This window comes from Stenotrophomonas sp. GD03680 (assembly GCF_029844625.1).
Taxonomy (GTDB): Bacteria; Pseudomonadota; Gammaproteobacteria; order Xanthomonadales; family Xanthomonadaceae; genus Stenotrophomonas; species Stenotrophomonas maltophilia_P.
The window spans coordinates 1-57,671 of sequence record NZ_JAOCKC010000009.1 but is presented as its reverse complement, the minus strand read 5'-3'; the positions used below and the strand labels follow the sequence as shown (position 1 = coordinate 57,671).

Genomic DNA, 57,671 nt, shown 5'->3' with positions numbered 1-57,671 from the left:
CTGCATGACCCCGTTTGCAACTTGTTGCATTGCTTCACAGGATGCCGGGGCCGATCCTGCAGCACCTTCCCGGCCCCATACATGCGCCTGCTCGCCGCTCTGTCCTGTCTGTTCACCGGCGTGTGCATTGCCGCGCCACACACGCCGGAACAGGAGTACACGCTGCAGGCGCGTGTTGTCCTCCAGCACGATCCGGCTGCGCGCGACCAGCTGGCCCTGTGGGACGCTGCCGCTGTTCCTCGCAACGGAATCGATTGGCAGCGCAGCCTCGATGATCTGCCCACCTGGCTGCGGCAGCAGCACCTCGGCGTCGGTGATGCAGGATGTCACCGATGCACTGCTGGCGCGACTGTCGACGGCCACCTGCGCCGAGGCGTTCCTGCCGCTGGGCAGTCCCGAGATTGGTCGATTCACGCTCGCCTGCGCGTTGCCCGACCCGGCGCCCACGTTCGCGCTTTACCGGGCATTGCGCCAGGCCGGGCCCGGCGGGCAGGCGCAGCACAGCGATGTGTTCTTCAGCGCCTACGCCGTCCACCTTCGCAGTGCGCCGGCGGCATTGCATCGCACCCATGTGGTGGGGTGGTCCTCCTATCGCCATGGCGACGTGCATGAGGCACGTTCAGACCAGCTGTACCAGGCCATTCTGCTGACATTGCTGCCGTTCGAGGCATGGGACATGCGTATCGCGGGGGATGTTCCCCCAATCCTGCTCCACGACTGACCACCCCGGCTACCGCGCGTCCGTCTCGTCCGCCGCCTGCCAATGCTACGGCCGCAGCAGCAGGCGAAGGTCCTCACCCACCTGGCATTGCTCGACCACGCGCAGCCGGCGTTGCTGCTGCATCGCTTCGATGCCCAGCCCGGCCAGCAGCGGGCGGGCGCGGTCACCCAGCAGGGTGGGCGCCTGGTACAGCAGCAGCTCATCCACCCAGCCGCCGCGCAGCAGCGCACCGGCCAGCGTAGCGCCGGCTTCGGTATGCACTTCGTTGATGCCGCGCCCGGCCAGCAGGGTCAGCATCGCGCCAAGATCGAGACGGCCGTCGGCACTGGGCACGCTGGCGAATTCGGCATCGGCTGCATCGGGTGCACTGACCGCCGCATCATGCAGGTACAACGTGGGTGCCCCACCCTCGCGCACGCGGCTGCACTGCAGGGAACGCAGGCGCGAATCGAGCACGACGCGCAGTGGCGGCATCACCTCGGCATCGGCCAGGCGCACGGTCAGCATCGGATCGTCGGCCAGCACGGTATCGGCACCGGTCAGGATCGCGCCGGCGCGTGCACGCCAGTGCTGCACGTCTTCGCGCGCCGCTGCTCCGGTGATCCATTTGGACGTGCCGTCGGCCATCGCCGTACGCCCGTCCAGGCTGGCGGCCAGCTTCACCCGCAGCCACGGGCGATTGCGCTCCACGCGTGACAGAAAGCCCTTGTTGAGCTCGCGTGCCTGCGCCGCCATCAGCCCTTCGGCGACCTCGATGCCGGCGCCGCGCAGCAGGTCGAATCCGCCGCCATCGACCTGCGGGAAGGGATCACGCAGCGCAGCGACCACACGCGATACACCGGCCTCGATCAGTGCCAGCGCGCACGGTGGTGTGCGCCCGTAATGCGCGCAGGGCTCAAGGGTGACGTAGGCAGTGGCACCGCGCGCCTCACCACCGGCCTCGCGCAACGCGAACACTTCGGCATGCGGGCCACCGGCACGCTGGTGCCAGCCCTGCCCGACCACACGTTCACCATGGGCGATCACGCAGCCGACCATCGGATTGGGGCGGGTGGTGTAGGCGGCGCGCTCGGCCAGACGCAGCGCGCTGGCCATGTGCAGATGGTCGAGTACGGAGAATGGGATGGTCATCTGGCCATGGTAACGCTGCCGGTGTTGATCCATGCCATCGATGCCAACCAAGGTTGGCACCCACCAGTGAATGCGGCCATCGGTGCCAACCGAGGTTGGCACCCACCCGTGGATGCGCCATCAGTGCCAACCGAGGTTGGCACAGGCCACCGCAGAGGCGGTCAGCCCTTCTTCTTCTTGGCCAGGGCGATCACATCGCCCAACAGCTGCAGCTGTTCGGTGCTGGCCGGCAGCTCGCGTTCGAGTTTTTCGATTTCCTCGCGGAAATCGGCCACATCCTCGAAGCTGCGGTAGACCGAAGCGAATCGCACGTACCCCACGTGATCGAGCTTGCGCAGCTCGTTCATCACGAACTCGCCCACCTTGATCGAAGGCACTTCACGCTCGCCACTGAGGCGCAACTGATGGACCACCGCACGCACCGCCGCTTCAATCTTGTCTTCCGGCACGGCACGCTTCTGCAGCGCGCGATCAAAGCCGGCGCGTACCTTGCGCTGGTCGAAGGCCTCGCGGGTGCCATCGCTCTTGACGATGGCCGGCAGCTTCAGTTCGACGGTTTCCAGGGTGCTGAAGCGCTCGTTGCAGGCCTCGCACTCACGCCGACGGCGGATCGTCGCGCCGTCTTCAGAGACGCGCGAGTCGATGACCCGGGTATCGGCATGTTGGCAGAAGGGGCAATACATGGAACGCCTGGCTCAGGGGACAACCTAATGCCACGGTCATGGCAGCGTCGCAAAGGTACCTGAGAAGGGGCTTTCCGGCAAATTTCATGTGCGGTACGGTCCCTCGTCAAGGGCAACCCTGCAGCCGTCCCAGATGCACCCAGATACTCAGAAACACCCTGATGCGTGAGGCTGGACATGCCATCCCTACACCACCATGCGACTTGCCTGAAAAGTCAGGCGCCCGGAAGGTGAGCAGGCCGCCAGCGCAGCCAGGCCAGATGCGCCGCGGGCAGCAACAGCGGCGGGCCGAACAGCAACAGGCTGAAGCCCTCCATGCGTTCGGTCAGGCCGACCACCAGCCCGAGCACGACGGCGGGCACTGCTGCCAGCGCGCCCAGCGCCAGCAACGCCCACCACACCCGGCCCACTGCCTGCAGGCCAGACCGGCCCTGCAGCAGGAAACCGGCGCCGATGTACAACCAGGCAACAATGCCCAGCGCCCCGGCGGTGCCCCAGCACACCAGCAGCAGCCGGCTCGGCAGGCGGGTTTCCTGCGTCAGGCCGGAGTACACGCCCACCAAGGCCACGGTGCCTCCCAGCAGCACGCCAGGCAGCCCGAACAGCAGGGCCTGCACGAGGTGCAGGCGCTTGTGCAGACGTTCATCCATACGCTCATCCATGTGCGTTGATCTACTTGGCCCGGGGTCAGAGCCCTTCCCTGCGGGACGGGATCCGACCCCATTACCCGATCAACCGTAGACCGGGTACTTGCGGCACTGCGCGCTGACGGCATCGCGCACGCGGGCGATCACGGCGTCATCGTTCGGCGCATCGAGGACATCGGCGATCCAGTTGGCCAGATCCACGCAGTCCTGCTCGGTGTAGCCACGGGTGGTCACCGCCGGCGTACCCAGGCGCAGGCCCGAGGTCACGAACGGCGAACGCGGGTCGTTCGGCACCGAGTTCTTGTTGACGGTGATGTGCGCCTTGCCCAGTGCCGCTTCCGCGTCCTTGCCGGACACGTCCTTGCCGATCATGTCCACCAGCATCAGGTGGTTCTGGGTGCCGCCGGAGACGATCTTGTAGCCGCGCGCGATGAGCGTGCTCGCCATCGCCTGGGCGTTCTTCACCACCTGCTGTTGATAGGTCTTGAAGGCCGGTTCCAGCGCTTCCTTGAAGGCCACCGCCTTGCCGGCGATGACATGCATCAGCGGACCGCCCTGGATACCCGGGAACACGATCGACTGCAGCTTCTTGACCAGGTCCTCATCGGCACCCTTGGCGACGATGATGCCGCCGCGCGGGCCGCGCAGGGTCTTGTGGGTGGTGGAGGTGACGACGTGGGCATGGTCCAGCGGGCTCGGATAGACGCCGGCGGCGACCAGACCGGCGACATGGGCCATGTCGACGAACAGGTAGGCGCCGACCTTGTCGGCGATGGCGCGGAAGCGTGCCCAGTCGATCACCTGCGAGTAGGCCGAGAAGCCGGCCACGACCATCTTCGGCTTGTGCTCCAGGGCCAGGCGCTCGACTTCGTCGTAGTCGATCAGGCCCTGGTCGTTCACGCCGTACTGCACGGCGTTGAACAGCTTGCCCGAGGCGTTCACCTTGGCGCCATGGGTGAGGTGGCCGCCGTGGGCCAGGCTCATGCCGAGGATGGTGTCGCCCGGCTGCAGCAGCGCGAAGTACACGGCCTGGTTGGCCTGCGAGCCGCTGTGTGGCTGCACGTTCGCATAGTCGGCGCCGAACAGCTGCTTGAGGCGGTCGATCGCCAGCTGCTCGGCGATGTCCACGTACTCGCAACCACCGTAGTAGCGCTTGCCCGGATAGCCTTCGGCGTACTTGTTGGTCAGCTGGCTGCCCTGCGCTTCCATCACTGCCGGGCTGGTGTAGTTCTCGCTAGCGATCAGCTCGACATGGTCTTCCTGGCGCTGGGTCTCAGCGGCGATGGCCTTGGCCAGTTCGGGATCGTAGGATTCGATGCGGACGTCACGCGGGAACATCGGGTACTCCAGCAGGCAGGGAAAGGGGGTGTACGGCTCAGCCCCTGATTGTAGCCCCGCACCGGCCGGCTGGGGCCGAAACGGACGGGGCCGGATCCCTCGAAGGAATCCGGCCCCGTATGGTTCCGAGTGATGTTGCGGGGTCCTCAGCGGCTGCTGAGCACGTACTGGGCGATCACGCCGGTGGCGATGGCCACCAGCAGCATGTTGCCGCGGTCATCGCGGATCCAGTGGTGGCCATGCGGCGGACGGCGCAGGTGGTAGCGCGGATAGTCGTTCACCACGTAGATCGGGCCGCGATAGTAGTCGCGGTAGCGGTGCCCCACCTTCCAGCCATAGCCGGGGCCATAGGCAGGGCGGTAGACCACACGCGGCGGCGGTGCCGGGCGGTAGTAGCGGTCATGGTCACGGTGCCACTCGCGGCGGTCCTACCGGTAATCGCGCCGGGCCTCACGGCGGTCGCGCTCCCAGTCACGACGGTCCTGTCGCCACTCGCGACGATCCTCCCGCCACTCGCGGCGGTCGTGACCGCGGCCGCGATGGTCGTCGTCGGCAAATGCCGGGGCAACCGCGCCGAGCGCCAGCACAGAGGCCACGGCTCCGGCCATTACTCGATTGATGCGCATGTCAGACCTCTGCTTGGGTGGTGGTGACCCCATATTGCGCACCGGATCTGAACCGTTTCCGGCTGGAAACGCTTCCCGCTTCAGGACTGTGACGGCGATTCAGGCCGCGGCCAGCCCGGCCGGCTCCCCGTGGCGCGGCGGGTAACCGGTTCCGGCTATAATTGCCGGTATTCCATTCAAGTCTGTGCCCGCTGCCGCGCCGGGAAACCTCCCGTGACGGTCGGGCGCAGGGTCGCGCCTACGGAGACCTCATGTCCTCGCAATACATCTACACCATGAACCGCGTGTCCAAGGTGGTCCCGCCCAAGCGGCAGATCATCAAGGACATCTCGCTGTCCTTCTTCCCGGGCGCGAAGATCGGCCTGCTGGGCCTGAACGGCGCCGGCAAGTCGACCGTGCTGAAGATCATGGCCGGCGTGGATACCGATTTCGAGGGCGAGGCACGCCCGCAGCCGGGCATCAAGGTCGGCTACCTGGCGCAGGAACCGGAACTGGACCCGAACAAGACCGTGCGCGAGTCGGTCGAGGAAGGCGTGGGCGAAGTGCTGCAGGCCCAGGCTGCGCTGGAGGCGGTGTACGCCGCCTACGCCGAGGAAGGCGCCGACTTCGACGCGCTGGCCAAGGAACAGGAGCGCCTGGAGGCGATCCTGGCCGCCGGCGACGCGCACACCCTGGAAAACCAGCTGGACGTGGCTGCCGATGCGCTGCGCCTGCCGCCGTGGGATGCCAAGATCGCCAACCTGTCCGGCGGTGAAAAGCGCCGCGTCGCGCTGTGCCGCCTGCTGCTGCAGAAGCCGGACATGCTGCTGCTGGACGAACCGACCAACCACCTCGACGCCGAGTCGGTGGAATGGCTGGAACAGTTCCTGGCGCGCTACACCGGCACCGTGGTGGCCGTTACCCACGATCGCTACTTCCTGGACAACGCCGCCGAGTGGATCCTGGAACTGGACCGCGGCCGCGGCATTCCGTGGAAGGGCAACTACACCGAATGGCTGGTGCAGAAGGATGAGCGCCTGAAGCAGGAAGAAAACCAGGAAAAGGCCCGCCAGAAGGCGATCCAGAAGGAACTGGAGTGGTCGCGCCAGAACGCCAAGGGCGGCCGTTCCAAGGGCAAGGCCCGTCTGGCCCGCCTGGAAGAGCTGCAGTCGCAGGATTACCAGAAGCGCAACGAGACCAACGAAATCTTCATCCCGCCGGGCGAGCGCCTGGGCAACATGGTGATGGAGTTCAAGAATGTGTCCAAGAAGTTCGGCGACCGCCTGCTGATCGACAACCTGTCGATGCTGATTCCGCCGGGCGCGATCGTCGGCATCATCGGCCCGAACGGCGCCGGCAAGTCGACGCTGTTCAAGATGATCACCGGCCAGGAGAAGCCGGATTCGGGCGAGATCGTGATCGGCCCGACCGTGCAGCTGTCCTACGTGGACCAGAGCCGCGACAAGCTGGAAGGCAACCACAACGTCTTCCAGGAAATCGCCGGTGGCCTGGACATCCTCAACATCAACGGCATCGAGATCCAGTCGCGCGCCTACATCGGCCGCTTCAACTTCAAGGGCCAGGACCAGCAGAAGATGGTCGGCTCGCTGTCCGGTGGTGAGCGTGGCCGCCTGCACATGGCCAAGACCCTGCTGCAGGGTGGCAACGTGCTGCTGCTCGACGAACCGTCCAACGACCTGGACATCGAAACGCTGCGTGCGCTGGAAGACGCGCTGCTGGAGTTCCCGGGCAACACCTTCGTGATCTCGCACGACCGCTGGTTCCTGGACCGCATCGCCACGCACATCATCGCTTTCGAAGGCGACTCGCACGTGGAGTTCTTCCAGGGCAACTACCGCGAGTACGAGGAAGACAAGAAGCGCCGCATGGGCGATGACGCTGCGCCGAAGCGCCTGCGCTTCAAGGCACTGAAGTAACGCAACAGGAAAGGCCGCGCTCGCGCGGCCTTTCTCCTTCTGTGGGTCGCCCGCTTGCTGGGAGACACCTTCACGAGAAGCCCCATGTCCCTGTTCGAACGCCTGTTCCAGCTGCAGCAGCACGGCACCACCGTGCGCACCGAGCTGCTGGCCGGTGTCACCACCTTCCTGACGATGTCCTACATCGTCTTCGTCAACCCCGAAATCCTCGGCACCACCGGCATGGATGCGGGCGCGGTATTTGTCGCCACCTGCCTGGCGGCCGCGCTGGGCTCCACGGTGATGGCGCTGGCAGCTAATTTCCCGGTCGGCATGGCTCCGGGCATGGGCCTGAACGCGTTCTTTGCCTTCACCGTGGTCGGCGCCGCCGGCCTGCCCTGGCAGCAGGCGCTGGCGGCAGTGTTCATCTCCGGCCTGGTGTTCCTGGTGCTGTCGCTGACAGGCGTGCGTGCCTGGCTGGTATCCGGCATTCCTTCGTCACTGCGCTCAGCCATCGTCGCCGGCATCGGCCTGTTCCTGGCCATCATCGCCCTGCAGAAGTCCGGGGTGATCATCGGCAACGAGGACACGCTGGTGGCGCTGGGCCCGCTCAACACCGCCCCACCGCTGCTGGCACTGGCCGGCTTCCTGCTGATCGCCGTGCTGGAGGCGCGCCGCATCCGTGGTGCGATCCTGATCGGCATCCTGGCGGTCACTGGGGCCGGCTGGGCGCTGGGCGACGTGCAGTACCAGGGACTGGTGTCCCTGCCGCCAAGCCTGGCGCCGACCTTCCTGCAGCTGGACCTGCCGGGCCTGCTGCACCACGACGGCGGTGCCCCCATCGCGGTACTGCTGCAGGTGGTGCTGGTGTTCGTGCTGGTGGAGGTGTTCGATGCCACCGGCACGCTGTACGGGGTGGTCGGCCGCGCCGGCCTGCTGAAGCTGCCGGGTGCGCAGAAGCGTTTCGGCCGTGCACTGCTGGCCGACAGCACGGCAATCGTCGCCGGCTCCATGCTGGGCACCAGCAGCACCACGGCATTCGCCGAAAGCGCCTCGGGCGTGCAGGTGGGCGGCCGTACCGGCCTCACCGCCCTGGTGGTCGCCGCGCTGTTCCTGGCCGCCCTGCTGTTCTCGCCGCTGGCCTCGATGGTGCCAAGCTACGCCACCGCACCGGCCCTGCTGTTCGTTGCCGGGTTGATGCTGCGCGAGCTGGTGGAAGTGGACTGGAGCGACCTCACCGAATCGGTGCCGGCGGCCCTGTGCGCGCTGGCGATGCCGTTCACCTACTCCATCGCCAATGGACTGGCTTTCGGCTTCATCGCCTACGCCGCGCTGAAGGCCGGCACTGGCCGCTGGCGCGAGGTGCATCCGGCGGTGTGGCTGGTGGCCGTGCTGTTCGTGCTGCGCTTCGCGCTGGAGTAATCAGGGCAGGGGCCCGCTGTCACGGCGGGCTTGTGGTGTACTCATCGCCATGCCGGTCGCAGCTGGCCATCCACGCCGAAACGCCAGCGGCCCTCGGCCCAGCCCCGGCCGAACAGGGCCAGCATCTGCGAATAGTAGGCCGGTGCCTCGGCACGCTGCTGTTCCGGGCTGGGCAGGCTGGCCAGCAGCGACTTCGCCAGCCCCTGCTCGCGCTGTGCCAGCACACAGGGCAGTACAGCCGCGCGGAAACCATAGTTGCCTTCGCCCTGCCCCTGCCCGCTGCGGGTATCGACCTTTTCCCAGAGTGCCGCACCGCTGCGCAGGCGCTGCAGCGGACCGGACAACGCCGCCAGCTGCCGCCGGAACAACGGATCGCGCGGGGCCGTCATGCCTGCCCACGTGTAGCAGCGGATCGCATCGTAGCCGCCCACCGCTCCGTTCACCGGATCGACCACGAAGCGCCCCTGCTGCCACGCCGCCCAGTCCGGTGCATAGCCATGCGGGCTGGTCTGCTCCAGCAGCGTGGTCGCGTTGTCCGCCAGTTCCGCCCAGGGCCCACTGCGATCGGCCGCGGCAAAGCGCCGCAGCAGCGGCAGCGGCAGATAGCTGGGATTGACCCGGGTCGCATCGCCTTCGACGAATCCCTGCGGTCCCGGCAGCAGCATCGGGCCGAGACCGGGCAGCTGCACGACTTCCCTTTCCCGCACCTGCCCCAGCATGCCCCCGGCGATGGCCTGCAACGCAGGACGGTGCCAGAGCCGCCCCGCTTCGAGCAGGGCGTAGGCCAGCCACAGATCGGAATCGGACGCCGGATTGTCGTCCAGTACGCGCCAGCCGCCCTTGTCATCGCGGCCCCACAGCCAGGCCGGCAACCGCTGCCGCATATCGCCCCCGGCCAGGTTGTCCTGGGTCCAGCCCAGAACGCGATCAAACAGCGCCTGATCGTTGTCGACCAGCGCGAAGAACAACGCATACGACTGCCCTTCCGACGTACTGCGCTGGTCGTCCTGGCTGCGATCGATCATGCGTCCGTCGTTGCTGAGGCTGCTGTCCAGCAGCACCTGCCAGGCCGGCCAGCGCGGCGCTGCGAGCGCACGCCCTGCGCCCATGGCCAGCAACGGCAAGGCGGCCGTCGCCTGCAGCAGTCGGCGGCGTTGCGGGTCAGCGGAACTCGCCATAGGGCACCAGTGGCGACACGGGCAGCGGCAGGTTGCCCTGCCAGGGCTTGAAGGTATAGCGCAGATAGAGCTGGAATGTGTTCGGCGAGAAGTCACGGCTGCGCTGCAGGGTTCCCGCCGCACCCAGGACGATGTGATCGCCCAGCCGCCGCTCCACGGCCGCGTAGAGCCGATAGCCGGTGCCGGTGCTGCGGCTGTCGCCGGTGTACAGGCCAGCCTCGTCCAGCGCGAGAGCACCGTACTGCGGCTCCAGCTGTGCCACCACGCGCTCGATCAGCGCCTGGTCCGGGAAGCGGCTGATCGACGCCGTACGCGCGCTGGAAACACTGACCGACCCATCCACCCGCAGCGACCACAGATCATTGCGCCAGGCAAAGCTGGCCGGCAGGCTCAACGAGGCATAGCGCTGCGGGCTGTAGTAGCCGCCCTGGCCCAGCGAGTAGCCGCCCAGATCCTTCTGGTAACGCCAGTACATGGCCGTGGTGCCGACGTCCAGGCGCATGTCCGTACTCTGGATCAGCTTGTGGTACCAGCCGACCATCGCACGCGCACGCGTGTTGTCCGCGACGTTGTGACCGGTCAACCGGTGCCAGCTCCAGTTCGACCAGACACCATTGCGTCCGCCCTCATCGAAGCCCAGGCTGAAGGTGATGCCATTGGCGGTCACCCCACCCCAGGCAATGCCGCTGCGAGGATCACGGGCACCGGCCTGTGACAGCAGGGAGTTGGTCATCGGCCGCCGCGACAGCGTCGCCCCCCAGCCGAGACGGCCCAGATCGCCATTGGCGGTGATGCCTCCCAGCCAGTTGCCGATCACATAGTGGTACGGCGTATGGCCAAGGTCGACATTCCAGCGATCGTCCAGCGTGCGCCAGCCGGCCGCGAAACCTGCGCCGGAACTGCGCCGCTGATGCACGAAGCGGGTACATCCCGGGGCCTGCAGCCGGGAGCCGTCGGCACGCAGCAGCGACAGGTCGCAGCTGCCGAAATCCTCGTCGTAAGTGCCGTCGGCGCCGGTGCGGAACCGCCCTGCGTCGAAGTGCACCTGTTCGATGCGCGCCCAGCCGAGCCCGCCTGCAAACGGCGCATCCAGATGCGCGATGCGGGTGTCGCGCCCGAGGCGGGAAATGCCGGGCGTTCCGTCGCTGCGACGACCGGTATCCTGCATCACCGTCAGCGTGGGATTTTCCTGCTGGTACAGCGTTTCCACGTCGCTGCGCAGGCTGCGCCGCAGCCAGTCGTCCCCCGCGGTCTCGCGGCTGGCCAGGGTCAGCGCGCGGTTGTCGCGCGGCTGTGCCTGCGTTGCGGCCAGCAGGCCGTTGTCGGCCATCGCCTGCGCGTACATGTCCAGCGCCTGCTGCGGATCCTCGCGGCGCACCAGTCGCGCTGCGTCGCGCCAGGACTGTGGATCCGGACCGTCCCTGCGGGCCAGCAGCGCGCGCAGGATCGCCAATGCCTTGGCGTCCTCGTGCAGGTCGGTCCAGATGCCGGCCAGCTGGCGCTGCTGGCCGAGCGCATCTTCCGCGACCACCGGGGGCGACTGCCGCATCTGCCGCCGCGCGTTGTCCAGATCGCCGGCACCGATCCAGGCCTGCACCTGGCCAAGCTGTGCATCGACGTTGTCCGGCTGCTCCGCAAGTACCCGCTGGTAATACTGCAGGGCCTGCGGGTGGTCGCCGCGCAGGCGCGCCCAGTCGGCCAGCAGCAGGTTGTTCTCGGCACTGGCCGGTTGCTGTTGCAGCAGGGCGATGGCTTCCGGCTCGCGTCCCTGCGCACGCAGCGACCAGAGATGATCGATGAGCTGCTGCCGGCGCAGCCGTGCGGACAGTGCGCGGATATCGTCATCCCATTCCGCCAGCGGCACCGCGTCCAGCACTGCCAGTGCCTGCGGCAGGCGATCGGTGCCGGACAGATACAACGCCTGCGCGTAGCGTGCTTCAGCGCTGTCATTGCGCGCCACCATGTCCGCGACCACCGCATCGGCCTCGGCAGGCCGACCCGCGGCCTGCAGCTCAACGGCCAGGGCACGGGCGAGCCACGCATCGGCGGGCAGCTCCACGCGCAGCTCATGCCCGAGCGCAAGGGCGGCCTCCGCATTGCCGGCCGCCAGGGCCTGCTCACGTCGTTCGCGCAGGCGACTGATCCGCAGCTGACGCAGATCCTCGGCGTACAACCGGCGCTGCGCGGCCGGCAACGCATCGATGAAGGTCTCCAGACGCTGCGGATCGGTCCTCCCATACAGCTGCACCAACCTGCGGATCACGTTGGCATCGTTCGGCGCCATCCGCCTCGCGGCCTGCAGCTGGCGTTCGGCCGAGGCGTCGTCGCCACGGGCCACGGCAACATCCACCTGCCCCAGCCGTGCGTTGACCTCGCGTGGCTGCTGCCGCCGCGCCTGCGCGTACAACGCATCCGCCTCGTCCAACCGACCGGCACCGAGTGCGGCATCGGCCTGGTCCAGCAGCAGCCAGTAGCGCGTACTGGCAATGAGGTCGCGCCATTTGTCGCTGCTCTCGCCGACGGGCGTGGCCTGGATCGCGCGTTCGAACAGGCTGATCGCCGACGCGCGACGGCCCTGTCGCATCTGCGCCATGCCCAATCCGCCCAGGAAGGCGGCTTCGCGCGGATAGGCCCGCAACGCCTGCTGGAAGGCACGTTCGGCCTCGGCATCGCGCCCGCGTTCAAGCAGTTGCTGGCCACGCAGACCCGCCCGCCAGGCCGGATCACTGACCTGCCTGTGCTGCTCGGCATAGCGCTCGCGCACCAGGGCGATGTCATTGAAGGTGGGATTGCGGGTGATGAACTCCTGCAGGCGACGCACGCCGCGCTCATCGGCGGGCTGGTCCTGCAGGTACGCCCACTCGGCATCGGCAGCCAGCCCGCGGGCGTCGGGGTTGCGGCCCATGCGCCGCAGCGCGTCGAGCGCTTCATCGTCGCGACCGGCCGCGAACAGCAGCTGCGACAGCGTCTGCAGCAGCCCGGTGTTGCCTGGATACGCCTGGTCCAATGCGGTCAGCTCCCGGATCGCCAGCGCGCGGCCATCCGCCTGCGCGCCACGCAGACGCCAGTACTCCAGCCCCAGCTGCAACCCCGGAGGCGCGTCATTGAACAGGCGGCGGTAGATCGCCAGCGCATCGGCACTGCGGCCACCGGCTGCGAACAGGCGTGCCTGCTGCAGCTCCTGCTGCAGATCGCCCTGGTAGGCCTGCCAGAGGCGATCACCCGCAGCGAGTTCGCGACTGCCCGCACCGACCTGCCGCAATCGTTGCAGCGTCGCGGTCGCATCCTCCACCTTCTGCTGCGACAACTGCACCTCCAGGATCGCCAGCAGGGTGCCACGATCATCCGGTGCCAGCATGCGCAGCCGGGCCAACGCATCTTCGATCAGGCTCTGGCGCCCGGTCGCCTCGCCGATGCGTACCTGCTGCAACAACCACTGCCGCTGCTCGGCCGCAGTGCCGCCGGGCATTTGCGGCAGCGCCTGTGCCGCGCATGCGCCGGTCCCGGCCAGACCCAGCAGCACCAGCCGGGACGCCATCAGCAGCGGCGGCGAGGTCCGGCTCATTCCTTGCCCGCATCCAGGCGCCGCGCGGCGACCCAGCGCAGTGCACGCCAGAGCAGGAAGGCGACCATCAGCACCACCAGCGTGGCCAGCACGGCCAGCAATGCCGGATGATCGGCCAGGTGGTACCACAGCAGCAGCCACCACGGCAGCGCGCCCACGTAATAGTGTTCGCCCACGAACTGGCTGTTGATGCCGGAACTGCGCAGGATCGCCACCGATCCCGCAATGGCTTCGCGCTTGCCGGTGTCGCTGAGTGCATCATCGAGCAGCTGATAGTCGGCCGGATGGCTGGCCGCCAGCGAGACGATGCTGCGCTGTGCATGGCGGGGCGACTGCAGGCCGACGATGGCCGCGAAGGGGGCCTGTGCGGTGACCGCCACGCGGGTGACCGCAGGATCGCCCGCGCGGCTGCCGCGACGGGCCTGCTGCACCGCCAGCTCCGGCGATGACCACTGGCCATTGAGCAGGCGCGTGCGTTGATCGTCGATCAGCAGTGACAGCTGCTGGCTGCCGCGCAGCTCATCCGGCAATGCGCCCAGGACCAGCAGGTCCGCATCCAGCGCACTGGCCTGTTTCCAGTCCGCGGACAGGCGCAACCCGTAGGCCGGGTACCCACTCTGCACGCCCAGGCCTCCGATCAGGTTGAGCAGCAGGCTGACCTGGGCCTCGCTGGCGGACGGCGGCACCAGCACCACGGTTTCAGACAGGTCCGCCATGCGTGTGAACGGGAAGCCGCTGAGCGCGAACGCGGACAGGTCCGGCAGACCCATGTAGTGATGGAAGCCGGAGAAGTCGATGGTCGAATCCTCCTCGATGGCCGCCTGCAGGTTGGGCGGCAGCACGGTCTGGCAGTGGTCGCGCTGGGCACTGCCCATCACGCTGGCAAAGTTGAAGTCGAACCGCAGCTGGTTGCGGTCACCGAGCTTCAGCGCCGGAATCAACAGGCGGCCATCGTCGGCGCCGGCATCGCCAGCGAGCACAGGCAGGCGGATTTCCGCCACACCCTGCTTGCCGGTGCGGCGCACCAGCGGGAAGCTTGAAATGAACTGGTCGTTGATCGCCACGCCCAGCCGCGACTCATCACTGCCAAACGGCGGCGTGTAGCGGTAACGCAGGTTCAGTGGAATGCCCTGGTTGCGCCAGATGAACAGGTCCGGTGGCAGGTTGAGATTGACCGTGATCGGCTGCGGCGATACCCCGTTGGCATGCAGCTGCTGCGGATAGTCCAGCAGCTCGGCCAGGCGCACCGCGCGATCGGTACGCACCCAGTTCGGCGCGTCGTACGGCCTGCGTGGCGCCAACGGCTTCATTTCGTCGATCGCGACCTGGCGGCCGCGGAACAGGACATTGCCGGCCGCCATCGCCGAAACGGCCTTCTGCAGGTCATCGTCGTTGCGGCCCAGCACCAGCAGCAGCTTGCGCTGCGGATCCTCGGGCAGGGCCATCAGCTCGATCACCGGCCCCTGCACAGGCGCGTGGTTGGCGATCACCGGCGGGAAGCGGCCATTCACCGCCAGCACCACCGCGTGGCCCTGCTCGGGCAGGGTGCCGAAGCTCACCGGGAAACGGGCCTGCCGCCACCATCCCGCCAGGCTGCCGAAATAGGACGCCATGACCGCCGCAGCCCGCTGCTGCGCCAGCGTGGGCGCCGCTGCAAACACTACCGGCAGTTCCAGCCGCGCGGTGTCGCGCGGATCGAAGAAGGGCAGCGGGAAATTGGCCAGATCATCCTGCATGTCCAGCAGCTGGCCACCCAGCCTCAACGTGCTGTTGCTGGAGAGGTTGACCCACAGCGAACTGTGCGTGGGTTCTTCGCAGATATCGGTGTAATGGCCGACGAATTCCAGGCGGACCTGGTTGAAATCAGCGATCAGGCGCGCATCCAGCGGCAGCTTGGCCTGCACGGGGCGTCCCAGCTGGTCGTTGCTGATCGGTACCACGCCCATCATCGCGTCATTCAGATAGACCCGCAGGTGCGACAGCGTCGGCAACAGCGAGGGCGAGGGTGTGAAGCTCAGATCCAGTTCCGCTTCGCGCGCGAGGCGATCGCGGCGCACCTGGAATTCGAACGTGGTGCTGTTGCGGACGCCGGACAGCAGCGTGTCCTGGCGGCGGCCGAGCTGTGCGAAGGTGCTGTGCCGTTGCCAGGGCCAAGCGCTGCCGGCCCAGGTATCGGGCAAGGCCGGTTCGCCGCGCGGCGCGGGCACCGATGCCGCTGTGGTCGGGGTCGGTACCGCAACCTGCGCGGCCGGGGCATCCGGCGTTGAACCGGTGGCAGGCGCCGGCACGGGTGCTGGAGCGCCATTGCCGGACACCACTGGCAGTACCAGCAACGGCAGCAGCAGCCAGCGCAGAGAGGTCGGGATGCTCATGGACGAAGCCCTGGGTCAGCGGCTGGGTCAGCCGGGTGGGAGGGAAGCGGACGTTGTGGTGCGAAACTGGCCAGCCAGCGCAGCAGGCGACCGCTCCAGTGCACCGGGCGGTCGAGATCGAACGGCGTGAAGTCGCCCATCCGCCGATAGCCTTTCCAGCCCAGCACCAGCACGCTCCACAGGCTGCGTGGCAGGCTCTTGGGCTGGTAACCGGCATGCCAGTCCAGCCACGCATCGGCGCGGGCGAATGTGCATTGGGCGAACTCCACGCGCTGGCGCTCGTTGTCGAACTGCAGCAGCAGGCCAAGGCGATGGCCGACGCTGCGCTGTACCCGAGCCGGGAAGGCGAACTCGCGCCGGCCACGCCCGAGCAGCAGGTGTACGCGCGTGCCTTCGGCCAGTTGCGGATCCAGTCCCAACTCCAGGCCGACGCCATCGTTGGAATAGTCCTGCAGCACGCCCCGCAGGCGACGCCCATCGGGTATCTGCAGCGCCATCGGCAGGCGCGTGGTGACCCGGTGGGTGCGCCGCACCTGCTGTACCTCCGCCGCCACCGCCAGTGCGCCGCCGATGATCAGCAGGTTGTACAGCACCCACAACGAACTCACGACCACCGTGCCGCGCTCATCGGCGGGCCCCTCGATGAAACGCCACACGGCGAAGCACAGCCCCAGCACGTTCAGCAGCGCCAGTACCAGGTAGGGGCGCGCCACCCGCCAGTCGAAGCGGTCACCCGCCTGCGTGCCGCCCTTGTCGGTGACATTGAACTTGCCACGGCCGGGACTGAACAGGGCCACGGTGGTCGGCCGCGCGATGTACCAGGCCAGCACGGTTTCATAGACCTCGCCCCAGAACGGGCGGCGGTACCGGCCCTGGATGCGCGCGTTGGTCAGGCTGGCGTGGGCCATGTGTGGAACGACAAACAGCAGGATCGCCAGCGCGGGGGCGTAGATGATGTAGACATGCAGCAGGAGGAAGGCCAGCGGCGCGGTGAGGAACACCAGCCGCGGGATGCCCGCGAGGAAGTGCAGCATCGCATTGGCGTAGCAGAAGCGCTGGAACAGGCTCAGGCCTTTGCCAAGCAGTGGATTGTCGATGCGGAAGATCTGCACCATGCCGCGCGCCCAGCGGATGCGCTGGTTGACATGCGCGCCCAGGCTGTCGGTGGCCAGGCCGGCCGCCTGCGGAATGCGAAGGTAGGCCGAGTTCCAGCCCTGGCGATGCAGGCGCAGGGCGGTATGCGCATCCTCGGTGACGGTCTCGGTGGCGAAGCCGCCGATGGCATCGATGGCCTCACGCCGCAGCACCGCGCAGGAACCACAGAAGAACGCGGCATTCCACAGGTCGTTGCCGTCCTGCACCAGCCCGTAGAACAGCTCGCCCTCGTTGGGATCACTGCGGAACACCTGCAGGTTGCGCTCGAAGGGATCGGCCGAGAAGAAATGGTGCGGCGTCTGCACCAGCGCCAGCTTCGGATCGCGCAGTAACCAACCACAGGTGATCTGCAGGAACGAGCGCACCGGCAAGTGATCGCTGTCGAAGATCGCCACCAGCTCACCGTCGATAAGGGTCAGGGCGTGGTTTAGGTTGCCGGCCTTGGCGTGCCGGTTGTCGCTGCGGGTGATGTAGTTGACGCCGGTCTGCTCGGCGAAGGCACGGAACTCCTCGCGCTTGCCGTCATCGAGAAGGTGGATGCGAAGTCTGTCGGCCGGCCAGTCCAGCCCCATGGCGGCATGGACGGTATGCCGCACCAGTGACAGGTCTTCGTTGTAGGTGGGAATCAGCACATCCACCGTGGGCCACTGCCGGATGTCGGCCGGCAAGGGCGCCGGACGCCGTCGCAGCGGCCAGGCAACCTGTACGTAGCCCAGCATCAGCACCAGCCAGGAATACGTCTCGGCCACCAGCAGCACCAGACCGCAGACCAGGTCGAAGGTGCTGCTCCAGTTCAGGGTGGCGGTATAACGCCACCAGAGATAGCGGCAGGACACGGTGATCGACAGCACCACCAGTACCAGCGTCGCATAGCGGCCGGGCATGCGCCGTACCAGCAGCGCGATGACCCATAGCAGCAGCACGAACACGAACTGCGCCAGGTAGCTGAAGGGCTGGGTGATGCACAGTGCCGCCAGACCCAGCGTAGCCAGACCAGTGAGCGCGGTCAGCGCCTGACGCGCGCGGGGCGGCAGGTGCTCCAGGCGCTGTGCGAGCCACGCCGCGAGGCGACTGTTGCCGACATCGGCAGGTGCATCACGCATCGCCCGCAGGTAGCGCAGGCGACCGCGTCCTGCCGCTCCGCGCAGCTCGGCGATGCGCTGGCGCCGGGCCTGGGCCAGGCGCTGGCGGCGCAGCGAGGTATGCGGAACCAGGCGCACCAGCGACAGCCATGCGGCCTGGATCAGCAGCCGCAGTGGATCTCCGGGGCGCCAGCGGCGATCACCCTGCAACTGCGGGAACGCACGCCGCAGCCGCGGCGCCAGCGCCTGCCACGCAGGTCCTTCCAGCCTCAACAGCGCCCAGCCCAGCGCCTGCAGCGACCACAGCAGCGCGCACAGTGGCCATGCGGCGTACACGCGCTCACGCAGCCGGTTCCAGTGCAGATAGTGGATGCGTGCGCCCTTCATCGCCCGCTCTCCCGATCCTGCCGCCGCGCCGCCTCGGCCAGGCACCACAATGCCAGGCCGGCGACGTCGGCAGCCGCCAGCGCATCGGCCGCATGCTGGCCCAGCGGCTGCTTGCTGGCCAACGCGGCCGGCACCCGCGCATCTTCGTGCAGAGGCTGAGGCACCAGCATCGACGCGTGCGCATGCAGCCAAAGCTGCATCAGATCGCGCTGCACCGGAACCGCCGGGTCATACCGGTTGGCCAGCAGACGGCGCGGATCGTCGTGCTGCCGCTGCAGGAAGACGTGGCTTGCCGGATCGACGCACGCCAGGCGCAACGGCAGCGTACAGCGCGCATATCGGTTGACCGCCGCCGCGTGTGCCGGCAGCCGCTGCGGCAGGTCGAACAGCAGCCAGTCGAACTGCGCCGACAGCACTGGCACGCGATCATTCCAGGTGTCGGGTGCCAGACTCAGCGCCTGCTCGATCTGCAGGGCTTCGGCCGCGCTGACACGGCCGTACGGCAGCACTGCCAGGCCCGGTGCGCAGGCGAAGGCCGCATCACGCCAGTCGCGGCCGTCCAGCATCGCCCGCGCCCAGCCATCGGCCTCCCGTGCGGCCAACCCGACATGCAGGCCCAGCATCTGATCCGGACTGCACTCGACCAGCAGCACGCGCTGGCCCTGCGCATGCAGCGCCTGTCCCAACGCGGCCAGCACCGTGGTGACGCCTGTGCCGCCGTGCACGCCCTGCAGGGACAGCAGTACGCTCATGGCTGCCGCTCCAGCTCGGCCAGCAACGGCCAGCGTGCCAGTGCCCGGGCACGTTCGTTCTGCGCCGAGAAGTCCACGTAGGGCAACCCGGGCATGCCCAGGCTGCGACGCAGCAGATCGATGTCGTCCTCCTCCACCGAAAGCGTACTGGCAACGGCCAGGATGTCGGCCATCAGCGTTTGTCCTCCGGGTACGGGTTCCAGGCCTTGCTTCCCTGCAGCTGCAGCCAGGGCTTGCCACCGTAATCGATGACCTTGGCGCCTTCGTTCTCCGACACCGAGGGCGTACGTGGCAGCCCCTGCAGCAGGCTGTCCCAGTCACGCGCTCCCGGCGGCGACTGCGCGTTCAGCGCATACACCCGCGACACCAGTTCGGAGAGGGCCAGATAGCTGCTGGGCTCGGGCACATGACGCGGCCCTCCGCTGGCCGGCGTGCCCATCCCGACCAGCTTGACGCCGACCGGCACATGGGTGATCGAAGGGCTCGGAATCTCCCGCATGCCGGGAATCTGCATGCGGTCGCCATGCAGCGCCGCGCCATGCTCGGGCACCACGACGATCATGGCGCGACGGCCACTGCGCTCCACCGCTTCGACGAAGCCTGCCATGTCACCCAGCACCATCTGCGCGCGGGCCTTGTAGTCCGCCGCGTTGGCACGACCGTCGGCGCCGACGATGCGGTTGCCGTCGTGCAGGGAGATCGTGTTGTAGAACAGCGCGACCTGCTGCGCCTGTTCGGCCTGGCGCTGCTTCCACCAGGCGTTCAGCACGTCACCATCGCGGCGCAGCGGCGACTTGTCGAACGCGACCAGCGCCCGGGGAAACGCGCTGATGTCCATCGGCCGTGCCTGCAACCCACCGTACTGGCTCAGTTCCCCGATGAAGTTGTCGAAGTGCCCATCGTGGTTCATCGCCAGCTCGCTCTGGAAACCCAGGCGCTGCAGGTTGGAGAACAACTGGCATTCGGCTGGCACCGGGTCGAACAATGCGGTGTGCGAGGTCTGTCCGCAGCTGGCGCGCAGCAGGCGGATCGCCGCCGGGCCGCTGTAGGCGGTGGCCGAGTTGAAATCGTCGAAGATCAGGTCCATGTGGTCCAGCAGCGTGTTCTGGCGCATGCCGACTTCGTCCAGATCACTCCATGCCAGCGAACAGATGTTGAGGATGATGACGTCGAACGGCGCAGCGCTGGCCGGCGCCGGGAACACCGTCTTCAGGCCCGACTGCTGCTGGTAGAAGGCCGCCAGCCAGGCATTGAGTGTCTCGTTGCTGGCCGGCGCAAGTGCGCCGGCAGCGGCGTCAGCACCGCCGGTCGCTGCGGTGGCCTGCGACGTTCCCCAGTTCAGGCCCGCCGGCAATGGCAGTGCCACCACCGCCATGCCCAGCATGCCCAGCACGCTCAGCGTCGTGATGCGCAGCCACGGTTTCAGCAGCAGGTAGGCAACCACCAGCAGCACCAGCACCGCGACCATCTGCCAGTTGATGAAGCGCTGCGCCAGCTCCAGCCAGTAGTCGGCGGAGAAATCGAGCACGCCCGGCTGTGCGAGAAGACGTTGGAAGGGCGGCCACCAGGTGTCCTGGTAGTAGAGCACCACGGCCACCGGCACGGCGACGACCGTGCGTGTGATGCGTGCCCATCGCCACGGCAGTGGCACCAGCAGGGCGGCCAGGAACAACAGGTTGGGCAGGATCTTCAGGTCCAGCGCGCCCATCCAGGCCAACACCACTTTGGACAGGAAGTACAGGTTCCAGCCGCGCAGGTCCGACCAGACGAACGGCGATGCGGGCGTCGGCTCTGCGCTCATTGCGGCCTCCGCGCATCGCGCACCCGCACGCCCGTCCGCCGCAGGTGCCGTGGGGGCAGCCATGACGCTGCGCGGCGACGCACCGCGCGCCACAGCGCGCCCAGCATCACGCCGAACGGAATCATCACCAGCGCACAGGCCGCGATCAGCGTCCACAGCTGCTGGTCGGTGGTCATGCGGAATCTCCCAACCGGAACGGGATGGGGGCGTTGAATGCGACCTCGTTGACCGGGGCCGCGGGTTGCGGCAACGGAACGGCAGGGGCGGGCAGCGTCTCGGATTCGGAGTCGCTGCCGCGGGCATTCATCGCTGCGATGTCGTACTCGGCCAGGCGCTGGTAGCCATCGAACAGCTCGCGCCAGGGCAGCCGGTACAGGTTGGAGAGCGCCTGTTCGACCGCATCGCGGCGGCAGCCGAACAGGAACAGGCGGACCTGGCCGCGGTACACGCAGGCCACATCCCCCTGCCTGCGGATGTTCAACTGCTGCAGGGTCTGTTCCGCGCGCAGCCCGGCCACCGGCTGCAGCGCCAGCACGGCGCTTTCCACCGCGCTGCCGTCCTGATCGATGCGTTCGCCGACGATCTGCCGGAAGCGGTCGGCCGCCACGATTCCATTCACTTCCGGTGGCCGGTGGGCACGGATCAACGGTTCGGGGTCGGCCGCCAGCTGCCCCTGCCAACGCTGCCGCTGCACCGTCTCCAGCAGCGTCAGCAGCCGCGGCAGCGGAGTCGCCGCCGGCACCACCATGTTGCCGCCGCACTGCAGCAGCAGGCGCTCGTCGGCGTAGCGCAGGCACGGTTGCACCTCGCGCACCACCAGCTTCAGCAGGTCGCCGCGCTCGCGGCGCAGCCGATGCAGCAGGCGTGCCAGTGTGTCCACCTGGTCGTTGCTGCGGATCGCCAGCACCACGGTGGCCTCGCGCGCCTGCAGCGCCGAAGGCAGCAGGTCCGCCCAGCCATCGTGGAGCCGCCAGGCGGGCGACAGCGGCGGAGCGCCTTCCAGCACGTCGGCCTCGGCCAGGTACAGATCACGATCGCCGCCGCTGGCCTCGACCGCAGAGAGCACGCTGTCCGCCTCTTCTGGCACGCGGCGCAACCCGCCTTCTGCCGCTTCGATCGCGAAGGCACGGCGGGCCACCACACCATGGGCGTTGGCCCAGTAATGCAGCAGCAGCTGCAGCGCACCGCGGTGCGGATGCAGCTGGGCGACGCCGGAACAGGTCCGGTTCAAGGCCAGCAGGCGCGGCGCCAGGGTGGCCACTTCACCGTGGCAAAGCAGCAGCAGCACCGTGCCGGCCTGCTCCGCCCAGGCTTGCAGCTGCCGGTTCCATGCCGCCAGCCGGGCATCGCTCCAGCCTTCCAGCGCCGCCAGCGGAAACTGCACCATGCACAGGCGGGTCGCGGCGGTGGCCGCGCGGGGAAGATCAACCGCCAGACCGCGCAGGGTCCGCTGCATGGCAGCGGCCGAGGAACGGAACAGACGCAACCGCGCCGGCCCCTCCCCCGGCGGCAGCTCGGCCAGCATCGCATCGGCGCCGCGCCCCAGCGTCGCCAGCACGGCGTCTCGCACGTCGCTGGCCGACCCCAGCACACCTGCGCCGACCAGGTCGGCCGGCGCGCTTCCGGCCGCGACGACCCAGTACAGCCCACCGCCGTGCATCTCGACGAACTCGGGCGGCAATCCGGCGATGGCAAGATGGGGCGCTGTCATGCCGGGTCCTTTCAGCGGACCTCAGCCGAGCCGACGCTGCGGCAGCGGAGGTGCTGTGTTGGGTGACTCGAATTTCATGACGCGCATCACACTCGTGCTGCGATACGTTCATGGCAGCTCCGATCTTGGTATTTCCGGGATCAAGACGCAGTCAACGTCGCCTGCGGAACAGGCAACGTTGGGGCACAGCGCAGCGGTGGAACGGCCGTTGGCCGCTACTCGTACTGGATGGTGAAAGTCGCCTGTCCGTTCGCGACACCGGCACCGACGGTACCGGCCTGGGTCTGTACATAGCGGGCGCGCAGCGGCAGGGTCATGGTGCTGGTGCCCGGTATGGTGGTGCCGACATTGATCGCCTGGCCGAAGCGCACTTCGCGCTCGGTGGTGCCATCGCGCTGGACCATCTGGATGCCGATGCGGGTCGCGCTGTTGGCAGCCGCGCTGAGCTTCAGCACGCCCGGCATGTTGGAGCTGTCCTGGTCGGCATCCAGGCGGATGCCGATCTTGCTCTGGTAGGCAGCAACATTGCTGCCCTGGCAGTTCAAGCGGATGTCGAAGTCACGGTTGACCGCGCGCGAACCGACGCCGGTGAACGAGGTGTTGGGGACACTGCCGAAATCCACCGCGATGTTGCGGCTGCCGGCGTCCACCTCGCAGGTCGGGCTGACCACGGTCGTGCCCGATCCCTTGAAGGTGGAGGTCAACACCGGCCGGCTGGCACTATCGCCATCGAAGTAATAGGTGGTGAAACGGCCATTGGGCGCGATGATGCCCGAACCTGTCTGCGCCGCGGTCTTGATCAGCTGGATGCGGAACTGGCCACCGATCAGCGAGATGGTCGCGTTGCCGTTGAAGTTGATCGAGTGAGGATAGTAGGTCTGGATGGCGCCGGAGTCGCGGAACAGGCGGATGCCCACGCCCGCCACGTCGGTTTCATAGACGTTGGAAAAGCCGGCCACCGGGCGCTTCTGTGCGGCATTGACGTACTCGCCGATGGAGCGACCGCCGGACCAGTCGCAGCGCGCGACACTGTTCTGCTGGTTGATCGCAACGCTGATCTCCTTGATCACGCCGCCAACCGGGGTGCTGGGCAGGATCACGATCTGACCCATGTCCATGGTCACGTCCTGCGCGGTGAACCCGCTGGTCTGGATGCGGCATGCGGCGCTGGCCTGCTGGGCCAGCAGCACGCCCCCCAGCACGGCCAGTGCGGCCAGCGCCTTGCGGCCACGGGAATGAATCATCGGCATGCTGCCTCCAGCGGGATGAAGCCGGTCTTGGACGCATCGGCGCCCGCCGGAACCTGGTAATCGACGGTGCAGCGCTGGTCGGCGCCGGCGCCCCACTCCACCTGCAGGCGGCCGTGATCCTGCTCGCTGCGCACATACAGGCGGCCACCCTGGCTGACCATGCCCACCGGCTGGCCCTGCTCGTCCTTGACCTGTGCGCCGAACGGCAGGGTGCGGCCATCGGGATTGCGCACCTGGATCAGCAGCGCGTTGCCCTTGCGGGTATCGAAGCGCAGGTAGCTGATGGCACCTGCAAACGGTGCAACCGACTGGCTGCTGCTTTCCAGCTCGACGTCATGCGCCATGCCCTGCGGATCCAGGGTCACGGTGTTCAGGCGGTACGGCGATACGTACGGCACCACGGCGTAGCCGCGACCATCGATGCGCAGGCCCGGTGCGTTGGTCACCTGCGCGTCGCGCGCGCCCGGCGCCTCGACCAGCACCATGGTATCGCCACGCTGCGGAGTGAAGGTGACGCCGCCCGGATGCATGACCACGCTGCCGTTGGCGCCCACCGATGCCTGGCGGAAATCGCTGGAATGGCTGTAGGTCGCGTTCAGCGCGGTGTAGCGGCTGCGGTACTCGGCGTTGCCGACCGCGGTGGTGTTGCCCTCGCGGGAATCGGACAGGGCCACGCCGTAGCTGAAGTTGTTGTCGACGCCGGCCGAACCGGTGATGCCCACGCGGCTGTTGTCGTAGCCACCACGGTCGCGCGCGCCCAGGTCGGCGCTGAACGACACCGGATGGGTCCCGCGGCCCAGCGGAACGCTCATCGAGAACAGGTACTGGGTGTCGGCCCGGCCGAGGATGCCCTCTTCGGTGCGCAGTGCCGAGAAACCGTAGTTCACCGAGCGCCAGGCGTTGTTGTAGCCCACCTGGTACTGCTTGGAGGTGCCGGAACGGTCGTAGAAGTCACGCACCGAACCGGTGACGTACAGCGCACCGGCACGGCGGCCCAGCGGCTGGTTCAGGGTCAGCTGGAACTGGCTGCGCTGGCGGCCACGGGTGGTCGGGTCGATGCCGCGATCATCCGCGTCGCGTCCGTACAGGGCGTCCTGCAGGCTGTAGTAGCCTTCGGTCGAATAACGATAGGCGGCCAGGGTCAGGTTGGTCCCGGTTTCGCCGATCATGTTGCTGTAGCTCAGGCGCACGCTGGCGCCGGTGTGGTCGCCGTAGTGGTTGAACGACGTGCGGGCGTGGGTGACATCGGCCGCGAACGCACCGATCCGGGTGGACAGGCCAATGCCGTACAGCAGTGAAACGTAGCCTTCGCTCAGCGCGCTGCCGCCGTACAGGGTCAGCTGGTTGCCGATGCCGCGCTGGTAGGTACCCTGCGCCAGCCAGGGTTCATCGCGCAGCAGCTCGTTGCGGACCTGGCCGGCGGTCACCGAGTAGCGGGAGACGCCTTCGCGCAGCATCTGCGGCACCGAACCGAACGGCACCTTGAACTCGCGGCGGCGGCCATCGGCCTCGATCACGCTCACTTCCAGGTCACCGCCGTAACCGGTCGGGTACAGATCGTCGATGACGAAGCTGCCCGGCGATACGGTGGAGGAATAGATCAGCTGCTGGTTCTGCCGGACTTCCACCCGCGCATTGGTCTCGGCGATGCCGCGCACCACCGGCGCGTAGCCGCGCAGCGAATCGGGCAGCATGCGGTCGTCACTGGCCAGGCTGGCACCCCGGTATCCGATCGACTCGAACAGTTCGCCGGTGGTGTAGGCCTCGCCCACAGTGAGCATGCCGCGGATCTTCGGGATGCCGCGCTGGGCGTAGGTGGCGATGCTCTGCCAGTGGCGGCCGTCGCCCTCGGTCCAGGTCAGGTTGGAATCGTGGCGGAACTGCCAGCCACCCAGGTTCAGGCCGGCATTCAGGCCCAGATAGGCGCTGCGGTTGCGCTGTCCGCCTTCGACGCGGCTGTCGCTGTCGATGGCATTGAAGCTGTAGCCGACGAAGCCGGCGTTGATGCCACGGTCCCACAGCGCGGGGTTGACGTAGCCACGCGCTTCGCGGCGCAGGAACACCTGCGGGATGCTCAGGTCGTAACGCAGGTTGCCGCTGTCATAGACGCCATAGGCATTGGCCATGCGCTGCTGCACCGGCACGCACGTGGAGGTATCGGTCGGCACCGACGGATCCTGCTGCAGCAGCACCGCCTCGCTGTCCACGCCCATTTCCTCGAGCATCGGCAGCGCCAGGCAGGCATCGACGCGCCCCTGTGCATCCGCCTTGAACTGCACGTCGCGGCGGCCCTGCCAGGCGCCATTGACGTAGACGTCCACGCGATAGGTGCCGGCGACCATCGGGTTGCCGTTGCTGAAGGCCGCCAGATCGACCTGCTTGGCCTGGCCGGAGAGGAAGCTGGAGTTGAACTGCGCCGACTCCGGCGCACGCGCGGTCGCCGCCCCAGTCTGCGCCATCAGCGCCTGTTCGCCGAGATTGGCCGGGGCAGCCAGCGCCCATCCTGGGCAGGCCACGCCGGCAGCCAACAGGCAAAGCGCCTGATGGATCGACAATGTCAATCTGTTTCCGATCACACTGACATTCCTTCAATTCGCCGCACGGCGGCGGTGGCGGGATGCGCAGGCCCTGGCCAGCGCGGCGCGTTCAGCCCCCGGTGCTGTCGAGGCGGACCTTGTGCTCCACCCGACCGCCGTAATCGTTGATGGTGATGAAGCGCACCTCGGTGGTGCCCACCGGTGCGGCGAACTCCAGGTTCTGCTTCGGTGCGACCATCGTTCCCTTGTCCTCGACCGCCTTTTCGCTGCTGCCGGTCACGGCATGCACTTCGGCCAGGGTCACGTGGAAGGGGCTCGGGTTCTCCACCCGCAGGCGGTCACCGCTGCGGGTCCAGCGCAGGGCTGCCGGTGCGTCGTTGGCGACGCCCTTCAGGCCCTGCGGCCGATAGAAAAGCTTCAGGCGCGAACGGAACGCGACCTGCAGGTAGTTCTGCTCACCGTTCTCGGCGTTGTCCGGAGACGGCGGCACGTCCAGCACGTTCAGCCAGAACACCGACTCGCGATCGGTCGGCAGCTGCGCGCCGGAGAAGATCAGGCGCAGCGCCTGGCTGCGGCCCGGCTCGACGCGGCTGATCGGCGGCGTCAGCACGAACGGGGCATCACTGGTGTCGGCCGTCTGGTTGGCGTCGCCACTGTCGATCCAGGCCTGCACCAGCGCGGGCGAGTCGCCCACGTTGTCGACCTGCACGGTGACTTCGCGCGACTGCGCCGGATAGATCACACGCGTGCCATTGACCACCACGCCTGCCATGGCTTCCTGGCAGAAGAGCAGCGTCGACGCTGCCAGCAGCAGCGCCCGGGGAAAGAGAGCTTTCATCGGAAGTACTACGCTCGAGGTGTGTGGCCAGGGGCCGCGGAGCGCTGGCCGGCGCGTACGCCGGCCAGTGCGGGTACGGCGATGATCAGTTGTAGATGATCGTGTACTTGACGCTGCTGGTGACGTCGCCCGGGGTGGCGGCGGCAGTGGCGTAGTACTCGGCGTAGTAGTTCAGGTTGGCGGTGCCGTCGGTGGCAACGGTCACCCACTGCGAGTTGTCCTGGGCCAGACCGGTGCCTGCGGCCTTCACCGGCAGGAACTGGTTGTTCGAGCCCAGCAGCTGCAGCTGCACGTTGCCGGCAGCGTTGGCCGAAGCCTGGTTGATCAGGCGGCCGCTGTTGAAGTCAACGGTCGAACCCGGCTCGAAGTAGGTGGCGACGTTGCCGGCGCTGCACTTGGTCAGGTTGATGGCGAACGGGGTGCGGCCCGCGACGGCACCGGCGGTGGCCAGGGTGTTCTTGGACACGGTCGGCAGGGTAACGGCGAAGTCCTTGCCGCCCGGGGTCGAGATGGTGCAGGTCTTGTCGGTCACCTTGCCATTGAAGGTGATGGTGCCGTCGGCAGCGTTGGCGGCCAGCGGAGCAGCGGCCAGCATGAGAGCCGCGATGATGTTGATCTTGTGCATTGCTTTTACCTAACCCTACTGAAGAGATGGAAGTAGAGGAGGAAGCAAGGAGCACTGCCGGGCTTCAAGACCCATCCTTGCGTCTCACCTGTGGCCGGATTCGGACATACCTACCCCTGAATCCGTGACGCAAGTATATGCAGAACTGTGATGAAAGTCCCATTATTTTTCTGAACGATGGTTTATTGACGCCCCAAATGTGACGTGATAGGCACTTTTGGCTTGGCGGCCGATGGGGAGTTGGCGCGGACCGGCAAAGGTGGGGGAACGACAGCAGATGACGTCTTCGACCCGGTGGCGGGCGCGCCTGAAAGAGGCTGTTTTCAGGCGGCCAGCGCCTTATTTGATGCGCATCACTCTTTGTTGGTGATGGCCCTAGCAGATTCGGATTTTGCCTATTAAAGGCCGTCCGGAGCTGTCGCTAACTAGGACACACCGAACCAGAGAACGTGTCATGAGGACTTCCCTTCTGCTGTGCGTGGCCCTGATGTCCGTCAGTGCGCTGGCCCAGGCCAGCAGTGGCAGCATCCGGTTCAGCGGCCGCATCGCCGAGCCGGGTTGCACGACGGCCCTGTCCCAGGGCGAGCTGAGCCTGGCGGCCTGCCCGCCGTCGGCCAAGGGCTCGACGGTGGCGGTGACCGCGGTGGGCGACAGCCAGGCCGCGACGCTGCGCGATGGCAAGCGCCATGGCCAGCAGCTGGCCGTGTCGGCCAGCGCCATGCGCGTCGGCGACATCGCCTTCTCCGAGCGCTACCGCGTGGAAGCGCCGCAGCAGCAACCGCTGCGGGGCGCCTACCTGGTGGTGGTCGACTACCTTTAAGCCGGGTCCGGCAGTTCAAAGACCTGACGCAGGTAGGCCAGGTAGCCGGGGTCGTCGCACATGCTCTTGCCCGGCGAATCGCTGAGCTTGGCCACCGGCTGGCCGTTGCAGCGGACCATCTTGATGACGATGTTCAATGGCGTCGGGCCCAGATCGTTGGTCAGGTGGGTGCCGACGCCGAAGGCCACCTGGCAGCGACCGCGGAAATAGTCGTACAGGCGCATCACCTTGGCGATGTCGAGCCCATCGCTGAACACCAGCACCTTGCTGCGCGGATCGACCCGGCGCTGCTGGAAATGCGCCAGCATGCGGTCGCCCCAGTCGAACGGATCGCCCGAGTCATGGCGCACGCCGTCGAACAGCTTGCAGAAATACATGTCGAAGTCGCGCAGGAAGGCGTCCAGGCCGACCACGTCGGACAGCGCGATGCCCAGGTCACCGCGGTACTCGCGCGCCCACGACTCCAATGCCGCCACCTGCGAATCACGCAGCCGCGGCCCCAGCGCCTGGAATGCCTGCAGGTACTCGTGCGCCATCGTGCCGTGCGGGGTCATGCCGTACAGCCGGGCGAAATGCACGTTGCTGGTGCCGACCAGCTGCGGGCCGAGCGCATCGCGCAGCAGCGGCAGCAGGCGCGCATGCCAGTCGCGCGAGTAGCGACGGCGGCTGCCATAGTCGGCAATGCGGCATTGCTCGAAGCCGGGGGTGTCGCGCAGCAGCGCGGCCTTGGCCTGCAGGCGGCGCTCGCCCTCGGCGAAGTCGGGCGTGGTGGTGTTGCGGAACCAGACTTCGTTGATGATGGCCAGCAGCGGCACTTCAAACAGGATCGTATGCAGCCAGGGCCCGGTGATGTCCAGTTCGATCTCGCCGGGCACCCGGGTCGAGGCACGCAGCTGGATGTACTTGCGGTCCAGGTGGAACAGGCCGAGGAAATCGGCGAAATCGGGCTTCACGAAGCGCAGGCCACGCATGTAATCCAGCTCGGCGTCGCTGAAGCGCAGGCTGCACAGGTGGTCGATCTCTTCATCGATCTGGTCGATGAAGCGGGCCAGGTCGATGCCGGGCGTGCGGCATTTGAACCGGTACTGCACCTGGGCGCCGGGGTGCTGGTGCAGCACCGCCTGCATCATGGTGAACTTGTACAGATCGGTGTCGAGCAGGGACTGGATGATAGGCATGAGGCGGATTATGCGCCCGGCGGGGTGAACCGGGGGGCCCGCCCATGCGCGCCGCCGCCGGACACGCTCGACACTACAGGGATCTGCGCAGCAGTCTCGGCACCAGCAGCAGCGCGTGCGCCCAGATCGCCCCCCAGACCGCCACCTGCACCAGCAACGAGCGCTGTGGCGCCTCGAACCTGCGGAAGTAACGCCACAATCCGCGGTGCTTGTGCCACTCGACGAAGAAGGGCCGCGAACGGCTGGACACGCCGCGGACATGGGTGACCTGCAGGTCGTTGGCGATCGCCACCACCGCGCCCGCCTCACGCGCGCGCCGACACAGGTCCAGGTCCTCGGCGTGCAACCGGTAACCGGCGTCCCAGCCACCGAGACGATCAAACAGCGTCCGCGGCATCAGCAGCAGCGCGCCGGACAGCGCCGGCACCGGCTGCAGCGTCTGTGCCGGATCGCGCGGAATCGCCAGTTTCGAGCCGCTGCCCGGCGAGCGCAGCATGGCCAGGAAATCCGGATCACGGCGGCGCACCGCCTCATCGGCATGGCCGTGCTCATCCACCTGCTCGACCCCGAGCAGGCAGTCACCGAGCACGTGTGCGCGATCGCGCAGCCTGGCCAGGGTTTCCGGCTCGACCATCAGGTCCGGGTTGATGAACGCCAGCCATGGGCTGTGCGAATCGGCCGCGCCCTGATTGTTGGCGGCGGCGAAGCCCGGATTGTCCGGGTTGCCGATGAAGCGCACGCGCGGGTCGTGGCTGGCGTGCCGCTGCACGATATCCAGCGTGCCATCCACCGAACCGTTGTCGATCACCCGGATTTCCGCCACATCCTGCGACTGGCGCAGCCGCGACAGGCAGGCATCGATGGTGCTGCCGCTCTGGTAGGTAACGACGATGGCGGCAATGGCGGCATTCAAGCGGTTGGCTCCGACGCGGACGGGACGAACAGATCGCCCTGTTCGCGCGGCATTATCGCCTGCTGCATCCGCTGCTGCAGGTCCGCGCGCAGTTCGTGCAGCGGATCGTGCATCAGGAAGTCGGCCAGGCGTGGCACCCAGCCAGGCCACCGCGCGGCCAACGCCTCCAGATCGCCATCGCGGCTGACCGCTTCGCCGGCGCGGCTGACGAACGCGTTCTCGCACAGCACGTTGCGCCAGCCCAGGCCCGCCATGCGCAGGCTCAGATCGACCAGCGCAGCGTTCCAGCCGGCGTAGCTTTCCACGTCCAGTCCGCCGGCACGGCGACGTGCATTGCCGCGCACCAGTACCGCATGCGTGACCGCCGATGGCAGCTCCGGGTGCAGGGTCGGCAGTGCGGCGCAGGTCTGCGCCAGCAGCGCAGTATCGGTGGGCTCGGCATTGATCTCGCCCAGCCGGGGCCAGGCCGCGGTCTCGCCTGCATTGCACCAGGGCGTGGCGGTGGCAATGGCCGCATCGCGGGCGAAGGCGTCCTGCAGCTGCTGCAGCCATCCCGGCGCCGGTACGCTGTCCGGTGCCAGCACGGCCACATCGAGCCCCTCGCAGGCACGCAACATTTCATCCAGATGGGCCACCTCGCCCAGCGGCCGGGCGCGGCGGGTGTACTCGGCCTGCAGTGGCGTGTTCGCCAGCCAGTGCTCGACGACCGCCTGAGCGCGTGGTCCGGTCTGGGCATCGTCGGCCAACCAGACCGCGGTACCCGGTGCCGTACCGGCATCAAGTGCGGCCAGACACCGGTCCAGCGCCGCATCGTCCACGCACAGCGGCAACAACACGATCGCCCCCATCCCGCCTCCGTGGTTGTCGGTGGCCACAGCGTAGCACCGGGAGGGTGTTGGCCGGGTTGCACCCGGCACGTGCAAAAGCCGGAGCCGAAGCGGGGTTCATGGAAACGGCGGGCGTCGCCCCGCCGTAACCCCCTACTTCTTTGCGCGCGGCTGGTTCAGCGGCTCCATCGCCCGGAAACGCTCGCTGTACTCGTCGGTCAACGTGCGCGCTTCCTGCGCATTGCGAACGATGCTGGGCGTCAGCAGCACGATCACCTCCGAACGACGGCTGGTGCGGCTCTTCTGCCCGAACAGTGCGCCGATCACCGGAATCCGGCTCAGGCCGGGAATGCCGCTGCTGCCATCGGTGGCCGAGTCGGTGATGAGGCCGGCCAGCATGATGGTGTCGCCGCTCTGTACGGCGGCCTCGGTAGCCAGCTTCTTGGTGGAAATGCGCGGGTTGCAGTTGCGCTCCTGCGGATTGCAGTTCTCCGGCACATCCGACGCGCTGCTGACTTCCTGCACGATGTCCAGGAACACCGTGCCGTCGCGGGTCACGCGCGGGCGCACCTTCAGGATCACGCCGGTATCGATGTACTGCACCGAGCTGTAGCTGCTGGTGCCGACGCCGGTGTTCACCGTGGTGGTGCTGATCGGCACCTTGTCACCCACGTTGAGCGTGGCCTCGGCGTTGTTGCGCACGAACACCGACGGGGTCTGCAGCAGTCGCACATCGGTGACCTTGTCCAGCGCGCTCACCACCGCTGCACCATTGTGGCCGGTGAACGCCCAACCCAGGCCTTCGCCGCCGGTCGCAGCACCGGCGAAGCTGCTCCAGGAGCCACCCGCCGCGGCCGGCAGGGTCACACCGCTCAAGGCTCCGGTCAGTGCACGCCCGGCCACGGCGTTGTCGAAGAACCAGTTCACGCCGTACTTCAGGTCGCCATCCAGAGCGACCTCGGCCACCTGGGCTTCGATATGTACCTGCAGTGGCATCACGTCCAGCTTCTCGATCACCTCGCGGATCGAGCGCCAGGCCTGCGGCGTCGCGCGCACCAGCAGCGTATTGGTTTCCTCCACCGCCGACACGCCGACCCGGTCGCCTTCCACTTCCAGGCTGACGCTGACGTTGCCGGACTGGCGCTGCGGCAGGTTCAAGCTGCCATTACCGCCACTGGAACTGCTGCCCGGGGTCGAGCCGAAGCTGCTGCTGTTGTTGCTGTCGATGCCACGGTCGCTGTCGCTGTCCAGCTGCGACGGAATGGCACCCGGGGCCAGCGATGCAGGGCTTGAGCCGCCCCGCTTGCCGCTGCTGGCGAACGCCTCGCTGAGCCGCTCGGCAAGATCGCGCGCCTTGATGTAGCGCAGCTCATGGGAGAACAGGCGGGCACTGCCACCGGCCGTATCGATGCGGTCCAGCCATTGCTGGATCTGGTCCAGGTAGCGCACCTGCGGGGTGATCACCAGGACCGCGTTGGCGTTTTCCAGCGGCAGGAAGCGGAACATGCCGGCGCTGGGCGTCTTGCTTTCCTCGCCGAACACCTTCTCCAGGTCGCTGGCAACCTGCTCGGCCTTGCCGGACGTGATCGGGAACACGCCCACCGACATGCCCGACAGCCAGTCCACATCGAAGATCTCGACCGTGCGCAGGTAGTTCTCCAGCTCGGCACGGGTGCCGCCGAGGGTGATCACGTTGCGGCCGCTGTCGACGTTGACGATGGCGTTGGGCCGCGCGTACGGCTCCAGCACCTTCTTCATCTCGGTGGCGGAGATGAACTGCAGCGGCACCACCCGGACCTCGAAACCGCGCGCGCTGGAGGCCGGTGCGGTGCTCGGCGCGACAGTGCCGGCCAGCGCCTGGTCGGCGGCAACGATGTTGTAGCGCCCGCCGCTGTACACCATGCGCGCGTTGTTCCAGCCCAGCACCATCTCCAGCAGGTTCAGCGCCTGTGCCGGCGACACCGGCTTGGGCGTGGCCAACGTGACCGTGCCCTGCACCCCCGGCGCGATCACATAGTTCTGGCCCAGCATGTCACCGAGGATCGCCTTGACCACGGCATGCAGCGATTCGCCCTCGAAGTTGAACGTGGCGCTGCCGGTGCCGGCCGCATGCAATGCCGGCGACGGTGCGCGCGCGGCCTCGCGATTGATCATCGTGCCGGTGCCACGGCGGATGACCGCCTGCGGTGCCCCCTGGCTGTCGGCCGCCGCATCGGCCTGGACGTCCGCTGCGGCCTGGCCGGCGCTGGCCGCAGGTTGCAGGGCGCCCTTGCGCTGCACATGGGGGCTGGAGACGGTACCGCAGCCCACCAGCAGCGCGAGCACGAAGGACCAAGGAAGAAAACGCAGGCTCATGCTCTCACTCTACCGGTTGGCGCCATTGCCCGAAGGCGGCGGCGACTGTTGTTGCTGTTGCTGTTGTTGTTGCAGCTGGCGGCGGCGGGCCTGGATGCGCTCGCGGATGGCCTGCATCTGCGCTTCGCTGGGCCCGTTGCTGTTGGCCGGCGGCGGGGGTGCGGCAGCAGACGCCGGCGCGGGTGTGGCGTCGGCTGCACGTTGCGGTGCGGTCGCCGCCTGTGCCGGCGCGGCCTGCGCCGGCAGCGGCACTACCGGCGGTGGCACCGGCACGCCCGGTGCGGGTGCACCGGCACTGCCGCGCAGGACCGTCGGTGGCTCCCCGCCCTGCCCGTTGAACACGGCAAGTTCCAGCACCTGGCTGCCGCCCGGGCCGATCACCGTCGCCTGGCGGGGCTGCAGCGCGACCAGCTGCCAACCGTCGACCGCGTCACCGTTGAGGCGCAGGCGCAGCGAGCGGTTCTGCTCCGTACTGAACGTGGCCAGGCCGAAGTCGTCCGTGAGCAGCACACCGGTCAGGCGCAATGCGGCACTGGCGCTGGGTTCACTGCCGCCCAGCAGGTAAGGGCGCGGCCTGCGGTCTTCGGCGAACAGCGGACGCGCGGCGATGGCGCTGTAGCTGTCCGCACTGGCCATCCGTTCCGGAGCGAACGCCGGCAGCACCGGCAGTGCTGCTGCGGGGTCGGCGTCGGCCCCGCCGGCCGGCAGGCGACTGCCCAGTCCGAAACCGGTGGCCAGCCATACCGCCGCGGACCAGCCGGCCAGAGCCAGCAGGAAAGCGGTGCGCAGGCTGAGGGGCTCACGTTTCATCGGCGACCTCCTCTCCCTCGGCGGCCGCCGGTGGCGGCGGCTCGACCGGGGCCGGGGCGGCCGCGGCAGGCTCCGCTGCGGGAGGTACTGCCGCAGCGCCACTGGCGGCACCGGGCAACAGGTAGCCGGCCAGTTCGAAGGAGACGTCCAGGCCCAGCCCGGATTCGTTCGGCGACTGCTGGAAGCGCTGCGCGATGAGATTGAGGTTGTCCACGAACAACCGCGGGCTGCCGGTTTCCAGGCTGTGCAGCACGGTCGCCAGTTCCGCCACGCCGCAGCGCAGGCGTACCTGCATGGCGACACGGACGAACTCGGCATCACGGCGATTGTCGGTCAGCGGCGTGCGGTTGCTGATGGTGCAGCTGCGGTTGCCGGGGCTTGCAGTGGCCACCGCATCCTGCAGGCGCGCGCCGAGCGCGGCGGCCGCGGCTTCGGCAGTGGCCTCCTGCAGGAAGCCGGGTTGCCGTTGCAAGGCTTCACGGGTGGCGCGCAGCCGCTGTTCGATCTGGGGCTGCTGCTGCAGCTGCGCCTGCACGCGCTGCTGGCGCTCGCGCAGGGCCGCGACATCGGCATCGATCTCGCGCAGCGGCTGGGTGAACCAAGGGTGCACCAGCAACAGGTAAGCCAGGCCCAGCACCGCCAGCAGCAGCGCCAGCGCCAGCCAGCGGTCACGGCGTGCGCTTGGCATCGGCCGCCTCCGGAGTCGCTGCTGTCGGCGTTGCCGGTGCCGCCGCGGGCAACGGCTGAAGTTCGGCAGTCATGGTGAAGCGGTCCCGGCCGCTGCCGGCGCCGTCCGCCTGCAGCACACCGGTCAGGTTGACCTTGCGCCATTGCGGAGCATCCTGCAGCAGCTGCACCAGCTGCGAGGCTTCGCGGCTGAGCCCGATCAGCTGCAGGCCGTTGTTCTCGATGGCCAGCTTCTCCAGATAGGTGCCTTCGGGCAGACGGCGGGTCAGCTCGTTCCAGATTTCCACCGTGCCGGCATGCTGGCGGCGCTGCGACTCCAGGAAGGCCGCGCCGTCGATCAGTGCCTGCAGCTGGGCGCGTTCACTGGCGACACCCCGGGCGCTGCGCGCGCTGCGTTCGACGTCCGCACGTAGTGTGTCGGCGGCGGCGCGGCGGTTGTCCAGCAGCTGCAGTCCAGCCAGTACCAGCATCACCAGCGCGGCCAGGGCCAGCAGCAGGTTCCAGCGCCGCATCGGATCGGGCCGCGACTGGCGCTGGGCGCTCGGCAACAGGTTGACCTGCAGCGTGCCAGCCTGCGCATCGATCGCGTCGACGCCGGCCAGGGCGTCGCCCCACTCGCCCACGCTGGCACGCCAGGCCTCCATCTGGCGCAGCGGCCAGGCCACCAGTTCGACCTGCAGCTGGCCTTCCCCTGCCGCGCCCAGTTCACGCACGTCATAGCTGACCTGGCTGGCCTCGAACGGGGTCTGCCGGTCGATCTCATAACCGACCACCGCGTGCAGCCGGTCGCCGGCCGCCGCCGGCAGCCGCAGGGTGCGACGCAGGACCCGTTCCACCGGCAGCAGCCAGAATCGCGGCAGGCTGCGCAGGCGCGGCTCCAGCACGCGATCCAGTGCGGCCGGAGACGAGGGCCACGGCAGGGTGACCACCGCCTCGCGGCGCTCGCCCGCTTCGCGCCAGACCTGCAGCTGGTCACCCTCGCGCTGCAGCAGCAACCGTGCCTGGGCCCAGCCCAGCGCCCATTGCCAGCGCGCCGGCACCCACGCCAGCAACGAGTGCCGCCACCAGCGCAGGAAACGGCCGGCGCCAGGACCGATCTGGCCCTGCACCTGCCGCAGACTGTCCTGCCAAGCCGTCATCTTGCCGTCATTCCCTGCTCCCAGCGAAGCACTGTGTAGGACCGCCCGGGAATCCCCCCGGAGCCATTGCGAACCACTGCCTGCAACACCGACCTGCGTCCACTGCCGTCGATGACACGGGACTCGATACTATAGGTGCCGCTGCTGCTGGCAAGCGCTGAAGATCCATCCGCCGGATCGCCGTCACGCTCCGGCTGGTTCCGCTGCGCCAGCACGAGGTCGGCATCCAGGCCCAGCGCGGTCAGCACGGGAGCGCTGGCGAATCGCGGATCCGGTCGTGCCTGGCGGCTGTAGAGGGTCAGGTGCGGCAGCATCTTCCGGTACAGCGGCCCGTTCATGCCCAGCACCCGCTGCAGCTCGCCGAGCGTCTCGAAGCGCTTGTTGCGGGGCCCATACGGCAGCCCGGCCGCAGCGTAATCCTGTGCCTCGGCACCGCCGCCGGGCTGCAGCAGGCTGTCCTCGTCACGCCAGTCGACGATCGCGCCTGCCAGCTGGCGCGCGTTGTCCACCGGTTCGCCAAGTGCCTGCAGAAATGCGGTCAGCAGCGCCACGTCGGCCAGGTTCAGGTTGATCTTGCCGTTCTCGTCCAGCACCTGGATCTCGATGCGGGCACCGTCGAACTGCCAGCGATAGGTGCGACCATCGGCCTGCCACGGCGCGCGCAGCGGATCCGGTGACAGCCGCATCAGTGCGTACTCAAGTCCCGCACGAGCACGCTCCTGGCCACGTGCATCGTCGTCGAGCACGCGCTCCTGCAGATGCTCGACGCGGGCGCTGAGCGCGAACGCGCCGACCAGTGCGGTCATCAGCGCGATCAACCACAGCACCAGCACCAGTGCGGCCCCGCGCGACCGCATCAACGCCCCCCTCCACCGCCGCCCAGGCGGGGGGCCACCACCAGGGGCGGCCATGCGGCACCACGGACCGGCACGATCCGCAGTTCCACCAGCAGAGGCAGGCGACGGGTGTCTTCCCAGCGCGGCAGCCACTCGGTCATCTGCCCGCTGCCGGCATCGATGCCGCGATAGCGCATCTCCACCGCTTGCAGGCCATCCACCAGCACCTCGGGCGGGCGTGGTGGCGTTTCGGCGATGCGCTCGCCCTCCTGCAGCAGGACCAGGTCCAGCAGCAGACGCTGCTGCCCGGCCTTGCCGTCCACCTGCAGCGCATGCAGATAGGGCCCGCCGCGTCCGAGGTAGCCTGGCAGATCAGCGACGAACAGCATCCGTTGCTCTTCGCCCTGGAAGAACACCGGCTCGCGGGTCGGGTCTGGCACTTCCAGCGGGCTGCGCATCGCCCCGGCCAGCTGTCGCCGCAGCAGGGCCTGCACCGCGCGCATCCGCTCGCTTTCGGCAGCGATCTGTTCACCCCGCTGGCTGACCGCCATCGCCGAGCGCACGCTGGCGAACGCCAGCGCCAGGCCACCGGCAAGCAGCACGGTCGCCAGCATCACCTCAACCAGAGTGAATCCCGCAGCGCTCCGCTTCATCGCGCGCGCTCCAGGTCCGGCGGCAGCAGGCGCAGGCTGCGCCAGCGCAGCTGTTCGCGTTCGCCATCGCCCCACCGCACCTGCAACTGCAGTTCGGCCAGCCACGGTGCACCCGGCGACTGCGTGGCCGCGACGTTGCCGGCGCGTGGCTCGGTCCAGGGCTGCACCTGCAGCTCCCAGCGATAGCGCCCGTTTTCCCAGTCGCCCTGCTGCTGGCCCACCTGCAGCGGCGCATCCACGCCCGCCGCGGCCAGCAGCGATTGCGCATGCAGGACGGCGCGCGTGCGCAGCTCGGCCTCGCGCACCTGCCTGGCACCGCCGGACAGGCTGCCCAACAGCAGGGTCAGCGCCAGCCCGAGCAGAGCGAAGGCCACGATCACCTCCAGCAGCGTGAAACCGCGCGCCCGCCGCATCACTGCGCCTGCCATGGGCCGGAGCGGACTTCACCGGTCAACCAGCCGACGTCGATGCGCCATTCGGCGGCATCACGCTGCAGGCGGATGCGGCCGCCACTGGAACCGCCGTCGGGATGGAACTCGATCACACCCTGCCCTGGCGCAGTGGCCAGCTGCGCAGCGCCTTCGAAACGCACCGTCAGCTGTGCCGGCAGCTCGCCCTGGCGCTGGTTCGCCCCTTGCCAGCGATGCCGTGCCGGCTCGATCACGAACCGCTGCGGTTCGCCGCGCGCGATCGCCTGTGCACGCACCATGCGCAGCTGGTTGGCGATGTCCTTGCCGGCGCTGCGCAGCTGCATGCCGGCGAAGCCACGCGACAGTCCCGCCGCGGTGATCAGGCCGATGGCCGCGATCAGCGCGATCACCAGCAGCATCTCCAGCAGCGACAGCCCCGCCGGACGCCTGCCGTGCAGGCGCGGTCGGGGCAACCGGCGCGGCAGGAAATACGTCATGCGGGATTACGGCTGGTAGCGGATGTCGGCATCGACGCTGCTGCCACCGGCCTTGCCGTCCTTGCCCAGGCTGATCAGCTCATACGGCTGGCCTTCGCCGGGTGCGCGGTACTCCAGTGCGTGCCCCCACGGATCGTTGAGGTCGGCCGGCTTGGCGTACGGGCCGAGCCAACCGCCAACGCCGGCCGGTGCGGTCACCAGATCGGTGAGCGCGCCCGGTAGCTTGCCGGTATCGATCTGGTAGTTGTCGATCTTGGATGCCACGGTCTGCACCTGCGCCTTGGCGATGTTGGCCTTGCCCCGGTCGGCACCGCCCAGCACGCGGCTGGCCACCAGGGTCAGCACCGCGCCGATCAACACGATGACGATGATGATCTCCAGCAGGCTCATGCCCGACTGGTGCCGCGCGGCGGTGAAGGACAGGCGGATGGGTCGACGGTTAGCGATCATGATCGGTCCTTTCGGTTGCGTTGGGTCGAAGTGCGGAAGAGTCCATCGTCAACCGATGGCATTGGTCAGGTCGTACAGCGGGACCAGCACGGCGACGATGACCGCACCGACCACCGAAGCCAGCACCAGGGTGATCGCCGGGACCATCGCCGCCAGCAGGCGATCGATGCGCCGGGCGCTGTCCTGCTCGAAGGTATCCGCCGCCTTCAGCAGCATGGTGTCCAACGCGCCGGATTCCTCGCCGACCTGGATCATCTGCAGGGCAAGCCGCGGAAAGCGCTTGCCGCGCGACAGTGCCAGCGACAGGCCCGCACCGTTCTTGACCTCGTCGGCGGCGGTATCCACGTCGGCTGCCAGCGCGCGGTTGCCCAGTACGTTGCGGGCGATGCCCAGCGCACCCAGCAGCGGCACACCGTTACGCAACAGCGTCCCCAGCGTGCGCGCCAGCCGTGCGGTTTCCAGCTCGCCGAGCAGGCGGCCGATGCTGCGCCGTTGCAGCAGCCAGCCGTCGAGGGCCAGGCGGAAGGCCGGCTGCCGCAGCTTGCGCTCGAACAGCAGGGCCAGCACGCCCGGTACCACCAGCAGCAGGATCCACCAGTCGCGCACGAACAGACCGAGCTGCAGCACGGCGTTGGTGAACCACGGCAGCGCCACGTCCAGGCTCTCGTACATCTGCGCGAACTGCGGCACGACGTAACCCAGCAGGAACAGCAGCGCGCCGCCCACCACCACCAGCAGGATGGCCGGGTAGACCAGCGCATTGATCACCTTGCCCTGCAGCGCACGCGCGCGTTCAAGGTAATCGGCCAGCCGCTGCAGGGTCTCATGCAGGCTGCCGCCGGCCTCGCCGGCACGCACCATGTTCACGTACAGGCGCGAGAACAGGCCATGCTGGCGCTCCAGCGCGGTCGACAGCGGCGCACCACCGCGCACCACGTCGCGGATGTCGGTGATCGCACGACGCGAGCGCTCGTCCTCGGGCAGGCCCAGCAGGATCGACAGCGCGCGATCCAGCGGTTGGCCGGCACCGAGCAGGGTCGCCAGCTGCTGGGTGAACTGCAGCAGCGCCGGGCCCTGCAGCGGGCGCTGGTGGAACAGGTTGCGCCAGCTGCCCCCGCCGATGGACCCCGCATCGGCCAGCTGGGTTTCCATCGGCAGATGCCCCTGGTCCTGCAGGCGCGCGATCAGGTCGGCCTCGCTGGCCGCTTCCATCTGCCCGTCGAAGATCTCGCCATGCGGATTGAGGGCCTTGTAGCGGTAGTTAGGCATGTCAGCCCCGGGCTCCGGCGCGCATCAGCTCTCCTCCGTCACACGCAGGACTTCCTCGATGGTCGTCTGCCCGGCAAGGGCCTTGGCCAGGCCATCCTCGTACATGGTGCGCATGCCGCCTTCGCGCGCGATGCGCTCCAGCTCGCCCATGCCATCGCGGCGCATCACCGCGCGCCGCAGCGCGTCGTTCATCACCAGGAATTCCATGATGGTGGTGCGGCCCAGGTAGCCGGTCGGTGCCAGTGCCGAGGGACGCGGCCGGTACAGGTGAATCGTCCCCTCCGGCTGCAGGCGGCGCAGCTCGAAACGATCGATCTCTTCCGGTGACGCCGGGTAGCGCTCGGCGTGGGTCGGTTCCAGACGGCGCACCAGACGCTGCGCGAGGATGCCGTTGATGGTGGAGGTCAGCAGATAGTCCTCCACACCCATGTCGAGCAGCCGGGTGATGCCACCGGCGGCATTGTTGGTATGCAGGGTGGACAGCACCAGATGGCCGGTCAGCGCCGACTGGATCGCGATGCGCGCGGTCTCCAGATCGCGCATTTCGCCGATCATGATGATGTCCGGATCCTGGCGCACGATGCTGCGCAGCGCATTGGCGAAGTCCAGGCCGATCTGCGGCTTGGCCTGGATCTGGTTGATGCCTTCGATCTGGTACTCGACCGGGTCTTCGACCGTGATGATCTTGACGTCGGCGGTATTGAGCTGGCTCAACGCGGTGTACAGCGTCGTGGTCTTGCCCGAACCGGTCGGGCCGGTCACCAGCAGGATGCCGTGCGGCTGCTCCAGGACCTTGCGGAACTGCGGCAGGAATGCATCGGTGAAGCCAAGCCGATGGAAATCGAACACCACGGTTTCGCGGTCAAGCAGGCGCATCACCACGCTCTCGCCGTGTGCGGTCGGTACCGTGCTGACGCGAAGGTCCAGCTCCTTGCCCTGCACGCGCAGCATGATGCGGCCGTCCTGCGGCAGGCGGCGCTCGGCGATGTTGAGCCGGGCCATGATCTTGATGCGGCTGATGACCGCGGCGGTCAGGTTGGCGGGTGGGCTCTCGCCCTCCACCAGCACGCCATCGACGCGGTAACGGACTTTCAAACGGCTTTCGAAGGGTTCGACATGGATGTCCGAGGCACGCAGTTCCACCGCGCGCTGGATCACCAGGTTGACCAGGCGGATTACCGGCGCTTCCGAGGCAAGGTCACGCAGATGCTCGATGTCGTCCACCGCGCCGCCTTCACCATCGGCGGTTTCCACGATCGCCCCCATGGCGCTGCGGCCCTGGCCGAACCAGCGCTCGACCAGATCGTCGATCTCCGCACGCATGCCCAGCACCGGCGTGACCGGCACGCCCAGGGCCAGCTGCACGGCCTGCTGCGGGTAGACATCGTGGGCATCGGCCAACCACAGCCGTACGCCGTGTTCATCCAGCGCCAGCGGGCAGACGTGGAACTGCTTGAGGAAGCGCAGCGACAGCGGCAGGCCTTCGGCGAGGGACTGCGGCGGCGTCTCGGGCACCTGCTTGCCTTCCAGCAGTGGCAGGCCCAGCACATCCGCGCTGGCCTGCGCCTGGTCCCGCTCGGACACCAGTCCCAGGCGCACCAGCAGGCCGAGCAGGCTGCCGCCGGCCTCGGCATGCAGCGGCCGCGCCCGGGCCAGGTCTCCTTCCTTGAGCCGCCCACGCGCCAGCAGCGCATCCAGGATGCGGCTCTCGGCGTCGTCGGCAGTGGTTGCAGCGAGCGCGTTCACGTGACTCTCCTGTCGATCGGCCCGACTTTAGCAGTTAAGCCGTGGTTTCCGCCGCCATCGCGCCGCCTTTCGAAAAATGACAACGCCCGCCACCACGGGGTGACGGGCGTCGCCAGTTCATCTACGACAGTGTGATGGCATTACTGCGTGGCGAGGATGGTCACCCCGCTGTAGGCGGCTTCACCCACCACCTTGACGTAGTACGTGCCGGCCACCGGCTTGTTGACGCGCACGGTTTCGGCGTTGCCCGCACGCGTGGACTTGGCGTCGTTGTCGCTCGCGCTGGGCTCGCGGCCCTGGGCCAGGTACACCGACACGTTGCCACTGCCACCGTAGGTGATCACGCTCAGCGATTTGCCCGCCACCGCTTCGAAGCTGTACAGGGCACTGCCGCCGGTCGCACCGGACAGGCCGCCGACAGCGACCTTGTTGGTCAGCGGTGTGGCTACCGGGCCGCAGTCCTCGGTGCACGGTTCCTCCAGCGCCTTGGCCAGTGCGGCCTTGGCGTCGACGATGCCGGTACCGATCGGGGTCGCCGACGGGATGGCCACCGGGAACGGGCGTGCGGTTTCCTTGAGCAGGGTACGCATGGCTGCCGGAGCCAGCGGCTCCTTGCCATCGGCGATCAACGCGCTCTGCACCAGTGCCGCCACCGCCGCGACGTGCGGCGAGGCCATCGAGGTTCCGCCCTTGCCCATGTAGGTATAGCTGCCCGAGTCCGGCGTAGTGGCCGCGTCGGAACCGGCCTGCCAGACATAGCCACCCGGATTGCCGTCCACGCTGCCGCCACCACCAGGGCCGGAAAGATCGACGCGGGTGCCGTAGTTGGAGTAGTAGGTGATGCCGCCGGTGATACGGGTGGCTCCCACCGTCACCACGCCATCGCAGCTGGCAGGGCGGTAATTGGACGCATTGTCCGTCTCGTTGCCGGCGGCCACCACGACCGTGGTGCCGCGCGAGATCGCGCCATTGATCGCATCCTGGTAGGTGCCGCCGCAGCTGCCGCTGCCGCCCAGGCTCATGTTGATGATCTCGGCCGGGTTGGCATTGGCCGGAATGCCGGCCACGGTGCCGCCGGAGGCCCAGGTAATGGCATCGGCGATATCGGAAAGGTAGCCACCGCACTTGCCGAGCACGCGGACCGGCAGCACCTTGGCCTTGTGCGCGACACCGGCCATGCCGACGCCGTTGTTGGTCTGCTCGGCCACGGTGCCGGCAACGTGCGTGCCGTGCCAGGAGCTGTCATCGGCCAGCGAGCCGGTGTAGCACTCGTTGTCGTTCTCGACCCAGTCGCCATAGTCCAGCGCACCGGGTACCCGCTCGTTGGTGGGGCGGCGCGAGGTCTCGGCATCGCTGATGAAGTCGTAGCCTTCCAGCAGGTTGCCGACCAGATCCGGGTGCTGCGGCAGGATGCCGGTGTCGAGCACCGCCACCACCACGCCCTCGCCCTGCGAAACATCCCAGGCTGCCGGCGCGTTGATGCCGCCGGTCGCGTTGTGCAGGTGCCACTGGTACTGCTGGTAGTACTGGTCGTTCGGCACCAGCGCCGGCTGCACATCGCCCGCACGCAGTTCGCTGCGGCGCAGCTTCACGTCGGCCTCGGCGTACTGCACCGCCGGATCAGCCTTCAGCTCCTTCAGCACGCGCTGCAGTTCAGCCGGGGCCAGACGGCCCTGCAGGCGGATCACATCGGCGCCGACGCCGAGCTTGCGCACGACCTGCGGGCCCAGGGTACTGGCGCGCGCAGTGCCGCCGGACAGGCTGGCGCGGGTCAGCGCCGACTGCACCGTGGACAGCTTGGCCGAACGATCCAGCGCAGCGGCCGTGCCGGCGCGGTACTTGACGATGATGCGGTCGGTGCCAGGCTGTGCGGTGCGCGCCTGGCGTGCCGGTTCCTGCGTCGGCAACCCGGCGGCATGGACGGCACCTACCGCGGTCATCGACAGCACGGCGGCGGCAAGCACGTTGATGCGAAGGTTCTGCTTCTTGATCACGTCGAAATTCCTCTTCTGGGTCATGGATCGAACCAACACTGCGGCCATCATTCCTTGACGACTCCCGGCCGGCCCAGCCGGGATTGCCGTGACCTCCCCCCAGGCCCTCGTTGCGGGTATTGCGCCGGCGTGGGTGGCCGCCGGCGCGATGGAGTGGCTTACCAGCCGAAGCCGGCGCCAACGCCGACCGAGCTGTCGTCGCTGCTGAAGGCACCGCCGAAGGTGACCGTGGCGCGGTCGCTGATTGCACGCTGGTAACCCAGCGACAACGCCGACTCGCCGCCCTGGAAGCCGACACCGACGCCGACCCGGTTCTGGGTACGGATGCCGGCGGCGCTGGTGGCCATGTTGAGCATCGCCGCGCTCATCGCGCCCTGACGATCGATGCGACGGTCCATATGACGCAGGCGGCCATCGACTTCGCCCTTGAACACATCGAAGCTGTCGGTCACGGCCTTCACCTGGCCATCGGTGTAGCTGTTGGCCGTGGCGACACCACGGTCCAGCTGACCCTTGTTGACCGCGTCGGTGGCAGCGCTGCCGGCCGCGACATTGGTGACCTGGCGCTCGTTGCCTTCGCTGCCGACAGAGACGGTGTTGGCACGATCGGCAACCGAGCCCTGGCCCAGCGCCACGGCGTTGGCGGCCGTCGCACTGGCCCCCTGGCCGATGGCCGTGGACGACGCGCCGCTGGCAACGGCGCCCTCTCCCACGGTGACCGCGTTGAAACCCGCTGCCGGTGTGCCGACCGGGATGCCCGAGCCCGCTGCGGCGGCGGTCGGCGCGCCCTGTACCCGGGCGCTGCTGGCAGTGGCCACGTCGGGGACGGCATCGACGCTGGCCGGTTGCGCGGCCAGGTTGGCGGCGCCCCCCTCCAGCGGCGTGCTGGTCGAACGCAGGCTGGCGGTGCGGGAGCGGTTCGCCCCCCCGGTGCGCTGGTCAATCTCGCTGACCTTGCGGTCCAGTGCGCCAAGGGCATCGCCGACATTGCTGTAGCTGGCGCCCTGGATCACGTAGTTCGGCGCGACGAACACGCCCTGCATGCCGACACTGGCGCCACCGCCGAGGAAGCTGGCGGCATCGCTGAGCGACTGGAACAGCTGGCCGCCATTGATCGCCTGGCGACTGCCTGCGGCGATGCTGCCGGCGCCGACATTGTCGATCGTGGTGCCCTCGATGCCGGCCAGGGTCAGCCGGTCGCGGCTGGCGTCGTCATAACCGACCGCATTGGCAGTGGACGTTTCCACGGTCGCGATACGCGAATCGAAATCGCCGACCCGGGTTTCCACCGCGCCGACGCGCTGGTTGGTGACGTTGAGCTGCGAACCGGTGACCGCGTCGCTGCTGCCTGCGGCGATGCGACCGTCGGCGACGTTGACGATGCGGCGCGTCGCCGGACCATCGGTACCGTTGCCACCGCCGACGGACACCACATTGGCGTCCAGCGCGCGCGCGCCACTGCCCAGCGCCACCGAGTTCGCACCGGTCGCGCCGGCGTTGGCGCCGACGGCCAGCGCCGCATTGCCGATGGCGCTGGCACTGCTGCCCAGCGCATTGCTGCGGTTGCCGCTGGCACTGGCACCGGAACCGACGGCGACCGCGTTGCTGCCCGTGGCGCTGGCGGTCCCGGTACCGGTCGCACGGAAGTGGCGGCCGGTGGCATCGGCGGTGGCCGCCACCACATCCAGCTGGCCCTTGTTCACCGCATCGGTCGCCTGGGTACCGGCCGCGACATTGGTGACCTGGCGGTTGATCGCGCTGTGGGTAACGCCCGCCGCATCAACCCAGTCCTGCGCCGCACCGACCGATACCGCGTTGGCACGATCCGCCAGCGATCCGGCACCCAGCGCGACGCTGTTGTCGGCGGCCTTGGTCGTCCAGGTGTTGCTGCCCAGCACCGTGGCATTGGTTGCCTGCGCGTAACTGTTGTAGCCGACCACGGTGGCCCCGTCCTCGGTCGCCCACGCCTCGCTGCCGATGGCGGTAGTGTGCTGACCGCTGCCGACGCTGTTGGCATCCTGCCCGGCCAGTGCGTTGAAGCCCACCGCCACGCCATTGAGGCCGGTGGCCGCGTTGTTGCCGAGCGCGGTACCGTACTCGCCGGCGCGTGCCTGTACGCCGAAACCCGCACCGGCGATCTGCGCGGTGGTGCCCTGGCCGACCGCCGTGGCGACGTCGGCCGCCTGCGCGCCACTGCCCAGGGCCGTGCCGAAGAAGCTGGACGTGGCACCCGCACCGTAGGCTGTGGACTGCCAGCCATTGGCATAGGCGAAGTTGCCGACCGCAGTCGCTTCGCGACCGTCGGCCGTGGCCCCGTAACCGACGGCGGTGGCGGCCAGGCCGCTGGCCTGGGCGATGCCACCTACCGCAACGGCACCGATGCCCTCCGCTTCCGACTGCGCGCCCAGGGCGACGCTGGCCGGCCCGGCGCTGCTGCTCTGCGCACCGAGGGCGATCGCGCCGCCAGCGGTACTGCTGGCGCTGTTGCCGATGGCCACGCCATCCTCACCCGTCGCCACCGCGTTGAAGCCCACGGCAGCGGCATTGGCGGCGACCGCCGTCGCGCCACTGCCCAGTGCGGTGGCACCATTGCCGATCGCGTTGGCCGCTTCGCCGGCGGCCAGCGCGTTGTCACCTTCCACATAGGCGCCGGCGTCGCTGTCGGCACTGCCACTGGCCTGGAAGTAGCGGCTGGTGTTCTCGGCCACCGACGCCACGGCGTCCAGCTGGTCCTTGTTGACCGCATCGGTGCCTTCGGTACCCGCGGCGACATGGGTGATCTGGCGTTCGCTGTCCGCGCTGCCAACCGCCACCGTGTTGTCGCGGTCTGCCTTCGATGCAGCACCGAGGGCGACGCTGTTGCTGCCGTTGGCGGTGGCATTGGCGCCCAGTGCGGTGGAATCAGCTGCGTCGGCCCACGAGTTCCAGCCGATGGCGGTGGCGTAGTCGTCGGTGGCCCATGCACCCGCACCGAACGCCGCGGCGCCGTAGCCGCTGGCGCGGGCCGGGATCAGACCGAAGAAGGTGCTGCCGCCGATGGCGACGCTTTCCTCGCCACTGGCTTCGCTGGACTGGCCCACCGCCACGGCTCCGGTACCGGCCGCGGCCGCACCGAAGCCGACGGCCGTGGTGTTGGCGCCGGTCGCGGCGGTGCCATAGCCGAGCGCGGTGCCGAGGCGACCCGTTGCCTCGCTGTAACCACCAACCGCCGTGGTGCCATCGGCCGACGCCGCGCTGCGGAAGCCGCTGGCCAGCGACTGCGCACCGCTGGCCAGCGCTTCCGAGCCGTTGGCGGTGCTGTACACCGCCGTGGCCTGTGCGCCCGCGCCGGTCGCCGTGCTGCCGATCTCGCTGGCAACCGCACCGCTGCCCAGCGCCGCACTGTTTTCACCCGTGGCCTGTGCGTTGCTGCCCACCGCTGCGGCATTGCTGCCGCTGGCCAGGCTGTCCAGGCCTACGGCGGTGGCACTGGCGGCGACCGCCGTCGCGCCACTGCCCAGTGCGGTGGCACCGTTGCCGATCGCGTTGGCCGCTTCGCCGGCGGCCAGCGCGTTGTCACCTTCCACATAGGCGCCGGCGTCGCTGTCGGCACTGCCACTGGCCTGGAAGTAGCGGCTGGTGTTCTCAGCCACCGACGCCACGGCGTCCAGCTGGTTCTTGTTGACCGCATCGGTGCCTTCGGTACCTGCGGCGACATGGGTGATCTGGCGTTCGCTGTCCGTGCTGCCAACCGCCACCGTGTTGTCGCGGTCTGCCTTCGATGCAGCACCAAGGGCGACGCTGTTGCTGCCGTTGGCGGTGGCATTGGCGCCCAGTGCGGTGGAATCAGCTGCGTCGGCCCACGAGTTCCAGCCGATGGCGGTCGCGTAGTCGTCGGTGGCCCATGCGCCCGCACCGAACGCCGCAGCGCCGTAGCCGCTGGCGCGGGCCGGGATCAGACCAAAGAAGGTGCTGCCGCCGATGGCGACGCTTTCATCGCCGCTGGCTTCACTGGAATCACCCATGGCCACCGCGCTGGCGCCGCTGGCCGTGGCAAACACGCCCGTCGCAGTACTGTTGGCCCCGCTGGCGATCGTGCCGTAACCCAGTGCAGAACCGAGACGACCACTGGCTTCGCTGTAACCACCAACCGCCGTGGTGCCATCGGCCGACGCCGCGCTGCGGAAGCCGCTGGCCAGCGACTGCGCACCGCTGGCCAGCGCCTCCGAGCCGTTGGCGGTGCTGTACACCGCCGTGGCCTGTGCACCCGCGCCGGTCGCCGTGCTGCCGATCTCGCTGGCAACCGCACCGCTGCCCAGCGCCGCACTGTTTTCACCCGTGGCCTGTGCGTTGCTGCCCACCGCTGCGGCATTGCTGCCGCTGGCCAGGCTGTCCAGGCCTACGGCGGTGGCACTGGCGGCGACCGCCGTCGCACCACTGCCCAGTGCGGTGGCACCGTTGCCGATCGCGTTGGCCGCTTCGCCGGCGGCCAGCGCGTTGTCACCTTCAACGTAGGCGCCGGCGTCGCTGTCGGCACTGCCACTGGCCTGGAAGTAGCGGCTCGTGTTCTCGGCCACCGATGCCACGGCGTCCAGCTGATCCTTGTTGACCGCATCGGTGCCTTGGGTACCTGCCGCCACGTTGGTCACCTGGCGGGTGTTGCCACCACCACCGACCGATACCGTGTTGTCACGGTCTGCAATCGAATCGGCACCCAGCGCGACGCTGTTGGCGCCGCGCGACTCGGCCGCATTGCCGAGCGCGGTGCTGTTGATGCCCGGCGACCATGCGCCACCACCGACGGCCGTGGAGTAGTTGCCGGACGCCTCGGTGGCGAGAATGCCGAACAACGAGCCGCCGACAGCGACACTGTTCGTACCGGTGGCCAAGCTGCCCTGACCGGTGGCCGTGCTGTAGTCGCCGGAGGCTTCCGAGTCGCCGCCCAGCGCCACGCTGTTGGAGCCGGAGGCATTGGCAAAATTGCCGAACGCGGTGGCGTTGAACGCCGAGGCGCTGGCGAAACCGCCGATGGCGGTGCTGTAGCCACCCGTGGCTTCCGCACCGATGCCGAATGCAGCCGAGGCCGTGCCGCTGGCCACGCTCTCGCTGCCGACCGCCGTGGCCGCTTCACCACTGGCGGTGCTGAAGTAGCCCACTGCCGTCGCCTCTTCTGCGGAGGCTTCGGACAGCACGCCGCTGGCGGTGCTGCCGGCGCCACTGGCAATCGAGGCAGCACCGAAGGCCGCGCTCTGTTCACCGCTGGCTTCGCTTTCCGCGCCATGCGCGGTGGCGTACTCGCCGGTCGCCTGTGCGTTGGCACCGATCGCGCTGGCATTGGCCGCGGTGGCCACGGCATTGAAGCCCAGCGCCTGCGCGTTGTTGGCCAGTGCGTTGGCGCCGCTGCCCAGGGCGATGGCGCCGTCGCCGATGGCGTTGGATGCCTCGCCGGCAGCCAGTGCGTTGTCCCCTTCCACGTAAGCGCCAGCATCGCTGTCGGCACTGCCGCTGGCCTGGAAGTACTTGCCGGTGGTGGATGCTTCCGCCGCGACGGCATCCAGCTGTGCCTTGTTCACCGCATCGGTGGCCTGCGTACCTGCGGCCACGTGGGTCACCTGGCGCTCGTTGCCGGCAGCGCCAACCGCCACGCTGCGGTCACGATCAGCCACCGAGCCTGCACCCAACGCGACCGCGTTGCTGCCGCTGGCGTTGCTGCCGGCACCCAGCGCGATCGCGCTTTCACCGCCGGCCACCGTATTGGTGCCGATGGCGATGCTGTTGACCGTGTTGCCCAGCGCCTGGTAGCCCAACGCCACGCTGTAGTCGCCGTAGCCGAAGGCACCGCGGCCGACGGCGGTGGCGCTGGTGCCGTTGGCCCAGCTGTTGTAGCCGATGGAGGTGGCGCCACTGCCGCTGGCCCATGCTGCATTGCCGAAGGCGGATGCGTTGGTGGCGGTGGCCCATGCGCCCGAACCGAATGCGCTGGCGCCACTGGCGGTGGCCCAGCTGTAGCCGCCGACGGCGGTGCTGTCGTCGCTGCTGGCGAACGCACTGTCGCCCACGGCGACCGCGTAGCTTCCGGTCGCACGCGACTTGCCACCGGCAGCCACGCTGTTGTCGCCGGTGGCTTTGGCCGCGCTGCCGAAGGCATTGCCCGACGCACCCGTTGCCTGCGCACCATTGCCGACGGCGGTGGCATCGGCGCCGGCGGTGGTGCCGACACGTTCCGGTTGACCGTCATCGCCGATGATCGGCTGGTTGTACTGGTCGTAGGCCTGGCCCAGTCCACCGATGGCGACCCCGCCGTTGCCACTGGCACTGCTGTTGCGACCGATGGCGACGCTGTCATCGCCCACGGCGGAAGCACCCGCGCCCTGGGCGACGGCACCGGCGCCGATCGCGTTGCTGGACGAACCGGCGGCCACCGCACCCTCTCCCTCGGCAAACGCACCGGCATCGCTGCCGGCTTCCGGCTGGGCCTGGAAGTAATGGGCGGTGGTATCCGCGGTGCTGGCCACGGCGTCCAGCTGCGCCTTGTTCACTGCATCGGTGGCTTCACTGCCGGCAGCGACGCCGGTGATCTGCCGCTCGTTGCCGGCACTGCCCACGGCGACGCTGTTGTCACGGATGGCTTCAGAGTTCGCGCCCAGGGCGACACTGTTGGCGCCGCGCGCCGTGGCGTAGTAGCCGACCGCCGTGCTCTGCGCGCCGCTGGCCCAGGTCTGCGCGCCCAGCGCGCTGGCCCCTTCTCCGGGTGCGTAGGCGAAGTAGCCGATGGCCGTGGCTTCGGCGCCGGAGGCTTCGGTCAGGCTGCCGTTGGCCACGGTCCGGTCACCGCTGGCGATCGCGCCGGCACCCACAGCGGTGGCGGCTTCGCCGCTGGCCTGGGTCTGCACGAAGAAGCCCAGGCCGGGAATCAGGTCAGCCGGGCCACCCACGGCCACGCTGCTGGTGCCGGTCGCGTTGCTCTGGGTGCCGACTGCGGTGGCGTAGTCGCCGATGGCGTTGGCCACCGCGCCGAATGCGGAGGACTGCGCGCCGGCCGCATAGGCACCCACGCCATAGGCGGACGCAGCGAAGCCAGCCGCCTCTGCGCTGGCACCGACCGCAGTGCCGCCGACGCCGGCACTGGTCGCGCCGGTCTCCACCGGCACGCCGCCGTTGGTGATGAGCGGATTGCCGTTCTCGTCCACGGCGGCGCCACCCACCGCGACGCTGCCGGGTCCTGCAGCCTGCGCGTTGTTGCCGAACGCGGCGCTGTTCTGTCCGGCGGCCAGGGCGTTGTTGCCGACCGCCGTGGCGTTCTGCGCGACCGCGGTGGCGCCGGCGCCGACTGCGGTGGTGCCATCGCCGAGCGCGTTGGCCGCTTCACCGGCAGCCAGCGCGTCATCGCCTGCGGCCAGCGCACCGGCGTCGCTGTTGCTGCTGCCGGTGGCCTGGAAACGCTTGGCCGTGGCATCGGCCACGGCCGCGACGTCCCGGAGTTGGCCGACATTGGCCGCATCGGTGTCTTCGGTACCCGCCGCGACACTGGTGATCTGCCGGGTCAGACCGTACTCGGCTGCGCCCACCGATACCGTATCGACCCGGTCGGCCAGCGAGCCGGCGCCCAGCGCCACACTGCCGGTGGCAACCGCTGCCGAGTTCGAACCCAGCGCGGTGCTGTATTCACCCACGGCGGTGCTGAACGCACCGACCGCGATCGATGCTTCATTGGCGGCCGTTGCGCCACGACCCACGGCGGTACTGCCCGGGCCCATGGCCACGGCTCCGCCACCGACCGCCGTTGCGCCGTCCGCACTGGCCTCGGACAACGCGCCCAGTGCGGTCGCTGCGCCGTTCTCGCTGGCCGCAACAGCGCTGGCACCGACGGCGGTATCTCCCAGTCCGAGCGCAACGGCACTCTGGCCGACGACGACGCTGGCATCGCCGATGGCCAGCGCGTTCTGGCCGAACGCACTGGCGCCCAGACCGGCGGCCACGGCCTGTGTGCCGACGGCCGTGGTGGCGTTGGCCAGCGACTGGCTGCCGCTGCCGACCGCAATCGCGCCCTGCCCTTCGATCTTCGCCGCGTCGCTGTCATCACCGGCGCCGTCGGCCTTGAAGTAGCGACTGCTCTGGGCTGTCGCTTCGGCCAACGCCGCCTGCGTGGCCCGCGCCTGTGCATCCAGCTGTGCCTTGTTCACCGCATCGGTTGCCTCGGTGCCAGCGGCGACGTGGGTCACCTGCCGTTCCTTGCCCGCATCACCGACGGCAACGGTATTGGCACGCGTTGCTTTCGAGCCGGCGCCCAGCGCCACGCTGTTGGCACCGGTTGCACGGCTGCCGGTGCCCACGGCGACCGCATTGGTGCCGGTGGCCGAGGCGCTGCCATCCACCAGGCACTTGTCGACGATCGAGCTGTTGAGCACCACGCAGTTGGCGTTGCCGCCGATCTCCACCGACTGTGCAGAGGCGACGCCGGTCATGCCCAATCCCAGTGCCAGCGCCAGTGCGGCAGCCAGTACAAAGGGCCTGGCCTGTGTCGCATCGCGGCGTTGGTCGACGACCCCGCCGCAACTGTCGGACGAGGCCAGTTCCGAGGCCACGACCAACTGACCCAGTGCTTTGTTCCAGACCTTGCGATAAATCCGATTCATCGGTACGGCTCCTGATTGGACTGGTTTTGGGCAAAGCAACGCCACCGCCGGACCTTCTGGTCCAACGTCCCCTGGGGGCGTTTATTCGCGTGATTTACTGCGGGGTATTGCCGAACGGCGCGCAGCGAAAGAAAACCGAGCGCATGCGCCAAGCGGTTACTGCGGGATGAATGGTTCTGAAACGGGGTTCAAGTGTTAACGGCAACTTTCCATATCGTCAAGACTTTGACACAGCAAATCACATTGCCGTGAAGCAGTTCACTTTTTCACGCGTTTATCAATCCATTTTGTTAGTTGCACGTGACGATTGTCTGGCGCATGGAAATGCATGTAACTCATGGTGGCGACAGGAGTTTCATCCGCGCAAAGAAAAACCCGCCGGCAATGCGGCGGGTTTTTCCATACGCATCGGCATCGACGCCTGCGCGAAGCGGTGCGCGATCAGCCGCACCACACCCGGGCATTGCGGAACATCCGCATCCACGGTGAATCACCCTGCCACTCGGCCGGCGCCCAGCTCAGATTGAGTGCGCGCGGGGTGCGCTCCGGATGCGGCATCATGATGGTGACGCGCCCGTCCGTGCTGGTCAGGCCAGTGATGCCATCCGGTGAGCCGTTCGGATTGAGCGGATACTGCTGGGCGATGGCACCGTTGCCATCGATGTAGCGCAGCGACACGCGCGCAGCGGCCTGGTCGACGGCGTTGTCGAACACCGCCTGGCCTTCGCCGTGCGCCACCGCCACCTGCAGGCGGGAACCGGCCATGCCACGCAGCAGGATCGACGGCGATTCCACTACTTCCAGCAGTGCGGTGCGGGCCTCGAACTGCTCGCTGGCATTGCGGCGGAACTGCGGCCAGTGTTCGGCGCCGGGGATGATGTCCTTCAGCTGGCTCATCATCTGGCAACCGTTGCATACGCCGAGGGCAAAGCTGTCCTGGCGCTCGAAGAACGCCGCAAAGGCATCGCGCAGCGCGCTGCGTTCCAGGATCGAGGTCGCCCAGCCACGGCCGGCACCCAGCACATCGCCGTAGCTGAAGCCGCCACAGGCGACCAGGCCGGTGAAGTCCTGCAGGGCCACGCGCCCCTCGATCAGGTCGCTCATGTGCACGTCGAACGCGCGGAAGCCTGCACGTTCGAAGGCGTTGGCCATCTCGATCTGGCCGTTGACGCCCTGTTCGCGCAGTACCGCCACGCGCGGACGCGCACCGGTGCTGATGAACGGCGCCGCCACATCCTCGTTGAGGTCGAAGCTCAGCTTCGGCTTCAGGCCCGGTGCGTTGAACGCGCGGGCGACATCGCGCTCGGCATCGGCGCTGGCCGGATTGTCGCGACGCTTCTGCATGGCATGGGTGACCGACCACCACGCATCGAACAGCTGCTCCCAGCGCCACTCGGCCAGGTTCTCGCCTGCCAGCGATACGCGCACCACCGGTGCGGTGGTCGGCCTGGCGATGCGCTGCGCGCATTCGGTAAGGGCGTGGCGCTCGACCAGGTCGGCAAAAGCGGCGCGATCTTCGCGGGCGATCTGCACCACCGCACCCAGTTCCTCATTGAACAGGCTGCGGAACGGGTCATCGCCCCACGCGTCGAGGGCGATATCCAGGCCTAGGCGCGAGGTGAACGCCATTTCGCACAGCGCGGCGAACGCGCCGCCGTCGCTGCGGTCATGGTACGCACGCAGCAGGCCGGACTGGCGCGCATGCCGGATCAGTTCGAAGAAGGCACGCAGGCGCTGCGGGTCGTCCAGGTCCGGCGCGGCACCGGCGAAGGCCGGCAGTTCGCTGTGGTCGGCGTGCACCTGCGCCAGGATCGAGCCGCCCAGGCGCTGCTTGCCGGCACCGAGACCGATCAGCCACAGCTCGCTGTCGACGTCGCGATCAAGCAGAGGCGTCAGCTGCTGGCGCACATCGGCAACCGGCGCGAACGCCGAGATCACCAGCGACACCGGCGACACGCTCTTGTGTGCCTCGCCCTGGTCATGCCACTGCGCCTGCATGGACAGCGAGTCCTTGCCGACCGGGATGCTGATGTCCAGCTGCGGGCACAGTTCCATGCCCACGGCCTTCACTGCGTCGTACAGCAGCGCGTCTTCGCCCGGATGGCCGGCAGCAGCCATCCAGTTCGCCGACAGCTTGATGCCATCCAGCGCATCCACCGGGGCCGCGCACAGGTTGGTCAGCGCTTCGCCCACGGCCATGCGCGCCGACGCCGCGGCGTCGAGCAGGGCCAGCGGCGTGCGCTCGCCGATCGACATCGCCTCACCGGCCACGCCATCGAAATCAGCCAGGGTGATGGCTACGTCGGCCACCGGCAGCTGCCACGGGCCGACCATCTGCTCGCGGGCGGTCAGGCCGCCGACGCTGCGGTCACCGATGGTGACCAGGAAGTTCTTCGAGGCGACGGTCGGGTGCGCCAGCACGCGCAGGCCGGCTTCCTGCAGATCCAGGCCACCGGTCTTCAGCGCCGGCCAGCGCGGTGCCGGCGGGTGCGCCGTGTCGCGGTGCATTTTCGGCGGCTTGCCGAACAGCACGTCCATCGGCAGGTCGATCGGTGCGTCGGCGGGAACATGGCCCGGCACCGCGCCGTACGCCACCACCAGATGCTCCTCGGCGGTCGCCACGCCCACGGCGGCGAACGGGCAGCGCTCGCGCGCGCACAGCGCGGCAAACTCGGCCAGTCGCTCCTGCGCGACGCCAAGCACGTAGCGCTCCTGCGATTCGTTGCACCACAGCTGCATCGGCGACAACGACGGATCGTCGGTGGGCACCTTGCCCAGGTCGATGATGCCGCCCACGTTCGAATCGTGCAGCAGCTCGGGAATCGCGTTGGACAGACCACCGGCACCGACGTCATGGAAGAACTTGATCGGGTTGTCGGCACCCATCGCCACGCAGCGGTCGATGACCTCCTGGCAGCGGCGCTCCATCTCCGGGTTGTCGCGCTGCACGCTGGCGAAATCCAGGTCTTCGGCGCTTTCACCGGAGGCCACCGAGCTGGCCGCACCGCCACCCAGGCCGATCAGCATCGCCGGACCGCCGAGCACGATGACCGCATCACCGGCCTGCAGCGGGATCTTGTCGACCTGGATACGGTCGATCGCACCGAGGCCGCCGGCCAGCATGATCGGCTTGTCGTACGCACGGACCAGGTCAGCGCCTTCAGGCAGCTCGAAGCTGCGGAAGTAACCGAGCAGGTTCGGGCGGCCGAACTCATTGTTGAACGCAGCGCCGCCGAGCGGGCCGTCGGTCATGATCTCCAGCGCCGGCGCCATCCGCGGATTCAGCGCGCGCGGCGCTTCCCACGGCTGCGGCAGCTCGGGGATGCGCAGGTGCGAGACCGAGAAGCCGGTCAGGCCGGCCTTCGGCTTGCCGCCGCGGCCGGTTGCGCCTTCGTCGCGGATTTCGCCACCGGCACCGGTGGAAGCCCCCGGGAACGGCGCGATCGCGGTCGGGTGATTGTGGGTTTCGACCTTGATCTGGAAGGCGCTGGGCACCTGCGGCTCGCGGCGGTACTCGCCACTGGCCGGATCCGGACGGTAACGCGACGCCGGATGGCCTTCGATCACCGCAGCGTTGTCGCTGTACGCGCTCAGGGTGTGCTGCGGCGTCTGCTGGTGGGTGTTCTTGATCATGCGGAACAGCGAGCGTTCCTGCGCCTGCCCGTCGATGGTCCAGCTGGCGTTGAAGATCTTGTGCCGGCAGTGTTCGGAATTGGCCTGCGCGAACATCATCAGTTCCACGTCAGACGGGGAGCGCCCCAGTGCGGTGAAGCGCTCGCGCAGGTAGTCGATCTCGTCCTGGGCCATGGCCAGGCCAAGGCGCTGGTTGGCGGCTTCCAGCTGCGCCACCGGAACGCGCTCCAGTTCACCGCGGGCCGGCGCCGAGAACAGGGCCTGGCCCTGCTCGACGTGGTCCAGCACCGACTGCGTCATCGGGTCGTGCAGCACCTTCACCAGCGACTGCTGGGTGGCGGCATCGTCCGGCCAGCCCAGCACGTCGATACGCAGGCCGCGCTCGACCCGGCTGACCGGCTGACCGGCCCCGCGGACCAGTTCGGTGGCCTTGCTCGACCACGGCGACAACGTTCCCAGACGCGGCACCACGATGCGGCTGACGGCCCCTTCGGCGACCGTCCCGGCCTGCGACTGTGCTTCCAGGATGCGGCACAGGGTGGCCTGATCGGGCACGGCCGAGCCTTCCGGCTGCACGAAGTAGACGTGCCAGGCACCACTGATGCGCAGGGAGGGAGCGATGGACTGCAGGCGGGATTCAAGACGTTCGCGGCGGAACGGCGACAGGGCGGGCGCGCCCTCGAGGACCATCATGTCCGGGGAACCGTAGTTGGGAAACGGGCCCGATATTGTACCGGAAGCGGGGGATGGGCTTGGGCCGGGCTGCGCCCGGCACCCGCCGAAGCAACGGCCGAAGCAACAGCAACGTCAAAAGCCGGTTTCCTGCAGGTTGGCGGGGTGGGTCCGGTGGCGGGGGTGTCCGCGGCATGGATGCCGCGGCCAAGCCCCCAGGGATGGGTTCACGGCGTCCCCCGCCACCGGACCCACCCCGCCTTCGACGGATTTCCGCGATCTGTATTCGGTCCACGCCATGCGCGGATGCTCCGCGGCAGTGCCGGCCGAATGAAGAGCGAAGCGACCGGCTCTTGCTTTTGATTTTGTTCTGTCTTTCGTGGCTGGCAGCCGCAGGAACCTGTCCGTGGCCGGGTGGGTGGGCTGCGCAGGGGCGTAAGCGCCATGGATA

The 57,671-nt window shown here is 68.4% G+C and carries 38 protein-coding genes and 1 pseudogene; 4 read left to right on the top strand and 35 right to left on the bottom strand.

Translation table 11 applies throughout. The features are described 5' to 3' along the window. Nucleotides 1-175: 175 nt before the first annotated feature. Nucleotides 176-721 (top strand): hypothetical protein, encoded by a 546-nt coding sequence (locus N5J29_RS12050; RefSeq protein WP_197623060.1) that lies wholly within the window; start codon nt 176-178, stop codon nt 719-721. Nucleotides 722-766: 45 nt separating this feature from the next. Here N5J29_RS12050 and ribD read toward each other — a convergent pair whose 3' ends face one another. The 5 genes and pseudogenes from ribD to N5J29_RS12025 all read right to left on the bottom strand — a co-directional run bounded on the left by ribD (nt 767) and on the right by N5J29_RS12025 (nt 5,146). Next, nucleotides 767-1,852, bottom strand: a complete 1,086-nt coding sequence (ribD, locus tag N5J29_RS12045; protein WP_164151693.1) for a bifunctional diaminohydroxyphosphoribosylaminopyrimidine deaminase/5-amino-6-(5-phosphoribosylamino)uracil reductase RibD — start codon at nt 1,850-1,852, stop codon at nt 767-769. A gap of 161 nt (nt 1,853-2,013) precedes the next feature. Continuing rightward, nucleotides 2,014-2,535, bottom strand: coding sequence for a transcriptional regulator NrdR (nrdR, locus tag N5J29_RS12040; RefSeq protein WP_053518899.1), 522 nt, complete (start codon nt 2,533-2,535; stop codon nt 2,014-2,016). 215 nt (nt 2,536-2,750) lie between these two features. Continuing rightward, nucleotides 2,751-3,185 (bottom strand): hypothetical protein, encoded by a 435-nt coding sequence (locus N5J29_RS12035; protein WP_164151695.1) that lies wholly within the window; start codon nt 3,183-3,185, stop codon nt 2,751-2,753. Between the two features lie 81 nt (nt 3,186-3,266). Further along, nucleotides 3,267-4,520, bottom strand: coding sequence for a serine hydroxymethyltransferase (gene glyA / locus N5J29_RS12030; RefSeq protein WP_065175825.1), 1,254 nt, complete (start codon nt 4,518-4,520; stop codon nt 3,267-3,269). A gap of 146 nt (nt 4,521-4,666) precedes the next feature. Further along, nucleotides 4,667-5,146, bottom strand: a pseudogene (locus N5J29_RS12025) (RcnB family protein). A 251-nt stretch (nt 5,147-5,397) separates the two neighbouring features. Here N5J29_RS12025 and ettA point away from each other — a divergent pair. Both ettA and N5J29_RS12015 read left to right on the top strand, forming a co-directional pair. Beyond that, the gene (gene ettA, locus N5J29_RS12020; RefSeq protein WP_005415249.1) at nt 5,398-7,062 is read left to right on the top strand and encodes an energy-dependent translational throttle protein EttA; all 1,665 of its coding nucleotides are present in this window, start codon (nt 5,398-5,400) and stop codon (nt 7,060-7,062) included. 84 nt (nt 7,063-7,146) lie between these two features. Continuing rightward, on the top strand, nt 7,147-8,463 hold the full coding sequence (locus N5J29_RS12015) for an NCS2 family permease (protein WP_053518892.1): 1,317 nt from the start codon (nt 7,147-7,149) through the stop codon (nt 8,461-8,463). A 41-nt stretch (nt 8,464-8,504) separates the two neighbouring features. Here the strand turns inward: N5J29_RS12015 and bcsZ are convergent, their stop codons facing one another. From bcsZ to N5J29_RS11950, 13 genes are all read right to left on the bottom strand, one after another. Beyond that, nucleotides 8,505-9,641: a cellulose synthase complex periplasmic endoglucanase BcsZ gene (gene bcsZ / locus N5J29_RS12010; protein WP_111186320.1), complete on the bottom strand. Its 1,137-nt coding sequence runs from the start codon at nt 9,639-9,641 to the stop codon at nt 8,505-8,507. Then, nucleotides 9,625-13,206, bottom strand: coding sequence for a cellulose synthase complex outer membrane protein BcsC (gene bcsC, locus N5J29_RS12005; RefSeq protein WP_279924359.1), 3,582 nt, complete (start codon nt 13,204-13,206; stop codon nt 9,625-9,627). The genes bcsZ and bcsC overlap by 17 nt, the downstream gene beginning before the upstream one ends. Continuing rightward, a complete protein-coding gene (bcsB, locus tag N5J29_RS12000) occupies nt 13,203-15,578 on the bottom strand; it encodes a cellulose biosynthesis cyclic di-GMP-binding regulatory protein BcsB (RefSeq protein ID WP_164151699.1) in 2,376 nt (791 codons plus the stop codon). Before bcsB ends, bcsC begins: the two co-directional genes overlap by 4 nt. Next, nucleotides 15,575-18,202 carry a UDP-forming cellulose synthase catalytic subunit gene (gene bcsA, locus N5J29_RS11995; RefSeq protein ID WP_164151700.1) on the bottom strand — a complete coding sequence of 876 codons (2,628 nt, stop codon included), beginning with the start codon at nt 18,200-18,202 and terminating at the stop codon, nt 15,575-15,577. The genes bcsB and bcsA overlap by 4 nt, the downstream gene beginning before the upstream one ends. Continuing rightward, entirely contained in the window at nt 18,199-18,954 is a 756-nt protein-coding gene (gene bcsQ, locus N5J29_RS11990) for a cellulose biosynthesis protein BcsQ (RefSeq protein ID WP_053518884.1), read from the bottom strand. The genes bcsA and bcsQ overlap by 4 nt, the downstream gene beginning before the upstream one ends. Further along, nucleotides 18,951-19,127, bottom strand: a complete 177-nt coding sequence (gene bcsR, locus N5J29_RS11985; RefSeq protein WP_080375313.1) for a cellulose biosynthesis protein BcsR — start codon at nt 19,125-19,127, stop codon at nt 18,951-18,953. Before bcsR ends, bcsQ begins: the two co-directional genes overlap by 4 nt. Further along, nucleotides 19,127-20,755, bottom strand: a complete 1,629-nt coding sequence (gene bcsG / locus N5J29_RS11980; RefSeq protein WP_164151702.1) for a cellulose biosynthesis protein BcsG — start codon at nt 20,753-20,755, stop codon at nt 19,127-19,129. Before bcsG ends, bcsR begins: the two co-directional genes overlap by 1 nt. Next, on the bottom strand, nt 20,752-20,931 hold the full coding sequence (gene bcsF, locus N5J29_RS11975; protein ID WP_053518880.1) for a cellulose biosynthesis protein BcsF: 180 nt from the start codon (nt 20,929-20,931) through the stop codon (nt 20,752-20,754). The genes bcsG and bcsF overlap by 4 nt, the downstream gene beginning before the upstream one ends. Further along, a complete protein-coding gene (locus N5J29_RS11970; RefSeq protein WP_164151704.1) occupies nt 20,928-22,466 on the bottom strand; it encodes a BcsE family c-di-GMP-binding protein in 1,539 nt (512 codons plus the stop codon). Before N5J29_RS11970 ends, bcsF begins: the two co-directional genes overlap by 4 nt. Before the next feature lie 215 nt (nt 22,467-22,681). After that, nucleotides 22,682-23,716, bottom strand: a complete 1,035-nt coding sequence (locus N5J29_RS11965) for a fimbrial protein (protein WP_164151706.1) — start codon at nt 23,714-23,716, stop codon at nt 22,682-22,684. Beyond that, complete coding sequence (locus tag N5J29_RS11960) at nt 23,707-26,271, bottom strand: fimbria/pilus outer membrane usher protein (RefSeq protein WP_065175834.1); 2,565 nt, start codon at nt 26,269-26,271, stop codon at nt 23,707-23,709. The genes N5J29_RS11965 and N5J29_RS11960 overlap by 10 nt, the downstream gene beginning before the upstream one ends. A 91-nt stretch (nt 26,272-26,362) precedes the next feature. Continuing rightward, nucleotides 26,363-27,091 (bottom strand): fimbria/pilus periplasmic chaperone, encoded by a 729-nt coding sequence (locus tag N5J29_RS11955; protein WP_164151707.1) that lies wholly within the window; start codon nt 27,089-27,091, stop codon nt 26,363-26,365. A gap of 85 nt (nt 27,092-27,176) precedes the next feature. Then, a complete protein-coding gene (locus tag N5J29_RS11950; protein WP_053518870.1) occupies nt 27,177-27,716 on the bottom strand; it encodes a fimbrial protein in 540 nt (179 codons plus the stop codon). 454 nt (nt 27,717-28,170) lie between these two features. Between N5J29_RS11950 and N5J29_RS11945 the strand changes: the two genes are divergently transcribed. Beyond that, a complete protein-coding gene (locus tag N5J29_RS11945) occupies nt 28,171-28,536 on the top strand; it encodes a hypothetical protein (RefSeq protein ID WP_053518868.1) in 366 nt (121 codons plus the stop codon). Here the strand turns inward: N5J29_RS11945 and pncB are convergent. The 17 genes from pncB to purL form a co-directional block, all read right to left on the bottom strand. Continuing rightward, the gene (pncB, locus tag N5J29_RS11940; protein ID WP_053518866.1) at nt 28,533-29,714 is read right to left on the bottom strand and encodes a nicotinate phosphoribosyltransferase; all 1,182 of its coding nucleotides are present in this window, start codon (nt 29,712-29,714) and stop codon (nt 28,533-28,535) included. The two genes, N5J29_RS11945 and pncB, sit on opposite strands and share 4 nt — an antisense overlap. 73 nt (nt 29,715-29,787) lie before the next feature. Beyond that, nucleotides 29,788-30,627 carry a glycosyltransferase family 2 protein gene (locus N5J29_RS11935; protein WP_111186328.1) on the bottom strand — a complete coding sequence of 280 codons (840 nt, stop codon included), beginning with the start codon at nt 30,625-30,627 and terminating at the stop codon, nt 29,788-29,790. Further along, the gene (locus N5J29_RS11930) at nt 30,624-31,475 is read right to left on the bottom strand and encodes a glycosyltransferase (RefSeq protein ID WP_111186329.1); all 852 of its coding nucleotides are present in this window, start codon (nt 31,473-31,475) and stop codon (nt 30,624-30,626) included. Before N5J29_RS11930 ends, N5J29_RS11935 begins: the two co-directional genes overlap by 4 nt. A gap of 132 nt (nt 31,476-31,607) precedes the next feature. Further along, the gene (gene gspD, locus N5J29_RS11925; RefSeq protein WP_164151709.1) at nt 31,608-33,809 is read right to left on the bottom strand and encodes a type II secretion system secretin GspD; all 2,202 of its coding nucleotides are present in this window, start codon (nt 33,807-33,809) and stop codon (nt 31,608-31,610) included. Nucleotides 33,810-33,818: 9 nt separating this feature from the next. Then, entirely contained in the window at nt 33,819-34,619 is an 801-nt protein-coding gene (locus N5J29_RS11920) for a general secretion pathway protein GspN (protein WP_164151711.1), read from the bottom strand. After that, nucleotides 34,609-35,307 carry a type II secretion system protein GspM gene (gspM, locus tag N5J29_RS11915; RefSeq protein ID WP_164151713.1) on the bottom strand — a complete coding sequence of 233 codons (699 nt, stop codon included), beginning with the start codon at nt 35,305-35,307 and terminating at the stop codon, nt 34,609-34,611. The genes N5J29_RS11920 and gspM overlap by 11 nt, the downstream gene beginning before the upstream one ends. Further along, nucleotides 35,288-36,445 (bottom strand): PilN domain-containing protein, encoded by a 1,158-nt coding sequence (locus N5J29_RS11910; RefSeq protein ID WP_164151715.1) that lies wholly within the window; start codon nt 36,443-36,445, stop codon nt 35,288-35,290. The genes gspM and N5J29_RS11910 overlap by 20 nt, the downstream gene beginning before the upstream one ends. Next, on the bottom strand, nt 36,442-37,305 hold the full coding sequence (locus N5J29_RS11905) for a general secretion pathway protein GspK (RefSeq protein WP_164151717.1): 864 nt from the start codon (nt 37,303-37,305) through the stop codon (nt 36,442-36,444). The genes N5J29_RS11910 and N5J29_RS11905 overlap by 4 nt, the downstream gene beginning before the upstream one ends. Further along, nucleotides 37,302-37,934, bottom strand: coding sequence for a type II secretion system protein J (locus N5J29_RS11900; protein WP_128989080.1), 633 nt, complete (start codon nt 37,932-37,934; stop codon nt 37,302-37,304). The genes N5J29_RS11905 and N5J29_RS11900 overlap by 4 nt, the downstream gene beginning before the upstream one ends. After that, on the bottom strand, nt 37,931-38,347 hold the full coding sequence (locus N5J29_RS11895; RefSeq protein WP_074901859.1) for a prepilin-type N-terminal cleavage/methylation domain-containing protein: 417 nt from the start codon (nt 38,345-38,347) through the stop codon (nt 37,931-37,933). The genes N5J29_RS11900 and N5J29_RS11895 overlap by 4 nt, the downstream gene beginning before the upstream one ends. After that, the gene (locus N5J29_RS11890) at nt 38,347-38,841 is read right to left on the bottom strand and encodes a GspH/FimT family pseudopilin (RefSeq protein ID WP_074901860.1); all 495 of its coding nucleotides are present in this window, start codon (nt 38,839-38,841) and stop codon (nt 38,347-38,349) included. The genes N5J29_RS11895 and N5J29_RS11890 overlap by 1 nt, the downstream gene beginning before the upstream one ends. Before the next feature lie 6 nt (nt 38,842-38,847). Beyond that, nucleotides 38,848-39,291, bottom strand: a complete 444-nt coding sequence (gene gspG, locus N5J29_RS11885) for a type II secretion system major pseudopilin GspG (RefSeq protein WP_053520019.1) — start codon at nt 39,289-39,291, stop codon at nt 38,848-38,850. 48 nt (nt 39,292-39,339) lie between these two features. Then, the gene (locus N5J29_RS11880; RefSeq protein WP_065175845.1) at nt 39,340-40,560 is read right to left on the bottom strand and encodes a type II secretion system F family protein; all 1,221 of its coding nucleotides are present in this window, start codon (nt 40,558-40,560) and stop codon (nt 39,340-39,342) included. A gap of 24 nt (nt 40,561-40,584) precedes the next feature. Continuing rightward, a complete protein-coding gene (gene gspE / locus N5J29_RS11875) occupies nt 40,585-42,306 on the bottom strand; it encodes a type II secretion system ATPase GspE (RefSeq protein WP_053520021.1) in 1,722 nt (573 codons plus the stop codon). Nucleotides 42,307-42,446: 140 nt separating this feature from the next. Further along, nucleotides 42,447-44,300, bottom strand: a complete 1,854-nt coding sequence (locus N5J29_RS11870) for a S8 family peptidase (RefSeq protein WP_164151726.1) — start codon at nt 44,298-44,300, stop codon at nt 42,447-42,449. A 158-nt stretch (nt 44,301-44,458) separates the two neighbouring features. Next, nucleotides 44,459-52,915, bottom strand: a complete 8,457-nt coding sequence (locus N5J29_RS11865) for an ESPR-type extended signal peptide-containing protein (RefSeq protein ID WP_164151719.1) — start codon at nt 52,913-52,915, stop codon at nt 44,459-44,461. A gap of 441 nt (nt 52,916-53,356) precedes the next feature. Then, entirely contained in the window at nt 53,357-57,241 is a 3,885-nt protein-coding gene (gene purL, locus N5J29_RS11860) for a phosphoribosylformylglycinamidine synthase (RefSeq protein ID WP_164151721.1), read from the bottom strand. Between the last annotated feature and the right edge of the window lie 430 nt (nt 57,242-57,671).

Bases quoted from the DNA above. Each gene is read 5' to 3' on its own strand.
- N5J29_RS11945 (WP_053518868.1), top strand. From the start codon at position 28,171: ATGAGGACTTCCCTTCTGCTGTGCGTGGCCCTGATGTCCGTCAGTGCG.
- bcsR (WP_080375313.1), bottom strand. From the start codon at position 19,127: ATGGCCGACATCCTGGCCGTTGCCAGTACGCTTTCGGTGGAGGAGGAC.
- bcsF (WP_053518880.1), bottom strand. From the start codon at position 20,931: ATGACCACCGACCAGCAGCTGTGGACGCTGATCGCGGCCTGTGCGCTG.
- gspD (WP_164151709.1), bottom strand. From the start codon at position 33,809: ATGAGCCTGCGTTTTCTTCCTTGGTCCTTCGTGCTCGCGCTGCTGGTG.
- bcsG (WP_164151702.1), bottom strand. From the start codon at position 20,755: ATGAGCGCAGAGCCGACGCCCGCATCGCCGTTCGTCTGGTCGGACCTG.
- N5J29_RS11965 (WP_164151706.1), bottom strand. From the start codon at position 23,716: ATGCCGATGATTCATTCCCGTGGCCGCAAGGCGCTGGCCGCACTGGCC.
- N5J29_RS12035 (WP_164151695.1), bottom strand. From the start codon at position 3,185: ATGGATGAACGTCTGCACAAGCGCCTGCACCTCGTGCAGGCCCTGCTG.
- N5J29_RS11900 (WP_128989080.1), bottom strand. From the start codon at position 37,934: ATGAAGCGGAGCGCTGCGGGATTCACTCTGGTTGAGGTGATGCTGGCG.
- N5J29_RS12015 (WP_053518892.1), top strand. From the start codon at position 7,147: ATGTCCCTGTTCGAACGCCTGTTCCAGCTGCAGCAGCACGGCACCACC.
- N5J29_RS11970 (WP_164151704.1), bottom strand. From the start codon at position 22,466: ATGACAGCGCCCCATCTTGCCATCGCCGGATTGCCGCCCGAGTTCGTC.
- N5J29_RS11890 (WP_074901860.1), bottom strand. From the start codon at position 38,841: ATGACGTATTTCCTGCCGCGCCGGTTGCCCCGACCGCGCCTGCACGGC.
- N5J29_RS11930 (WP_111186329.1), bottom strand. From the start codon at position 31,475: ATGGGGGCGATCGTGTTGTTGCCGCTGTGCGTGGACGATGCGGCGCTG.
- pncB (WP_053518866.1), bottom strand. From the start codon at position 29,714: ATGCCTATCATCCAGTCCCTGCTCGACACCGATCTGTACAAGTTCACC.
- N5J29_RS11865 (WP_164151719.1), bottom strand. From the start codon at position 52,915: ATGAATCGGATTTATCGCAAGGTCTGGAACAAAGCACTGGGTCAGTTG.
- ettA (WP_005415249.1), top strand. From the start codon at position 5,398: ATGTCCTCGCAATACATCTACACCATGAACCGCGTGTCCAAGGTGGTC.
- N5J29_RS11955 (WP_164151707.1), bottom strand. From the start codon at position 27,091: ATGAAAGCTCTCTTTCCCCGGGCGCTGCTGCTGGCAGCGTCGACGCTG.
- nrdR (WP_053518899.1), bottom strand. From the start codon at position 2,535: ATGTATTGCCCCTTCTGCCAACATGCCGATACCCGGGTCATCGACTCG.
- N5J29_RS11880 (WP_065175845.1), bottom strand. From the start codon at position 40,560: ATGCCTAACTACCGCTACAAGGCCCTCAATCCGCATGGCGAGATCTTC.
- N5J29_RS11950 (WP_053518870.1), bottom strand. From the start codon at position 27,716: ATGCACAAGATCAACATCATCGCGGCTCTCATGCTGGCCGCTGCTCCG.
- N5J29_RS11920 (WP_164151711.1), bottom strand. From the start codon at position 34,619: ATGAAACGTGAGCCCCTCAGCCTGCGCACCGCTTTCCTGCTGGCTCTG.
- N5J29_RS11910 (WP_164151715.1), bottom strand. From the start codon at position 36,445: ATGACGGCTTGGCAGGACAGTCTGCGGCAGGTGCAGGGCCAGATCGGT.
- bcsC (WP_279924359.1), bottom strand. From the start codon at position 13,206: ATGAGCCGGACCTCGCCGCCGCTGCTGATGGCGTCCCGGCTGGTGCTG.
- bcsQ (WP_053518884.1), bottom strand. From the start codon at position 18,954: ATGAGCGTACTGCTGTCCCTGCAGGGCGTGCACGGCGGCACAGGCGTC.
- gspG (WP_053520019.1), bottom strand. From the start codon at position 39,291: ATGATCGCTAACCGTCGACCCATCCGCCTGTCCTTCACCGCCGCGCGG.
- gspM (WP_164151713.1), bottom strand. From the start codon at position 35,307: ATGCCAAGCGCACGCCGTGACCGCTGGCTGGCGCTGGCGCTGCTGCTG.
- bcsB (WP_164151699.1), bottom strand. From the start codon at position 15,578: ATGAGCATCCCGACCTCTCTGCGCTGGCTGCTGCTGCCGTTGCTGGTA.
- bcsZ (WP_111186320.1), bottom strand. From the start codon at position 9,641: ATGGCGAGTTCCGCTGACCCGCAACGCCGCCGACTGCTGCAGGCGACG.
- purL (WP_164151721.1), bottom strand. From the start codon at position 57,241: ATGATGGTCCTCGAGGGCGCGCCCGCCCTGTCGCCGTTCCGCCGCGAA.
- N5J29_RS11895 (WP_074901859.1), bottom strand. From the start codon at position 38,347: ATGCGGCGGGCGCGCGGTTTCACGCTGCTGGAGGTGATCGTGGCCTTC.
- bcsA (WP_164151700.1), bottom strand. From the start codon at position 18,202: ATGAAGGGCGCACGCATCCACTATCTGCACTGGAACCGGCTGCGTGAG.
- ribD (WP_164151693.1), bottom strand. From the start codon at position 1,852: ATGACCATCCCATTCTCCGTACTCGACCATCTGCACATGGCCAGCGCG.
- glyA (WP_065175825.1), bottom strand. From the start codon at position 4,520: ATGTTCCCGCGTGACGTCCGCATCGAATCCTACGATCCCGAACTGGCC.